This window comes from Ruegeria sp. BH8 (genome assembly GCF_056538065.1).
Window position 1 is genome coordinate 56993 of the sequence record NZ_JBQFSP010000002.1, and the last position, 54935, is coordinate 111927.

At 58.2% G+C, this 54935-nt stretch carries 59 protein-coding genes (1 of these 59 cut by a window edge); 35 read left to right on the plus strand and 24 right to left on the minus strand.

Annotated features, from left to right (window positions below):
* Window positions 1–14: 14 nt before the first annotated feature.
* The 3 genes from ACR0AD_RS07315 to ubiA form a co-directional block, all read right to left on the minus strand.
* Window positions 15–335 (minus strand): hypothetical protein, encoded by a 321-nt coding sequence (locus tag ACR0AD_RS07315; RefSeq protein WP_267365430.1) that lies wholly within the window; start codon window positions 333–335, stop codon window positions 15–17.
* 1 nt (window position 336) lies between these two features.
* On the minus strand, window positions 337–2256 hold the full coding sequence (locus ACR0AD_RS07320) for an OmpA family protein (RefSeq protein ID WP_480486555.1): 1920 nt from the start codon (window positions 2254–2256) through the stop codon (window positions 337–339).
* A 64-nt stretch (window positions 2257–2320) separates the two neighbouring features.
* Window positions 2321–3283, minus strand: coding sequence for a 4-hydroxybenzoate octaprenyltransferase (ubiA, locus tag ACR0AD_RS07325; protein ID WP_480486557.1), 963 nt, complete (start codon window positions 3281–3283; stop codon window positions 2321–2323).
* Window positions 3284–3294: 11 nt separating this feature from the next.
* On the opposite strand from ubiA, the gene ACR0AD_RS07330 reads away from it, so the two are divergent.
* From ACR0AD_RS07330 to pheT, 7 genes are all read left to right on the plus strand, one after another.
* Entirely contained in the window at window positions 3295–4020 is a 726-nt protein-coding gene (locus tag ACR0AD_RS07330) for a 16S rRNA (uracil(1498)-N(3))-methyltransferase (protein WP_480486558.1), read from the plus strand.
* Window positions 4017–4862: a GNAT family N-acetyltransferase gene (locus ACR0AD_RS07335; RefSeq protein WP_480483007.1), complete on the plus strand. Its 846-nt coding sequence runs from the start codon at window positions 4017–4019 to the stop codon at window positions 4860–4862. Before ACR0AD_RS07330 ends, ACR0AD_RS07335 begins: the two co-directional genes overlap by 4 nt.
* A complete protein-coding gene (locus ACR0AD_RS07340) occupies window positions 4859–5386 on the plus strand; it encodes a hypothetical protein (protein ID WP_480486560.1) in 528 nt (175 codons plus the stop codon). Before ACR0AD_RS07335 ends, ACR0AD_RS07340 begins: the two co-directional genes overlap by 4 nt.
* A gap of 66 nt (window positions 5387–5452) precedes the next feature.
* Window positions 5453–6823 carry a glutamate--cysteine ligase gene (locus tag ACR0AD_RS07345; RefSeq protein ID WP_480483011.1) on the plus strand — a complete coding sequence of 457 codons (1371 nt, stop codon included), beginning with the start codon at window positions 5453–5455 and terminating at the stop codon, window positions 6821–6823.
* 71 nt (window positions 6824–6894) lie between these two features.
* The gene (pheS, locus tag ACR0AD_RS07350; protein WP_480486562.1) at window positions 6895–7968 is read left to right on the plus strand and encodes a phenylalanine--tRNA ligase subunit alpha; all 1074 of its coding nucleotides are present in this window, start codon (window positions 6895–6897) and stop codon (window positions 7966–7968) included.
* A 485-nt stretch (window positions 7969–8453) separates the two neighbouring features.
* Complete coding sequence (locus tag ACR0AD_RS07355) at window positions 8454–9260, plus strand: CE1 family esterase (protein WP_480483015.1); 807 nt, start codon at window positions 8454–8456, stop codon at window positions 9258–9260.
* A 78-nt stretch (window positions 9261–9338) separates the two neighbouring features.
* Complete coding sequence (pheT, locus tag ACR0AD_RS07360) at window positions 9339–11735, plus strand: phenylalanine--tRNA ligase subunit beta (RefSeq protein ID WP_480486563.1); 2397 nt, start codon at window positions 9339–9341, stop codon at window positions 11733–11735.
* Window positions 11736–11778: 43 nt separating this feature from the next.
* Here pheT and ACR0AD_RS07365 read toward each other — a convergent pair whose 3' ends face one another.
* Window positions 11779–12663 (minus strand): LysR family transcriptional regulator, encoded by an 885-nt coding sequence (locus ACR0AD_RS07365; protein WP_480486564.1) that lies wholly within the window; start codon window positions 12661–12663, stop codon window positions 11779–11781.
* A gap of 86 nt (window positions 12664–12749) precedes the next feature.
* Between ACR0AD_RS07365 and ACR0AD_RS07370 the strand changes: the two genes are divergently transcribed.
* Both ACR0AD_RS07370 and ACR0AD_RS07375 read left to right on the plus strand, forming a co-directional pair.
* On the plus strand, window positions 12750–13382 hold the full coding sequence (locus ACR0AD_RS07370; protein WP_480486566.1) for a methyltransferase domain-containing protein: 633 nt from the start codon (window positions 12750–12752) through the stop codon (window positions 13380–13382).
* Window positions 13383–13456: 74 nt separating this feature from the next.
* Window positions 13457–13906 (plus strand): YtoQ family protein, encoded by a 450-nt coding sequence (locus tag ACR0AD_RS07375; protein ID WP_480486567.1) that lies wholly within the window; start codon window positions 13457–13459, stop codon window positions 13904–13906.
* 47 nt (window positions 13907–13953) lie between these two features.
* Here ACR0AD_RS07375 and ACR0AD_RS07380 read toward each other — a convergent pair whose 3' ends face one another.
* Window positions 13954–14652, minus strand: a complete 699-nt coding sequence (locus tag ACR0AD_RS07380; protein WP_480486569.1) for a glutathione S-transferase N-terminal domain-containing protein — start codon at window positions 14650–14652, stop codon at window positions 13954–13956.
* Window positions 14653–14794: 142 nt separating this feature from the next.
* On the opposite strand from ACR0AD_RS07380, the gene mscL reads away from it, so the two are divergent.
* Together mscL and ACR0AD_RS07390 are read left to right on the plus strand one after the other, a co-directional pair.
* Entirely contained in the window at window positions 14795–15223 is a 429-nt protein-coding gene (gene mscL / locus ACR0AD_RS07385) for a large conductance mechanosensitive channel protein MscL (RefSeq protein ID WP_209598698.1), read from the plus strand.
* A gap of 130 nt (window positions 15224–15353) precedes the next feature.
* Complete coding sequence (locus tag ACR0AD_RS07390; RefSeq protein WP_480486828.1) at window positions 15354–16142, plus strand: mechanosensitive ion channel family protein; 789 nt, start codon at window positions 15354–15356, stop codon at window positions 16140–16142.
* Between the two features lie 161 nt (window positions 16143–16303).
* Here ACR0AD_RS07390 and ald read toward each other — a convergent pair whose 3' ends face one another.
* A complete protein-coding gene (ald, locus tag ACR0AD_RS07395) occupies window positions 16304–17422 on the minus strand; it encodes an alanine dehydrogenase (protein WP_209506642.1) in 1119 nt (372 codons plus the stop codon).
* 135 nt (window positions 17423–17557) lie between these two features.
* On the opposite strand from ald, the gene ACR0AD_RS07400 reads away from it, so the two are divergent.
* Window positions 17558–18016, plus strand: coding sequence for an Lrp/AsnC family transcriptional regulator (locus tag ACR0AD_RS07400; RefSeq protein WP_209506641.1), 459 nt, complete (start codon window positions 17558–17560; stop codon window positions 18014–18016).
* Between the two features lie 3 nt (window positions 18017–18019).
* Here the strand turns inward: ACR0AD_RS07400 and ACR0AD_RS07405 are convergent, their stop codons facing one another.
* On the minus strand, window positions 18020–18859 hold the full coding sequence (locus ACR0AD_RS07405) for a CPBP family intramembrane glutamic endopeptidase (RefSeq protein ID WP_480486571.1): 840 nt from the start codon (window positions 18857–18859) through the stop codon (window positions 18020–18022).
* A gap of 252 nt (window positions 18860–19111) precedes the next feature.
* On the opposite strand from ACR0AD_RS07405, the gene ppk2 reads away from it, so the two are divergent.
* The gene (ppk2, locus tag ACR0AD_RS07410; protein WP_267365547.1) at window positions 19112–20050 is read left to right on the plus strand and encodes a polyphosphate kinase 2; all 939 of its coding nucleotides are present in this window, start codon (window positions 19112–19114) and stop codon (window positions 20048–20050) included.
* Window positions 20051–20098: 48 nt separating this feature from the next.
* Here ppk2 and ACR0AD_RS07415 read toward each other — a convergent pair whose 3' ends face one another.
* Together ACR0AD_RS07415 and rpsU are read right to left on the minus strand one after the other, a co-directional pair.
* The gene (locus tag ACR0AD_RS07415; RefSeq protein WP_480483031.1) at window positions 20099–21226 is read right to left on the minus strand and encodes a CAP domain-containing protein; all 1128 of its coding nucleotides are present in this window, start codon (window positions 21224–21226) and stop codon (window positions 20099–20101) included.
* Between the two features lie 297 nt (window positions 21227–21523).
* Complete coding sequence (rpsU, locus tag ACR0AD_RS07420) at window positions 21524–21730, minus strand: 30S ribosomal protein S21 (protein WP_005614280.1); 207 nt, start codon at window positions 21728–21730, stop codon at window positions 21524–21526.
* Window positions 21731–21841: 111 nt separating this feature from the next.
* Here rpsU and ACR0AD_RS07425 point away from each other — a divergent pair, with 111 nt between their 5' ends.
* Together ACR0AD_RS07425 and ACR0AD_RS07430 are read left to right on the plus strand one after the other, a co-directional pair.
* Window positions 21842–22534 carry a COQ9 family protein gene (locus ACR0AD_RS07425; RefSeq protein ID WP_480483033.1) on the plus strand — a complete coding sequence of 231 codons (693 nt, stop codon included), beginning with the start codon at window positions 21842–21844 and terminating at the stop codon, window positions 22532–22534.
* A 61-nt stretch (window positions 22535–22595) separates the two neighbouring features.
* Window positions 22596–23582, plus strand: a complete 987-nt coding sequence (locus ACR0AD_RS07430; protein ID WP_480486573.1) for an NAD(P)H-quinone oxidoreductase — start codon at window positions 22596–22598, stop codon at window positions 23580–23582.
* Window positions 23583–23612: 30 nt separating this feature from the next.
* Here ACR0AD_RS07430 and ACR0AD_RS07435 read toward each other — a convergent pair whose 3' ends face one another.
* The gene (locus ACR0AD_RS07435) at window positions 23613–24470 is read right to left on the minus strand and encodes a DUF2189 domain-containing protein (protein ID WP_480486575.1); all 858 of its coding nucleotides are present in this window, start codon (window positions 24468–24470) and stop codon (window positions 23613–23615) included.
* A gap of 193 nt (window positions 24471–24663) precedes the next feature.
* On the opposite strand from ACR0AD_RS07435, the gene ACR0AD_RS07440 reads away from it, so the two are divergent.
* Complete coding sequence (locus ACR0AD_RS07440) at window positions 24664–25647, plus strand: quinone oxidoreductase family protein (protein ID WP_480486576.1); 984 nt, start codon at window positions 24664–24666, stop codon at window positions 25645–25647.
* Window positions 25648–25775: 128 nt separating this feature from the next.
* On the opposite strand, the gene ACR0AD_RS07445 is transcribed toward ACR0AD_RS07440, so the two are convergent.
* From ACR0AD_RS07445 to ACR0AD_RS07480, 8 genes are all read right to left on the minus strand, one after another.
* Window positions 25776–26252 (minus strand): YHS domain-containing (seleno)protein, encoded by a 477-nt coding sequence (locus ACR0AD_RS07445; RefSeq protein ID WP_480486578.1) that lies wholly within the window; start codon window positions 26250–26252, stop codon window positions 25776–25778.
* A gap of 193 nt (window positions 26253–26445) precedes the next feature.
* Complete coding sequence (locus ACR0AD_RS07450) at window positions 26446–26715, minus strand: hypothetical protein (protein WP_480483043.1); 270 nt, start codon at window positions 26713–26715, stop codon at window positions 26446–26448.
* The gene (plsY, locus tag ACR0AD_RS07455) at window positions 26712–27317 is read right to left on the minus strand and encodes a glycerol-3-phosphate 1-O-acyltransferase PlsY (RefSeq protein WP_480486580.1); all 606 of its coding nucleotides are present in this window, start codon (window positions 27315–27317) and stop codon (window positions 26712–26714) included. The genes ACR0AD_RS07450 and plsY overlap by 4 nt, the downstream gene beginning before the upstream one ends.
* On the minus strand, window positions 27317–28597 hold the full coding sequence (gene pyrC / locus ACR0AD_RS07460; RefSeq protein WP_480486581.1) for a dihydroorotase: 1281 nt from the start codon (window positions 28595–28597) through the stop codon (window positions 27317–27319). Before pyrC ends, plsY begins: the two co-directional genes overlap by 1 nt.
* On the minus strand, window positions 28594–28980 hold the full coding sequence (locus ACR0AD_RS07465; protein WP_480486583.1) for a hypothetical protein: 387 nt from the start codon (window positions 28978–28980) through the stop codon (window positions 28594–28596). Before ACR0AD_RS07465 ends, pyrC begins: the two co-directional genes overlap by 4 nt.
* On the minus strand, window positions 28965–29483 hold the full coding sequence (locus ACR0AD_RS07470; RefSeq protein WP_480486584.1) for a hypothetical protein: 519 nt from the start codon (window positions 29481–29483) through the stop codon (window positions 28965–28967). Before ACR0AD_RS07470 ends, ACR0AD_RS07465 begins: the two co-directional genes overlap by 16 nt.
* Window positions 29480–30415 (minus strand): aspartate carbamoyltransferase catalytic subunit, encoded by a 936-nt coding sequence (locus tag ACR0AD_RS07475; protein WP_209598687.1) that lies wholly within the window; start codon window positions 30413–30415, stop codon window positions 29480–29482. The genes ACR0AD_RS07470 and ACR0AD_RS07475 overlap by 4 nt, the downstream gene beginning before the upstream one ends.
* A gap of 59 nt (window positions 30416–30474) precedes the next feature.
* Window positions 30475–31089 (minus strand): scavenger receptor class F, member 2, encoded by a 615-nt coding sequence (locus tag ACR0AD_RS07480; RefSeq protein WP_480486586.1) that lies wholly within the window; start codon window positions 31087–31089, stop codon window positions 30475–30477.
* An 83-nt stretch (window positions 31090–31172) separates the two neighbouring features.
* On the opposite strand from ACR0AD_RS07480, the gene ACR0AD_RS07485 reads away from it, so the two are divergent.
* The 6 genes from ACR0AD_RS07485 (at window position 31173) to ACR0AD_RS07510 (ending at window position 38664) form a co-directional block, all read left to right on the plus strand.
* Window positions 31173–31940 (plus strand): uracil-DNA glycosylase, encoded by a 768-nt coding sequence (locus ACR0AD_RS07485; RefSeq protein WP_480486588.1) that lies wholly within the window; start codon window positions 31173–31175, stop codon window positions 31938–31940.
* Window positions 31937–32536, plus strand: coding sequence for a metallophosphoesterase family protein (locus tag ACR0AD_RS07490; RefSeq protein WP_480486590.1), 600 nt, complete (start codon window positions 31937–31939; stop codon window positions 32534–32536). Before ACR0AD_RS07485 ends, ACR0AD_RS07490 begins: the two co-directional genes overlap by 4 nt.
* Window positions 32533–33153, plus strand: a complete 621-nt coding sequence (locus ACR0AD_RS07495) for a LysE family translocator (RefSeq protein WP_480486592.1) — start codon at window positions 32533–32535, stop codon at window positions 33151–33153. The genes ACR0AD_RS07490 and ACR0AD_RS07495 overlap by 4 nt, the downstream gene beginning before the upstream one ends.
* Before the next feature lie 6 nt (window positions 33154–33159).
* A complete protein-coding gene (moaB, locus tag ACR0AD_RS07500; protein WP_480486593.1) occupies window positions 33160–33702 on the plus strand; it encodes a molybdenum cofactor biosynthesis protein B in 543 nt (180 codons plus the stop codon).
* A gap of 106 nt (window positions 33703–33808) precedes the next feature.
* Window positions 33809–35257: an efflux RND transporter periplasmic adaptor subunit gene (locus ACR0AD_RS07505; protein WP_480486830.1), complete on the plus strand. Its 1449-nt coding sequence runs from the start codon at window positions 33809–33811 to the stop codon at window positions 35255–35257.
* Window positions 35258–35262: 5 nt separating this feature from the next.
* On the plus strand, window positions 35263–38664 hold the full coding sequence (locus tag ACR0AD_RS07510; protein WP_480486595.1) for an efflux RND transporter permease subunit: 3402 nt from the start codon (window positions 35263–35265) through the stop codon (window positions 38662–38664).
* Here the strand turns inward: ACR0AD_RS07510 and ACR0AD_RS07515 are convergent.
* Window positions 38661–39080, minus strand: a complete 420-nt coding sequence (locus ACR0AD_RS07515; RefSeq protein ID WP_480486596.1) for an NUDIX hydrolase — start codon at window positions 39078–39080, stop codon at window positions 38661–38663. The genes ACR0AD_RS07510 and ACR0AD_RS07515 overlap by 4 nt on opposite strands.
* A gap of 4 nt (window positions 39081–39084) precedes the next feature.
* Window positions 39085–39885: a protein-disulfide reductase DsbD domain-containing protein gene (locus ACR0AD_RS07520; protein WP_480483067.1), complete on the minus strand. Its 801-nt coding sequence runs from the start codon at window positions 39883–39885 to the stop codon at window positions 39085–39087.
* A 157-nt stretch (window positions 39886–40042) separates the two neighbouring features.
* Between ACR0AD_RS07520 and ACR0AD_RS07525 the strand changes: the two genes are divergently transcribed.
* Complete coding sequence (locus ACR0AD_RS07525; protein ID WP_480483069.1) at window positions 40043–40597, plus strand: YqgE/AlgH family protein; 555 nt, start codon at window positions 40043–40045, stop codon at window positions 40595–40597.
* Here ACR0AD_RS07525 and ACR0AD_RS07530 read toward each other — a convergent pair whose 3' ends face one another.
* Window positions 40598–41548, minus strand: coding sequence for an L-threonylcarbamoyladenylate synthase (locus tag ACR0AD_RS07530; protein ID WP_480486597.1), 951 nt, complete (start codon window positions 41546–41548; stop codon window positions 40598–40600). It abuts the gene before it with no gap.
* Window positions 41549–41686: 138 nt separating this feature from the next.
* Between ACR0AD_RS07530 and ACR0AD_RS07535 the strand changes: the two genes are divergently transcribed.
* The 7 genes from ACR0AD_RS07535 to ACR0AD_RS07565 all read left to right on the plus strand — a co-directional run bounded on the left by ACR0AD_RS07535 (window position 41687) and on the right by ACR0AD_RS07565 (window position 48191).
* A complete protein-coding gene (locus ACR0AD_RS07535) occupies window positions 41687–43390 on the plus strand; it encodes an acyl-CoA dehydrogenase (RefSeq protein ID WP_480486599.1) in 1704 nt (567 codons plus the stop codon).
* The gene (locus ACR0AD_RS07540; RefSeq protein WP_480486601.1) at window positions 43390–44436 is read left to right on the plus strand and encodes an MBL fold metallo-hydrolase; all 1047 of its coding nucleotides are present in this window, start codon (window positions 43390–43392) and stop codon (window positions 44434–44436) included. Before ACR0AD_RS07535 ends, ACR0AD_RS07540 begins: the two co-directional genes overlap by 1 nt.
* Before the next feature lie 4 nt (window positions 44437–44440).
* A complete protein-coding gene (locus tag ACR0AD_RS07545; RefSeq protein WP_267364542.1) occupies window positions 44441–44893 on the plus strand; it encodes a DUF6173 family protein in 453 nt (150 codons plus the stop codon).
* 56 nt (window positions 44894–44949) lie between these two features.
* A complete protein-coding gene (locus ACR0AD_RS07550) occupies window positions 44950–46791 on the plus strand; it encodes a glycerophosphodiester phosphodiesterase (RefSeq protein WP_480486603.1) in 1842 nt (613 codons plus the stop codon).
* Window positions 46778–47317: a hypothetical protein gene (locus ACR0AD_RS07555; protein WP_480486605.1), complete on the plus strand. Its 540-nt coding sequence runs from the start codon at window positions 46778–46780 to the stop codon at window positions 47315–47317. The genes ACR0AD_RS07550 and ACR0AD_RS07555 overlap by 14 nt, the downstream gene beginning before the upstream one ends.
* A 113-nt stretch (window positions 47318–47430) precedes the next feature.
* Window positions 47431–47541 (plus strand): aa3-type cytochrome c oxidase subunit IV, encoded by a 111-nt coding sequence (locus tag ACR0AD_RS07560; RefSeq protein ID WP_480486832.1) that lies wholly within the window; start codon window positions 47431–47433, stop codon window positions 47539–47541.
* 17 nt (window positions 47542–47558) lie between these two features.
* The gene (locus ACR0AD_RS07565) at window positions 47559–48191 is read left to right on the plus strand and encodes a hypothetical protein (protein ID WP_480475007.1); all 633 of its coding nucleotides are present in this window, start codon (window positions 47559–47561) and stop codon (window positions 48189–48191) included.
* Here ACR0AD_RS07565 and ACR0AD_RS07570 read toward each other — a convergent pair.
* Window positions 48180–48512, minus strand: coding sequence for an AzlD domain-containing protein (locus ACR0AD_RS07570; protein ID WP_267364537.1), 333 nt, complete (start codon window positions 48510–48512; stop codon window positions 48180–48182). The genes ACR0AD_RS07565 and ACR0AD_RS07570 overlap by 12 nt on opposite strands.
* Entirely contained in the window at window positions 48509–49219 is a 711-nt protein-coding gene (locus ACR0AD_RS07575; protein WP_480486607.1) for an AzlC family ABC transporter permease, read from the minus strand. The genes ACR0AD_RS07570 and ACR0AD_RS07575 overlap by 4 nt, the downstream gene beginning before the upstream one ends.
* Between ACR0AD_RS07575 and ACR0AD_RS07580 the strand changes: the two genes are divergently transcribed.
* The 5 genes from ACR0AD_RS07580 to ACR0AD_RS07600 are packed head-to-tail and all read left to right on the plus strand — an operon-like array spanning window position 49218 to window position 53953.
* Window positions 49218–50156: a formate dehydrogenase accessory sulfurtransferase FdhD gene (locus tag ACR0AD_RS07580; protein WP_480486609.1), complete on the plus strand. Its 939-nt coding sequence runs from the start codon at window positions 49218–49220 to the stop codon at window positions 50154–50156. The genes ACR0AD_RS07575 and ACR0AD_RS07580 overlap by 2 nt on opposite strands.
* Entirely contained in the window at window positions 50153–50809 is a 657-nt protein-coding gene (mobA, locus tag ACR0AD_RS07585) for a molybdenum cofactor guanylyltransferase MobA (RefSeq protein ID WP_480486611.1), read from the plus strand. The genes ACR0AD_RS07580 and mobA overlap by 4 nt, the downstream gene beginning before the upstream one ends.
* Complete coding sequence (gene mobB / locus ACR0AD_RS07590) at window positions 50806–51297, plus strand: molybdopterin-guanine dinucleotide biosynthesis protein B (protein WP_480486613.1); 492 nt, start codon at window positions 50806–50808, stop codon at window positions 51295–51297. Before mobA ends, mobB begins: the two co-directional genes overlap by 4 nt.
* Complete coding sequence (locus ACR0AD_RS07595) at window positions 51294–53363, plus strand: molybdenum cofactor synthesis domain-containing protein (protein ID WP_480486615.1); 2070 nt, start codon at window positions 51294–51296, stop codon at window positions 53361–53363. The genes mobB and ACR0AD_RS07595 overlap by 4 nt, the downstream gene beginning before the upstream one ends.
* Complete coding sequence (locus tag ACR0AD_RS07600; protein WP_480486617.1) at window positions 53360–53953, plus strand: GNAT family N-acetyltransferase; 594 nt, start codon at window positions 53360–53362, stop codon at window positions 53951–53953. Before ACR0AD_RS07595 ends, ACR0AD_RS07600 begins: the two co-directional genes overlap by 4 nt.
* Here ACR0AD_RS07600 and ACR0AD_RS07605 read toward each other — a convergent pair.
* Window positions 53950–54935, minus strand: the 3' portion of a protein-coding gene (locus ACR0AD_RS07605; protein WP_480486619.1) for a hypothetical protein. 10 nt of this gene lie beyond the right edge of the window; 986 of the gene's 996 nt are visible here — the last part of the coding sequence; the start codon falls outside the window, past its right edge; it ends in the stop codon at window positions 53950–53952. The genes ACR0AD_RS07600 and ACR0AD_RS07605 overlap by 4 nt on opposite strands.

Consider the following 54935-nt stretch of genomic DNA (forward strand, 5'->3'; position numbering starts at 1 on the left):
CCAAGGTCGTATGCTTAATCCGCGTTATTGATCCGCCCGCGCAGTTCTTCGGCCTCCTGACGCGCGGCCCGCAGGCCATCCATAGCGGCTGCCAGCTCGGCCTCTGTCTGGGTCAGCTGGTTTGTCAATTCGGCCTCACGTTGCTGCAAATAGGTGATGGCCTGATCGCGGGTTTCCTCGGCCTCGTGCAACTCCTGACTCATCCGGTCCAGATCGGCAACGTCGCTTTGACTTACTCGGGACAGGCGGTGCGCCAACCAGTTGGCAAACCAGCCCATGCAGAAGGCGGCGAACAGGATAATGGCAGTTACAATGACGAATTCTGTTCTGTTCAACTTACTGGTCCCCTGCATCCGCATCTGGTGCGGTCGTGTCGGTTTGGTCCTCTGCGGAAGTCGCAGCCTCGGCCTCAAGCGCTTCAAGGCCTGTTTCTCTACTCTCAACAGGCTCAGGGCGGATCAGACGGAACTCGATCCGGCGGTTTTCTACCCGACCCTCTTCGGTGTCGTTGTCAGCGATGGGTTGCGTTTCCCCATACCCCACGGCGGTGTAGCTGCTGGTAGGAATGCGCCGCCCGCGCAGCTCGTTCAGAATGGATTGCGCCCGCGCCTGGCTGAGTTGTTGGTTCATCTCTTCACGGCCCTGACTGTCAGTGTGGCCCTGAATCTCCATACGGATCGGACCGCAGTCGCGCAGGATATCCGCAATCTGGTTCACCACATCGCGCGAGTCTGATGCAATCGTGGCCGATCCGGGCTCAAAGGCGATTTTGCTGGTGGCCTGAATTTCAGCAATTTGGGCCTCGCAGACTTCCGGGTCGGGCAGGGCGTCCTCGGGTTCCGGTGGGGGCTGATAGGTGATGGTCAGGGTGTATTCCTGCCCCTCGCCCAACTTGTCGGACAATTGACCTGCGATGCGGGCCTTGGCGTCTTCTTCGTGGCTGAGGCCGATCAGTTCGACCGTATCGGGTGTAACGGTCAATACGCCGTTGTGGAGCTGACCCAAAGCCTCCAGACCGGCCAGAACACGTACAGGCCAGTCCGCCGGGAGATCCGAAACGATGCGGGTGGCAGTATATACCTGATCGGATCCAAAGGCCGCGCGCGCGTAGCTGTCGACCATGTCGCGCAGAGTTTCATCACCCAGCCGTCCGCGCAATTGCACCAGCCCTTCAGGGCTGCGGGTCGCCGAGAACTCGACCGGGCCATTTGGGTTCGTTGTCTCAGGCTCGGGCAATACGGCGTGCAATGCGAAGACCGCAGGCAGCTCGGTTTCAAGCTCGCCCACAACCCGGTCGAACACCGCAGGATCGGTTCCCTCCGCTGCGATCAGGGTAATGTCCGCATCTGACATGGTGACCGAACCCTGGCCTATCCTGAACAGCGCCTGAATGCTTTTCTCGGCTGCTTCTGGCCAGCGTGGCGATGGTTCGCCCAAGGCGACGGTGCAGGAATAAGGCCCCGTCAACCCGGCGTTTTTCGCGGCGGCCACGATTCGGTCACGTGCCTTCTCATCCTGCGCCGAGCAGGCGTCAAAATGCCCGCCTTCTTCGTCGATCAGGTAACGCAAAGTAAATGGTGTGACGACCGGGCGAGGTGCTGAAATCGCCAGCCCAACCCGCAGACTGGGCGGTGCCCTACGGGTCAGGTCGCGTTCCAGTTTTTGTTTTTCTTGCTGACTGTTGGCAATTGCCGTGATCCTGACCAGATCCGGGTTGGCGGAAATTTTGGCGCGGGGCAGGTGGGTCAGGGCCTCCAACGCGTAAGATATTGCGGCATCCCACCCTTTGGGCTTCGGGTAATCTGCTGTTTCCATCAGGTCCGAAATGGCAACAGATCTGTCCAGATTGCCAAGCCGTTGGAGCAGCTTGTCCCTGTTCTCACTGGCCGGGATCAGACCTATCACCGAAATTCCACTGTCATTTCGCAGGATTTCTACCGAAAAGCGCGGTGCTGCGAGGGCGGAAGTTGCGATAACCTCCATTTCGTCGATTACGCGGGATGTATCAACTTCGGTTCCCGCGGCGGTCAGAGCGTTAAAGCGGGTCGCTTCATCTGGCGCTGTACCGGTCAGGACCACTCGCAAACCATCGGCTTCGACCTCGGCCCAATCGTGTCCTTTCAGGTCCAGCGAGCGCCGTACAGCGAGTTCCGATGATTCTTCGATCTCGGTAACAGCATAGCTGGCCGCCAGAAGTGACAGGCCAGCTGATACAAGAAAGATCAGGGAAACAGCGATAAAATACGGCAGACGCATGTTTGGGTTTGGCACTCCTCAGGCGTTTGCGCCGATCTTTACAGGCCCCGTTCAGCGGGTGCAATCAGAGCAACAAGGCGACGCAAAGGAAGATCAGCGGAATAAAGCCGGTATCGCGGTTGGCCCGAAACAGCAGCAGCAGCTTGGCGTTGTCTTCGGTATCAAGCCCGCGCAATTGCCACATCATGTGCCAGCCCATGGCCCAGGGGCCGCAAAGCGCGACCCCCAACGCCAGAATTGACGCGTCAGGCACCCCGGCATCAATAATGGCCAGCCCCATCAGCGATACTGTTGCGACCAGAAAATACTTCAGCCATTTCGCCGTGTCGGTGCCGAACAGGCGCGCGGTGGATTTGATGCCGACCAGTTCATCATCGTCGGTATCCTGATGTGCATAGATCGTGTCATAGAACAGGGTCCAGGCGATGCCGGACAGGTACAGCGTGACAGCAGGCCAGCCGAGCGACCCGCTATGCGCCGTCCAAGCCAGTAATGCGCCCCAGTTGAAGGCCAGCCCCAAAAAAACCTGAGGCCACCAGGTAAACCGCTTGGCAAACGGATAAACGGTCACCGGCAGCAAAGATAACACACCCATGGCAATCGCCGCCTGATTGAAGCTGAGAAGAATGCCGAGCGCCAGAAGGCTTTGCAGTATCATCCAGGCCGCAGCTTGCCGGACACTGACTTGCCCCGACGGTATCGGGCGCGAGCGTGTGCGTTCAACCTGTGCGTCGAATTCCCGGTCTGTAATGTCGTTCCACGTGCAACCGGCACCTCGCATCAAAAAAGCTCCGAATGCGCAGCCTAGGGCAATCCACAGATCTTCCCAACGCGGTTGACCGTCATGCAGGATGGCCAGCGCCAGCCCCCACCAACATGGAAGCAGCAACAGCCATGTGCCGATGGGCCGGTCCGCGCGGCTGAGGCGCAGATACGGTCGGGCAAAGGCTGGGGCATATGTGTCGACCCAGTTGCCGGTGACGGCATCGGCGACTCGTCCATCTGGTGTTGGGGCATTGCCTTGCATATGTAGGTCTCATGAGTGCGAAAATCAGACTGTATGTAGAGCAGCCCTTGGGTCAGGGGCAATCGGTTCCTTTGACGCGCGATCAGGCGCACTATCTGTTTGGCGTCATGCGACTGCCGGTTGGCGGAGCAGTGGCGCTGTTTAACGGCAAAGATGGAGAGTGGCTGGCCGAGGTGGCCGAGTCCGGAAAACGCGGCGGAGCTCTGACCTGTGTCAGGCAGACCAAACCTTTGCAGCTGCCCCCCGACCTGTGGCTCCTGTTTGCGCCGATCAAAAAGGCGCGCACTGATTTCATTGTTGAAAAAGCCGCTGAAATGGGCGCGGCTCGCATCCTGCCAGTTCAGACCGAATTCACCAACGCAGACCGTATCCGGCAAGACCGGCTTCAGGCTCATGCAATCGAAGCCGCTGAACAATGCGGAGGAACCTACGTGCCCGAGGTGGCAGACCTTCAGCGGCTGGACCGCGTGCTGAAGACCTGGCCTGAAGGTCGACAGTTGATGTTCTGCAACGAAGCCGAGGTCGGTTCGGCCCTGCGGCTGGCAGCGAATGAAAAAGGGCGCGCCTGGGCGATTCTCATCGGCCCGGAGGGCGGGTTTTCCAACGCTGAGCGTGCGCGGCTGTCGGCTTTACCCTATGCGCATGTGGTCAGTCTTGGCCCGCGTATTCTGCGGGCGGATACAGCGGCGGTGGCCGCATTGACCATGTGGCAGCAGGCATTGGGGGATTGGTCGTGATTCGCGAGGCGGTTCAATCGGATGCCCCGGCGCTTGAGAGGTTTCTGTCCCGCTACCCTGACAGTTCAATGTTTTTGCGCAGCAATTTGGCGGCCCACGGGGTGGGGTTGAATGCGAATGAATATTCCAGCCGCTACTTCATCTGGGGTGAGGATCAGGTCCGGGGTGTCTTCGGGCTCGGCAAGAAGGGCTATCTGATGGTTCAATTGCCCAACGCCGAAACCGAAGCTGTCGAGTGTTTCGCGCGGATGATCGAAGGCGAAACCGTTTTGGGTATGACGGGAGATGCACCTCAGGTCGAGCTGACGTTGGGCGCTCTGGGATTGGGGAAGGCGAAGTACCGGTTGAATCACGATGAACCGCTTTATCGACGTGACCTGCGAGGTCTGACTGAGGCACCTGTTCCTTATCGCGATTTGCGCGCCGAGGATCGGTCAAGACTGCACACTTGGTTCGCGGATTACATCGAGGATACCGGACAGGCCGCAGGCGAAGAGGCGCGTGAGCTTGCCGCAGAGCGCGTCGAGGCGGAAATGACCGCAGGCAGGGCGATTGTCCTGATGGAAGGCGACGCGCCGGTTGCCATGGCATCCGTGAATGCCAGGGTTCACGACCAAGTTCAGGTCGGTGGTGTTTTTGTTCCACGTAAAAACAGAAATCGTGGCCTGGGTCGACGGGTTACGACCGCATTGATGCAGAAAGCAAAATCCGAGGGTGCGGCGGCCGCGATCCTATTTGCGAACAACGCACCTGCCGCCCGTGCCTATGAGGCGATTGGGTTCCAACAGGTGGGTTGGTACAAGGTCGCTTTGCTGCAGGAACCGCAAAGGGTGCTCTCATGAGTTTCATCCGACCCGAGGCAAAACTGGCGCTTTGGCGTTGGCGCGAGGTTCTGGTTGCGGCTTTTGTCCTGATCCTTGGTCTGAGCTGGATCAGCGGGCCGGGTGGGCTGCTGGCTTGGGTAGGCTGGTTTCTGATTGTCGTGTCAGCGGCTTTGACTGTGATCGGCATACAGCGCGCGCGCTTCAGAACAGGTGTGGGGGGGCAAGGTGTCGTGACGATTGATGAAGGTCAGATCACTTATCTGGGCCCCTTGGATGGCGGCATCGTCGCGTCCCGCGAAATTGAGCGTCTGGCCCTTGACCCGACCTCCGACCCTGCACATTGGGTTCTGGATCAGCCGGGCCAGCCAGCGCTTCACATTCCTGTGAATGCAGAAGGAGCCGAGGCATTGTTCGACGTATTCTCAAACCTGCCGGGCCTCAAAACCGAGCAAATGCTATCGGAACTCAACGGCAAATCGCAGCATCCGGTCGTTATCTGGGAACGTACACCGTCGCGCCCGGCGCATCTGCCGTTGCATTGACACTGGCGCCATTTACGACCACCACTTGACCTTCAAAACAGACACAGCAGGATCGGAGCACGGTTCATGTCCATCCCTCAGTCCGGCGGCGGTCCGATCGAACGCCATGAACAACTGGCCGAATATCTGGAATCGGGTTGCAAACCCAAGCAAGATTGGCGCATCGGCACCGAGCATGAGAAATTCGGCTATTGCAAGGACACGCTGAAACCTCTGCCTTTTGAAGGAAAGCGATCCATTGTCGCCGTGTTGGAGGGGTTGCGGGATCGCCACGGCTGGGGAGAGGTCCGTGAATCCGGTCATCTGATCGGTCTTGAAAAGGACGGCGCAAATGTCAGCCTTGAACCGGGTGGCGCGCTGGAGCTGTCGGGTGCCCCTCTGGAGACGATCCATGAAACCTGCGATGAGGTGAACACTCACCTGCGCGAGGTGAAGGATATCGCCGATGAGATCGGTGTGGGATTCATCGGTCTGGGCGCGGCGCCGATCTGGACGCATGACCAGATGCCGCTGATGCCCAAGGGGCGGTATCGGCTGATGAACGATTATATGGAAAAAGTCGGCACCATGGGCCGCGCCATGATGCGGCGGACGTGTACCGTTCAGGTTAATATCGACTTCGGGTCCGAAGCCGACATGGTACAGAAACTGCGCGTGGCGCTGGCATTGCAGCCGGTAGCGACGGCGCTGTTTGCCAATTCTCCGTTCTTCGAAGGTAAAGTGAACGGTCAGAAAAGCTGGCGCAGCCATATCTGGCGACATCTGGACGATGCGCGCACGGGCATGTTGCCCTTCGTGTTCGAGGATGGCTTTGGATTCGAACGCTATGTCCAATACGCGCTCGATGTGCCGATGTATTTCGTCTACCGCGACGGGCAGTACATTAATGCGCTGGGCATGTCGTTCCGAGATTTCCTCAAGGGTGAGTTGCCTGCATTGCCGGGTGAAACGCCGACCCTGTCGGATTGGGCCGATCACCTGACAACGGCCTTTCCCGAAGCGCGGATCAAGAAGTTCATGGAGATGCGCGGCGCGGATGGTGGCCCTTGGCGACGGCTTTGCGCCTTGCCCGCCTTCTGGGTCGGGCTGACCTATGACCAAACCGCGCTGGATGCGGCGTGGGATCTGGTCAAGGGCTGGGATGCTGAAACGCGCGAGGCGCTGCGTGTTGCGGCGGCCAAAGACGGGCTTCAAGCGCAGGTTGGCAACGTCAACATGCATGATCTGGCGCGTGAAGTTGTGGCAATCTCCGAGGCGGGCCTGAAAGCCCGTGCGCGCCCTGGTGCTGGTGGTTTGGTCCCGGATGAGACGCATTTCCTGAACGCGTTGAAGGAAAGCATCGACACCGGCAAGGTTCCGGCAGATGAGTTGCTGGAACACTACAATGGCGACTGGAATGGCGACCTGACCCGGATTTATCCCGAATACAGCTATTGATGCGCACCGTCCCGCTTGCATTCGCGGGGCGGGGCCGATAGCAGGTTCTCGACCAAATTCAGAGGGCCGTCATGGACGATCTTAAGGCAAAATATCTGGGCCAAATCGCCGAAGCAGGCGACGAAAACGCGCTTGAGGCGATCCGCGTCGCGGCTGTTGGCAAAAAAGGCGAGGTCGCGCTGAAGATGCGCGAGCTGGGCAAGATGACGCCCGAGGAACGTCAGGTCGCAGGCCCGGCGCTGAATGCCCTGAAGGATGAGATTAACTCGGCGCTGTCCGCCAAGAAAGCCGCGCTGGCCGATGCTGTACTGGATGAGCGCCTGCGCACCGAATGGCTGGACGTCACCCTGCCGACCCGCCCGCGCCGTCAGGGGTCACTCCACCCGATCAGCCAGGCGACCGAAGAGCTGACAGCGATCTTTGCTGAACTGGGCTTCTCGGTGGCCGAAGGGCCGCGTGTTGAAGACGACTGGTACAATTTCGACGCGCTGAACATCCCCGGTCACCACCCCGCACGGGCCGAGATGGACACGTTCTATATGCACCGCGCCGAGGGTGATAACCGCCCGCCGCATGTGTTGCGCACCCATACGTCTCCGGTGCAAATCCGCTCGATGGAAAAACAGGGCGCGCCGATCCGCGTGATCTGTCCGGGTGGCGTCTACCGCGCCGATTACGACCAGACCCACACGCCGATGTTCCATCAGGTCGAGGGGCTGGCCATCGACAAGGACATCTCGATGGCGAACCTGAAATGGGTTCTGGAAGAGTTCGTGAAAGCATTCTTCGAGGTCGATGATGTCGAACTGCGCTTCCGCGCCTCGCACTTCCCCTTCACCGAGCCGTCGGCCGAGGTCGATATCCGCTGTTCGTGGGATAACGGCCAGCTGAAGATCGGCGAGGGCGACGACTGGATGGAGATTCTGGGTTCCGGCATGGTTCACCCCAAGGTGATCGCCGCTGGAGGGATCGACCCCGAGGTCTATCAGGGTTTTGCGTTCGGGATTGGCATCGACCGTCTGGCGATGCTGAAATACGGCATTCCGGATTTGCGGGCGTTCTTTGATAGCGACCTGCGCTGGCTGCGCCACTACGGGTTTGCAGCGCTGGATATGCCAAACCTGCATGGTGGTTTGTCGCGGTAGAGAGCACATCGGACGACTGGCTGACCGCATATAAGGATTGGTGGAAGCAAAAGGCTTCTAGGCATCCACTGCTTTGGTGTTTGTGTTTGTTCCTCGCGATGTTTGTGACGCCAACTTTTGTGCTGTGGGTTTGGAAAAGCCAGCCGGTTGCAGTTCTGATTGCTTTTGTTGCATCGGCACTTCTGTTCTTGCCCGGAATTCTAATTGCTGGTTTCGAGTTTTTGCGGCCTGCTGTGTTTCAGATGCGCGATAGAATTCAGAGAGAAAAAACTCAGGACCTCATTTACAAACGCAATTGCGGGTTTTGGAAGTGGTGGTGAGCAGTTGGTTTGGCTGCTAAGCGCGGCTTGATGCTTTGACCTGACGTAGGGCGGGCTTCAGCCCGCCATGTGCGATGGGTGGGTGCCGAGCTGAAGCCCGGCCTACGTTCGGACCACACCGATATGTTAAGTGACAGGGCGGAATGCCTCGTTAGGGTCGGGCGCATGATCTGTCGATTGCTCTGCCTTCTTCTGCTGATGACCGGGCCCGCCTTTGCCATGGGGCCCTGGAAAACCGAATGCCACGGCGATATTGTCTGTGATCTCGGTGACCGCTCGTATCACGTTTTAGAACCTGATGGCTGGGATGGTGAAACACCTCTGCCGGTGCTGCTGCATTTCCATGGCTGGTCCCGGCAGGGGACCGTGGTGGTGAACCACGAACGGATTGCCGGGGCCACGAAACGTCGGGGTGTGCTGCTGGTGGCCCCGAACGGTCTGGGCAAAAGCTGGGATTTCTGGTCCGCAAGCTCGGATGATGTGCCTTTTGCCGACCGGGTGCTTGAGGATGTCGCCCGGCGCTATCCGATCGACGCGACCCGCATCTATGTATCAGGCTATTCCTTTGGAAGTGCGATGGCGTGGCGCTTTGTCTGCGAAACCGGCGATGATATCGCGGCGCTGCTGGGTGTGGCCGGAACACTCCGCCAGACCGAGACCTGCCCGCAAGCCCCGCAAGAGGTGCGGCATGTCCATGGGACAGATGACACGGTGATGGATTTCCCGTTTGGTCCGGGTGGCGATACAACGTATCCGGTGGCGCTGTGGCGTGAGAAATACGGCTGCGATGCAGCCACCCCGCGGGGTGATTGGAGTGTGGAACCGTTCCTGACCCTTAGCCGAGTGGAATGGACCGATTGCACGCAGGGGCAGGTGATGCTGGACACGCATCCCGGTGGACATTTCATCCCCCATGGCTGGATCGGATGGCAGCTGGATGAGCTTTTGGGCCGCACCCCCACGTATCCGTGACGCGCAGAGCTTGCACCCCGGCGCATTCTTTGCCATTGCCTGTGCCGACTGGATGTTTGCCAAAAAAGGCCCCGTGCAATGAAATTCACTCTGTCCTGGCTGAAAGACCACCTCGACACTGATGCTTCGGTTGATGAAATCGCCGAGGCGCTGACCGATCTCGGGCTTGAGGTCGAAGAGATCGTGAACCCGGCCGAACGGCTGGCAGGTTTTACACTGGGCTATGTGAAACACGCCGAAAAACACCCCGACGCAGACAAGCTGCGCGTTTGCAAGGTCGATACGGACGAGGGCGAGCTACAGATTATTTGCGGTGCGCCCAATGCGCGTGAAGGGATCACCGTCGTGGTCTGCAAACCGGGCATGTACATCCCTGGCCTGGACCTGACCATTAGCGTCGGCAAGATCCGCGGTATCGAGAGCTTTGGCATGATGGCGTCCGAGCGTGAGCTGGAGCTGTCGGATGAACATGACGGCATCATCGAACTGCCCTCGGGCGAAGTGGGTGATACATTCGTGGGCTGGCTTGCAGAAAACGACCCATCCAAAGTCGACCCGATGATCGAAATCGCGATCACTCCGAACCGCCCGGATGCGCTGGGGGTTGAAGGGATTGCACGCGATCTGGCCGCGCGTGGAATTGGCACGTTGAAGCAGCGTGATTATACGCCTGTTCCGGGTGATTTCGAGTGCCCGATCAAGGTGACGATCGACGAGGACACGCTGGACGGAGCGCCGCATTTCACCGGCCGTCTGATCCGTGGCGTGAAGAATGGCCCCAGCCCGCAATGGCTGCAGGATCAGTTGAAGGCCATAGGTCTGCGTCCGATCTCGGCGCTGGTGGATATCACCAATTACATGACCTACGATCACAACCGCCCGTTGCACGTGTTCGATGCCGACAAGGTGCAGGGCAACCTGCGGGTGCACCGTGCCAAAGGCGGCGAGACGCTGGTCGCACTGGATGAAAAAGAATACACGCTGCAGCCCGGCATGATGGTGATTTCGGATGACAAGGGCCCGGAATCGATTGCGGGCATCATGGGTGGTGAGGAAACGGGATGCACCGAGGAAACGGTAAACGTTTTCCTCGAAAGCGCGTTCTGGGATCATGTGCAAATTGCGCTCACAGGCCGTGCGCTCAAGATCAATTCCGACGCGCGCTATCGGTTCGAGCGCGGTGTCGACCCGGAATACACCCGCGAGGGGCTGGAACACGCGACCCAGATGATCCTGGATATCTGCGGCGGAGAAGCCTCCAACGTGGTTGAGGCTGGTAAAGCGCCGAACCATGCGCGTGCCTACAAGCTGAATGCGGAAAGGGTGCAGTCTCTGGTCGGGATGGATATCCCCGAAAGCGAACAGCGGCAGACCCTGACCCGTCTGGGCTTTCGTCTGGAAGGCGAGATGGCGCATGTTCCCAGCTGGCGTCCGGATATCCTGGGCGAGGCCGATCTGGTGGAAGAGGTCGCGCGGATTGCTTCCTTGACAAAGCTGCAAGGCAGGCCGCTGCCGCGCGTGACCGAGGGGATACCGAAACCGGTAATGACCCCGACGCAACGCCGTCAGTCCATGGCGCGCCGTACCTGCGCGGCGCTGGGTTATGACGAATGCGTCAGTTATACGTTCATTGATCAGGCTTCGGCGGCTTTGTTCGGTGGTGGTGAAACTACGACCATGCTGGAAAACCCGATCTCATCCGAGATGAGCCATATGCGCCCCGATCTGTTGCCCGGCCTGTTGCAGGCTGCGGCCCGCAATCAGGCGCGTGGTTTCGCGGATGTCGCCCTGTTCGAGGTCGGTCCGGTCTTTCACAATGGCGAGCCGGGTGATCAGAATACCCAGATCACCGGTCTGCTGGTAGGACGCTCTGGTCCCAAGGATGTGCACGGTGCTGCGCGCCCTGTGGACGTGTTCGACGCCAAGGCAGATGTAGAGGCCGTTCTGGCCGCCATTGGCGCACCCGAAAAGGTTCAGATTCTGCGCGACGGCGATCCATGGTGGCATCCGGGTCGTCATGGCAAAATCTGTCTGGGTCCGAAAAAAGTACTGGGTGTCTTCGGAGAGTTGCACCCGCGCGTTTTGCAGGCCATGGACATAAAAGGTCCGGCAATGGCATTCACCATCTGGCCGGACGAAGTGCCTTTGCCCCGCAAATCTGGTGCCACCCGCGCTGCGCTGGAACTGCGCGACTTGCAGGCGGTCGAGCGTGATTTTGCTTTTGTCGTCGATGCCGATGTCGAAGCGCTGACGCTGGTAAACGCAGCCGCAGGCGCTGACAAGGCACTGATTGAGGGCGTGCGTGTCTTTGACGAATTCATCGGCGGCAGCCTTGGCGAAGGCAAAAAGTCCCTTGCCATTACAGTGCGCCTGCAACCGACCGAGGCGACTCTGAAGGAAAAAGACATCGAAGCTGTGGCCGAGAAGATCATTGCCAAGGTTGCCAAGGCGACGGGTGGGGTCCTTCGCGGTTAGAGCTCTGAGGCTCCAATGGAAAGCGCGCCTTCGGGCGCGTTTTTTATTTGGACAGGAACTTGGTCAGTAAGTCATAGACCAGCCGGATGCGGCGGCTGGTGTGCAACTCGCGATGCGTGGTCAACCAGATCGGAAATGTGATAGCCTCCATCCCGGGGCACACACGCTCCATACCTGGTGCCGCATCACCGACGGTCTGCGACATGGGCGCTATGCCAAAGCCTTGTTTGGCGTATTCCCAAGCCACTATTCCGTTCTGAGACCCAAGCCGGAAATTCTCGTTGGTCAGGTGAATGCCAAGCGGCTTCAGATAGGCGATCATCTGATTGTCGTCGCCGAAGCTGATGAACTCATGCCGTGAAAGGTCCTGCTTTGATTTCGGGCGTCCCGCACGGTTGAGATACTCTGTGGTTGCATAGAAATGCCCCGACGCCTCCTGTACCAGCTTCGCGATTAGGTCGGGTTGATCAGGACGGACATGGCGGATCGCGATATCTGCCTCGCGCCGCATAAGATCCTGAATATCGTTTGAGGCAATCACGTCAATCCGCAGGCGCGGGGCTTGCGCCCGGATTTCGCGCAGCAGGTCGGGCAAGACATAGGCCGACATCACGTCACTGGCGGTGATGCGAACCCGGCCTTCAATGGATTGTGCCTGTCCGGACGCCGTCAGCGCGATGCGGTTGGCGGCGTCCCCCATTTTGCGAGTATGATCCAGCAGCTCCAATCCGGCCTGAGTGATCTCAAGAGTTCTGCCAGCCCGTTCAAACAGCATCACGCCCAGGTCCTGTTCAAGCGCTGCTATCTGACGACTCAGCGTAGGCTGGGTTTGCCGTAGCTGCCGTGCCGCTGCGGAAAATGACCCGGTTTCAGCCGTCGCCAGAAAGGCCCGGATGTGGTTCCAATCAAAATCGCCAAAATCATTCATACAAAAATGTATAGTAAACCTGCAAATTTCGGCAATTTATATTCGGTCTGCGCATGAATAAATTCTCGCCGAAAGGAGACTCCTCAATGACCACCACTGCGAAATTCTGGGATGGAGTGGCCGAGAAATATGCCCGCTCGCCCATCAAAGACATGGCTTCGTACGAGCATACGCTGGAACGGACAGCGTCTTACCTGAAGAAATCCGATGATGTTCTGGAACTTGGGTGCGGCACAGGCATGACTGCTCTGAAGCTGTCCGGATATGTAGGATCTATCACTGCAACCGACGTGTCCCCCGGTATGTTGGCCGTTGGACGTCGAAGCGCCGCTTCGCAAAGCATCGAAAACGTCACCTTTGCCGAGGCTGATGTAAATCGACCGCCTGAGGGTTCATTTGATGCGGCGCTGGCATTCAATCTTTTGCATCTGGTCGAAGATCTGGATCTGACACTGAGCCAAATACATTCGGTCCTTAAACCCGGCGGACTGTTTATTTCGAAAACTTTTTGCCGGCCGTCCAGCGCGGCGAGCCTGAAGTATTACGCTATTCGTCTCGCGCTTCCGATCATGCAGTTCTTTGGTAAGGCTCCGTTTGTGCGATTCCTGCCTGAGGCGGATCTTGATGCGGCCCTTGAACGCGCCGGGTTCAGCATCATCGAGAGCGACAGTTTCCCAATACGTGACGCCCGCCGATTCCTAGTGGCTCGTAAAATGTAAGGTTTTTCCGGAATTCGCGTTGGGCTTTGGGTGTTGGACCCTTAAATTGGTCGGGAACAACATCGGAGTTTGCCATGGGCCTGAACGTTTATCTTTCCGGAGAAATCCACACCGACTGGCGTGATCAGATCATCGATGGGGCGCAAGGGTTGGACGTGACCTTCAACAGCCCCGTTACCGATCACGCGGCCAGTGATGATTGTGGTGTGGCCATTCTGGGGGCCGAGCCGAACAAGTATTGGCACGACCACAAGGGAGCGATGGTCAATGCGATCCGAACACGCAAGGGGATTGCGGATGCGGATGTTGTCGTCGTCAGGTTTGGTGACAAGTACAAACAGTGGAACGCCGCCTTTGACGCGGGTTACGCTGCAGCACTGGGCAAGTCTATCATCGTTCTGCACGGCCCGGATCATCAGCACGCGCTGAAAGAGGTTGATGCCGCCGCACTGGCCGTGGCGGAAGAACCTGCTCAGGTGGTCGAAATTCTGCGTTACGTGCTGACAGGTGCTCTGCCCGGCTGATCGATGAAAGGGGCGCCGGTTTGGCGCTCCAATTCATTTAACTGTTATCAGTTTCGTGCCGGTATGGCTTTGCCGCGCTGAACCGCTGGGCGTTGGAAGAAGCGATCGACATAAGCGACGACATTGGAATAGCCGTTCCAATCAACCACATCCTTCGCGCCATAGAAATCCAGCGCATTCAGCCACGGAGCAAGCGCGATATCCGCGATGGAATATTCGCCCGCGATCCAGTCCTGTCCTTCCAGTTGCGTGTTCACTACGTTCAGCAGGCGCTTGGCTTCGTTGATGTAACGCTCGCGCGGGCGCGGATCTTCTATCTCGCTGCCAGCGAACTTGTAGAAAAACCCGAGCTGGCCAAACATTGGCCCGATACCGCCCATCTGAAACATCAGCCATTGGGTGATCCGGTGCTTGTCTGCTGCGCTTTGACCCAGGAACTTACCTGTTTTTTCGGCCAGATACAGAAGGATGGCACCGCTTTCGAACAGGGCCAGCGGCACACCATCCGGGCCGTCGGGGTCGATTATCGCCGGGATCTTGTTGTTCGGGTTCAGCGACAGGAACTCGGAGCTTTTAACATCAGCATCTGCCAGTGTCACCAGATGCGCCTCATAGGGCAGGCCGGTTTCCTCAAGCATGATCGAGGCTTTAACGCCGTTTGGTGTTGGATAGGAGTAGAGTTGAAGGATGCTGGGATTCTTCGCAGGCCATCTGTCGGTTACGAAAAAAGGTGCAAGTTGAGACATGAAACCCCCTGAGTAATGCCGTTTGGGGAAAAATAGGGTGGCTTTCCCCTAAAAAACATACCCTTCTTCATGCGTTTAACGCACAATTCCTATGCGCTCATGCGTGAACAGAGGCGTGGTCTAAAAAAACAAGAGGGATGCTATGCTGGAAGAATTCAAGACTTTCATTGCCAAGGGCAATGTCATGGACATGGCGGTCGGTATCATTATCGGTGCCGCATTTACTGCAATCGTTACCTCGTTGGTGGGCGATCTGATCAATCCGCTTATTGGATTGTTCACAGGGGGTATCGACTTTACGAACAACTACGCCGTTCTGGCAGGTGACGTGGCCGAAGGTGCCAGCCTTGAAGCGGCACGTGAAGCAGGCGCATCCGTCTTTGCCTATGGTGCTTTCATAATGGCTATTATCAATTTCCTGATCATCGCCTGGGTCGTCTTCATGCTGGTAAAAATGGTGAACAAGGTCAAAGACGCTGCCGAAGCAGAGGAAGAAGCGGCTGAAGAGGCGCCCGCAGGTCCTAGCGAACTGGACATCCTGATGGAAATCCGGGACGCTTTGAAGAAATAGACCAGTAGTTCTGTTATGACATCGGGCTCCGCACCAATCGCGGAGCTTGTTTTATTGGAATTGACGAACAGAAAACACGAGGAAATTCGAGATGGAACAAACCGCCGACTTGGCTGAGCAGGCGATTGGTATGGCCAATCAATACTTGCCCATTGCCTTGAATGCAGCGAAGGCACTGATCGTTCTTGTTCTGGGTTGGATCGCCGCCCGAACGATCGCGGGTGTTGTACGCCGCCGGATCAACAAAACACCGCAGATCGACCCGACTCTTGGGAATTTTGCCGCCAGCGTGATCAAGTGGGCAATTTTGGCCATAGTTCTGGTCGCCGTTCTGGGGATCTTCGGGATAGAAGCCACCAGTATCGTCGCCATTCTGGGTGCTGCCTCTCTGGCTGTCGGGTTGGCACTGCAGGGTACGCTGAGTGATCTTGCGGCCGGTGTAATGTTGGTGGTTTTCCGGCCCTACAAGCTGGGACAGTATGTGGATATCGGTGGCACGGCAGGAACCGTTATGGACCTGAGCCTGTTCACGACCGAGCTTGTGACCCCCGACAACGTGCAGATCATTGTTCCAAACGGTCAGGCATGGGGGTCGATCATCACCAATTATTCAGCCCATGACACACGACGTGTCGATCTGGTGTTTGGAATTGATTATGCGGACAGCGCAGATACCGCCATGCAGATCATTATGGATGTGGCCAAGGCCGACCAGCGCATTCACAGCGACCCTGAACCCTGGGTTCGGGTCACGAATCTGGGTGACAGTTCGGTCGATCTGACTGCGCGGCTATGGTGTGCCGCAGCCGATTACTGGGACGTCAAGTTCGAGCTTACGAAGGCGGTTAAAGAGGCGTTTGACGCCAAAGGTGTTTCGATTCCGTATCCGCATTCGGTCGAAATTCAAAAACAGGGGTGACAGCTGGCGCTCATTGTGTGGGCGAGCATTCATCCCTTCCGCGTGTTGAAAAGGGCACCGCGCAGAAACGCGGTGCCCTTTTTTGTGAAAGCCGTCGGTTCGATACCGACCGCGCCATCTTGAAAATTGCCATCAACAGGCAACTTCAGGAGTGGAGGTACTTACGATTTGACCACCACATTTGGCGAAACAACATCGATGCCAAGGGCCTTGCCAACGGCATAGTATGTCAGTTTGCCAGCATGAACGTTCAGACCTTCCATCAGGTGCGGATCGTCCTGACATGCCTGTTTCCATCCTTTGTCGGCCAACGACAACATGAACGGCATTGTGGCATTGCCCAGTGCGATGGTCGAAGTGCGCGCGACAGCACCCGGCATGTTGGCAACGCAGTAATGCATGATGCCATCGACATCGTAGATGGGGTCGGCATGGGTGGTGGCTTTTGACGTCTCAAAGCAACCGCCTTGGTCGATGGCGACATCCACCAGTACTGCGCCGGGTTTCATCGTCGACAGCTGAGCACGCGACACCAGTTTTGGTGCGGCTGCGCCGGGGATCAGAACAGCACCGATGACCATATCGGCGTCCTGGATCAGTTCAGCGGTCGCACCTGCTGTCGAATACTGGTTCTTGAAAGTTCCGCCAAAGACATCGTCCAAGTAGCGCAGACGCGGCAGCGACCGATCCAGAACGGTGACATCAGCCCCCATTCCGGCGGCAATCTTGGCCGCGTGTGTCCCTACGACACCGCCGCCAATCACAACCACTTTGGCCGGGCCGACGCCGGGAACGCCACCCATCAGAACCCCACGGCCGCCATTGGCCTTCTGCAGGGTCCAGGATCCGACCTGAGGGGCCAGACGACCCGCGACCTCGGACATAGGTGCCAGCAGCGGCAGACCGCCGTTGGCATCCGTTACGGTCTCATAGGCGATTGCGGTACAGCCCGACTCCAGCAGGTCATGCGTCTGATCCGGGTCCGGAGCCAGGTGCAGATAGGTGAACAGCAACTGTCCTTCACGCAGCATCTTGCGTTCCACAGCCTGCGGTTCCTTGACCTTGACGATCATGTCAGCGGTGGCAAACACCTCTTCCGCGGTGTCAATAATTTGCGCACCAGCGGCGACATAGGCGTCGTTGTCGAAACCTGCGCCGATGCCTGCACCGGATTCGATCAGGACTTGGTGTCCGCGTGCGACCGCTTCCTGAGCGGCATTGGGCGTCATCCCGACGCGAAATTCCTGAGGTTTGATTTCCTTGGGGCAACCGATTTTCATTGGGCTCTCCGTTCACAAGCTGCTTAAATTATGTGCATTTTGCCGCGCAATTTCTGTGAAAGAAAACGTGCCAACGGACTTTTCTTTGGAAGAATTTCCCGTACTATCCGGAAAACTCGCAAAGGAATTGCAGGAATGAGCCTAGACACGACTGATCGAAAGATTCTGGCCGCACTTCAGAAGAATGGCCGGATGTCGAATTCGGAACTGTCTGAACAGGTCAACCTGTCTCCGTCTGCGTGCCACCGCCGCGTTCAACGGTTGGAGGTTGACGGCTATATCCGCAACTACGTGGCTCTGCTGGATGCGCGGAAAATGAACGTGCCTACCACCGTCTTTGTCGAGATCACGCTACAAGGCCAGGCCGAAGAGGTTCTGGATGTGTTCGAAAAGGCGGTGGCCCGAATACCAGATGTGCTGGAGTGCCATCTGATGGCCGGAACCGCAGACTACATTCTGAAGGTCGTGGCGGAAAACACAGAAGATTTCGCGCGTATCCACCGGCAATACTTGTCGCGCTTGCCTGGGGTGGCGCAGATGCAAAGTTCATTTGCGCTGCGTACCGTGTTCAAGACCACGGCCTTGCCGGTCTGACCGTCATAACGGGCCGGGATAGGTGAACAGCAGCAGGTGGGTCAGATTGAACCCGAAATGCATCGCAACAGGCACCCAAAGCCGACCGGTTGCAAAATATCCCAACCCGCACCCCAGCCCGAGAAGGGATGCGAATACCACAAGCGCGGGTCCTCCGCCGATATGCGCCAATCCAAAGAGCAGGCTGGCAGCGACCAGACCGCCTGTTGCCCCAAGGCGCAAGGTAATGGCCGACTGCAAGTAGCCGCGAAAGAACGCCTCTTCCGTAAGACAAGTCAGAAACAGGTTGGACAGGCAAAATACCAGCCACCAATAAGGGGCTGAGAGGTCCATGCGCACGGCGCCCAGCGATAGACCCAGCAGAAACAGGCCGGGCAGAATCAGAAAACCCGCTAGCAAAGGTTTTATTCTGGTCTTGATTGGGCTGTTCAGCATTCCGGGCCAAGCCAGAAGAACGGCAAAGAAGACCATGGGTTTGTCCAGATTCAGGTGCAGTGTGAAACTTGTGCTCGAGGCACTTGCCTGCACCTGATCCAGCAGTTTCAAATTGTTGAATCCTGGCAACAGATGTGCCCCCAATGCCAGGCACCACAGGATCAACAGCGTATGCCCCGCAATAGCCAGCAGACCTGTATGGCGTGGGAGGAAGAAGGCCACGATCAGACCAAGCGCCACCGCCACGATTGCTGTCGGTGACATCAGTCCGGTAACCGAGGCGACACTGACGAACAGAATCAGCAGGGCATACGCAAGTCCGGATCGTCGCCCCATCGCCGCGACTTGCGCTGTGATCAAGATCAGCCAGGGCCAGGTGACCGGCAATGTCGAAAAGAAAAACGTCACGGCGTTCTCGTCTGAATTGTGGACTCAGTCATGCTGCACAAAAACAAGGCAATGCAAGCAACTAGAAAGCGCGCGACTGATGCCTTGTGTCAATTCTTGTGCTTGTATCCTTTGGGCCAGACGTACACATTCGGGTAAAAGACCATATACCCGTCCAGACCCTGATTTCCGATTGAGACTGCTGCAACGGATCGGCTTCAATTTATCTGATGACATCAGGCGGTTACACAGGCCCGATATGGTTCGAACCCGATGACTGAGAAGGAGCTGATCTTGGCTTACGAAAACGATGGGGGCACCAAGAACTGGCTTGAGGCCGAGTTGGAAGACACGCTGGACGAAGATTTCGAGATCGAGTTCAGCGAGCCTATGCTGTCGATGGAAGTCCGCAAAATCTATCGGGACCAGCACCCCGAAATGCTGGATCGCAAGGTCTATTTCCGAAACCTGCTGCGATTGCAGGCCGAGTTGATCAAGGTGCAGGATTGGGTGCAGCACACTGGTGCCAAGGTTTGTATCCTGTTTGAAGGCCGTGACAGTGCGGGCAAGGGGGGCGTGATCAAACGGATCACGCAGCGTCTGAACCCCCGTGTCGCCCGTGTGGTTGCTCTGCCAGCGCCCAGTCGCCGCGAGCAGAGCCAATGGTACTTTCAACGCTACGTGCCGCATCTGCCTGCCGCGGGTGAAATCGTGTTGTTCGACCGCTCGTGGTACAACCGGGCAGGGGTTGAACGGGTGATGGGCTTTGCGTCCGAGGATCAGGTCGAACAGTTCTTTCAGGACGTTCCCGAATTTGAACGGATGCTGGTCCGGTCAGGGATCATTCTGCTGAAATACTGGTTTTCGATCACGGATGAAGAGCAGCAACTGCGGTTCCTCATGCGTATTCACGACCCGATGAAACAGTGGAAACTGTCACCGATGGATCTTGAATCCCGTATTCGCTGGGAGGCGTATACGAAGGCCAAGGAAGACATGTTGTTCCGAACCAACATACCCGAAGCGCCGTGGTATATCGTTGAGGGCAATGACAAGAAACGCGAACGTCTGAATTGTATTGAGCATCTGTTGACCAGAATCCCCTACGAAGACGTGCCACAGGAAAAGGTCAATTTGCCGGACCGTCGGTACAATCCTGAATACGAGCGGCGGGTTTTGCCAGACGAGCTTTACGTCCCAAAGATTTACTGAGTAACGCATGCGAGGCCGGCAGGGCCGACCTCGCACAATTTCAAGTGATCAGGCTGCATCCATCATGCAGTCATGGGTGAAGATATTGATCATGAAGACATCGCAGCCATCGTCTTCGGCTGTTTCGGTGTCGACAGGCTCAATCTCGGTCTCCGGGGTGGTATCTAGGGTCGGCATGATATCGACGTCGTCGACATCTGCCACATCAGTGCCGTCATTCATGTCGTCGGCCCAATCAAACTCGTCTAACTGCGCTTGCAGGTTTTCAAGGAAGCTGGCGATTTCATCCAGAAAGGCCTGAATGTCAAAGCAGAAGGCTTCCGGCTCACCGCCATCCACGACTTCGGTATCGGGTGTTTCAGGTTGCGGTTCCCCGGTTTCGGTTACGTCAGTATCGGGCGCTTCAGGTTCCGGTTCTTCAGCTTCGGTTACGTCAGTGTCCGGTGTTTCGGGTGTTGGTTCCTCGGTACCGGGGGTTTCAGGTTCCGGTTCTTCGGTCTCAGTGACGTCGGTATCAGGCGTTTCGGGGTCCGGTTCTTCCGTCTCTGTGACGTCGGTGTCCGGTGTCTCGGGTGTCGGCTCCTCGGTTTCGGGGGTCTCAGTCCCAGGCTCCTCGGTCTCGGTGACGTCAGTATCTGGGGTTTCGGTTTCCGGTTCCTCGGGCTCTGCAACTTCATCCGGTGTTGTCGGGGGAACGGGCGGCGCGTTTGTATTGCCGTTGTCCAGCATGACAGCCGCGTCGGTTGCGGCAAAGTTTTGCGTAACCATCACCGCATCGAAGCCCTGCATGTCACCGGCTTCGATCCCGATCCCGATATATTTGAAATCCGGGTTTAGGATATTGGCGCGGTGACCCGGACTGTTCATCAGGTTTTGATGCAACTGGGCGACATCGTCGCTGATACCCGGCGCGCCGCGTTCGGACTGCCATGCGATGTTTTCCCCGGTGCGCCAGCTTCCTTCAAGATCGAACCCCGCGTTTTGCATCCGCTGGGTTGCGCTGGAACCGCCTGAACCGGTGTGGCTGAAGGTGTCTGTATTCAGCATCCAGGTGCTGTGATCTTCGGACGAGTCGTTCAGCTGCGTTTCAAGTTGCAGCGGGTTGAGACCGCGGGACGTGCGCTCCTGGTTTATCAGCGCCAGCATCTCGCGTTCGTTTGTACTTGCAGTCGACATATTTGCCTCCGTTTGTGTTTGTGTCCTTGCGGACGGGCTCACTTAGAGGCGGGGACGTCGCGGGTGATAGAGGGCGGCGCAATTCAGGCGAGTTTTGGCGGCCCGATGCTACCGAGACGAGATTCGCTGCGCTGCAAAGCGCCGGGCAAAACACTGCCTGTACGGAAATGGCAGCTTGCCGCACAACCTGAACCACGAGTCGGCGGATTGTATCCGAGCCCTGAAACGACAAACCCCCGGGCCATGCCTCGGGGGTCGTCAAATAGTGTCATCCAAAGCTGGACGAAATCAAAGATCTCAGAGCAGACCTTCGCGCTGGGCTTTCTTGCGCGCCAGTTTACGGGCACGGCGAATCGCTTCAGCTTTCTCGCGCGCTTTCTTCTCGGACGGTTTCTCGAAATGTTGCTTGAGCTTCATTTCACGGAACACGCCTTCGCGCTGCAGCTTTTTCTTCAGGGCACGAAGCGCCTGATCGACGTTATTGTCGCGAACACTAACCTGCATGTGGTTGTCACCACCTTTCTAGATAGAGTTGCAAGGAAATTGCAGGAGTTGGCCGTATAGCAAAGCCGCCCTAACTTGTCTAGTACTGGACCTGACAACCGGAGAACCGTCATGACCACAACATATGAAGATGCAAAACGGCAGCTTTTGGACGCGATGCTGAATCATGTTCCTTTCGACGGCTGGTCGGAAACCAGCTTTCGCGCCTCGGTTTCCGATTGTGGTCTGGATGACGGTTTGGCACGTGCAATTTGCCCGCGCGGGGCGGTTGATCTGGCACTGGCCTTTCATGCGCGCGGCGATCAGGTGATGCTGGACCGCCTCAGGTCCGAGGACATGAGCGGTCTAAAATTCCGCGATAAGATTGCCGCTGCGGTCAGGTTCCGGTTGCAGGCTGTTGAAGACAAAGAGCTGGTGCGCCGGGGCATGACGCTGTTTTCCCTGCCAGCATATGCGGCCGATGGGGCCAAGGCGTTATGGCAGACCTGCGATCTGATCTGGGACACGCTGGGCGATACGTCAGAAGATGTGAACTGGTACACCAAACGGGCAACCTTGTCGGGGGTCTATTCCTCGACCTTGCTGTTCTGGCTGGGCGATGACAGCCCGAACCATCAGCGCACGTGGGAGTTTCTGGATCGCCGGATCGCAAATGTCATGGAGTTCGAAAAGCTCAAGGCTCAGGTGCGTGACAACCCGGTGTTGAAACCCTTTCTTGCAGTTCCGAACTGGCTGGCGGGTCAGGTGAGGGCACCGTCCAAGATGCGGGGTGATCTGCCAGGCATGTTGAACCCCAGAAAGTAACGCGTCTTGGTGCTGGGCCTTGCCTCTGATGCCTGTTAGGCATTGGGCAAAGGAGGTGCCTATGACCCAGATGATGCGTGCTGTTGAGATCACTCAACCGGGTGGTCCCGATGTTTTGCAGCTGACCGAACGGCCTATCCCTAAGCCGGGGGCCGGACAGGTTGTATTGAAAGTGTCCTATGCCGGGGTGAACCGCCCCGATGCTTTGCAACGCGCGGGCGCTTACGATCCGCCGCCGGGCGCCAGCGACCTGCCGGGGCTTGAGGCTTCGGGCGAAGTGGTTTCAGTCGGTGCGGGGGTTGAAGGACTTTCTGTCGGCGATCGGGTCTGCGCACTGCTGCCGGGCGGAGGATATGCGGAATACGTTTCGACCCCAGCGGCCCATTGTTTGCCAGTGCCTGCAGGTATGGGAATGAAAGAGGCAGCGTGTCTGCCCGAGACCTTCTTTACAGTCTGGTCCAACGTGTTCATGCGTGGCGGGTTGAAGGCAGGTGAACGCTTTTTGGTTCACGGTGGGTCCAGCGGGATTGGTACGACGGCAATCCAACTGGCCAATGCCTTTGGCGCGCGCGTTTTTGCCACGGCTGGGTCGGATGAGAAATGTGAGGCTTGCGTCAAGCTGGGCGCGGAAAAGGCGATCAACTATCGAAACGAGGATTTCGTAGCAGCCATGCGCGCCGAAGGTGGGGCAAACCTGATCCTTGATATGGTCGGCGGTGATTACATTCCGCGCAACGTCAAAGCTATGGCCGAGGATGGGCGGCTGGTGCAAATCGCGTTTCTGCAAGGGCCTGTGGTTGAGCTGAACTTTGCCCTGATGATGGTCAAGCGTCTGACCCTGACCGGCAGCACCCTGCGCCCGCAAAGCGATCTGGCCAAGGCGCAAATCGCGCAGGACCTGCGCGAAGCTGTCTGGCCGCTTTTGGAAGCCGGAAAAGTTGCGCCCGTGATGGACAGCGAGTTTGATCTGACCGAGGCAGCCGCCGCCCATGAGCGCATGGAAAGCTCGGGCCATATTGGCAAGATTGTTCTGAAGATCGCGGGTTGAGTTTTGAATGCGCGGGCGTGTCCCGCGCGTTCACGCAACGGCGCGGCGATACAGATGCCACGTGGCATGACCCAGAACGGGCATCACCACGATAAGACCCAACAGCAGTGGCAAAGCCCCCAGAAATAAAAGCACTGCCACGATGAATCCCCATGTCAGAATGACTCCGGGGTTGTGACGCAGCACTCTGAATGATGTCACAACAGCAACCGGCAGGCCCACTTTGCGGTCCAGCAGTAAGGGAAAACTGACCACGCTGATCGCCAGAGCGCAAAGGGCAAAAACAAACCCAACCGCAGTTCCGACAATGACCATCGCCCAGCCCGCAGATGTCGTGAAAACCTGCGTGGCAAATGCGCTGAGCGACGCTGGAACCTCGGGGCCCATCGTGTAGGTGTGAATGCTTTGCGCCACCATTAGCCAAAGCAGCAGCAGCATTACTAGGTAAAACCCCAAAACCAGAATTGCTCCGAATGACGGCGATCGAAGCACACCAAATGCGTCCAGCCAGTGAACCTCGCTGCCCTGTTCACGTTTACGGCTGATCTCATATAGGCCCACGGCCGCAACAGGTCCGATCAGCGCGAAGCCAGCGACCAGAGGGGCCAGAAGCGGAACCAGATTGGCGTTCAGGGCAAAGCCGAACATCAAAAGCCCGGCGATCGGATAAACCAGGACAATGAATACGACATCCGCACGAGTTTCGAGAAAATCCTGATACCCCGCCCTCAGGCAGGCCCGTAAGTCTTGCAGGGTCAAGGTCTGCACCATTGGCACTTGCGTTGGATCTGCACTGCCAAGTTGCGAGACGCTTTCGGTGACGTGGTCACTTGTGGCGCCCAGAGCCTGGGCCGCCCAGCTGATCGGATTTCCGATTGTCTTAGCCATTTCTTCACCCTTCCCTGGCGAGACTTGCGCCGCGGAATGGATCCGGCATTCAGTTGCCCGTGGCCGGTCCAACCGGCAACGCCATACCTCAGTATAGCATAAATTTGCGAAATCTGGATCAATACTCCGGCATCGGACGGATTGCCCTGTGTCACAGTCATGTTAGCTTGATGGCAGGCAAGAGGAGGTCAGGATGCAGAAAACAGCGAAAACGGTTGTGATTCATGAATTTGGTGGGCCTGAGGTTCTGCGGATCGAAGACAGGCCAGTGGGCGACCCCGGTCCGGGTGAGATACGTATTCGGCATCAGGCCTGCGGATTGAACTTCATCGACGTATATCAACGCACCGGCCTGTATCCCCTTGATCTTCCACACGCTTTAGGCATGGAAGCGGCGGGTACCGTTGAAGCGGTTGGGGAAGGGGTAATGCATCTTCAGCCGGGGCAGCGGGCCGCTTACGCCGCAGCCCCGCCCGGTGCATATTGCGAGGCGCGTGTGATGCCCGCAGCGCAGGTTTGCCCGCTACCGGATGGCATCACATTCGAAGCCGGCGCAGCGATGATGCTGAAAGGTCTGACAGTTGAATACCTGTTTCACCGGACCACACCATTGAAGCGGGGCGATACGGTTCTGTTCCATGCGGCAGCTGGCGGGGTCGGGCTGATCGCATGTCAATGGGCTAAATCCGAAGGCATCACGTTGATCGGAACGGCGGGGAGTGACGAGAAATGCAGCCTTGCCCGGTTTAACGGGGCCGCGCATTGCATCAATTACCGGTCCGAGAATTTCGCAGAACGCGTGGCTGAGATTACAAAGGGTCAGGGTGTAGACGTGGTGATGGACTCGGTCGGGGCGGACACATTCGAAGGATCACTGGATTGCCTGAAACCGCTGGGCATGATGATTTCCTTCGGCAACGCCTCGGGCCCGGTTCCACCGTTCAACCTTGGAGTTCTGGGCCAGAAAGGTTCGCTCAAGATCACCCGGCCCACGTTGTTTACACATATCGCGGACCATGCGGTGTGTCAGGCAATGTCGCGTCGCCTGTTTGGCAAAGTCGAGGGGGGTGAGGTCAAAATCCATGTCGATCAGCGCTTTGCCTTGGATCAGGTTGCTGATGCGCATCGCGCGCTTGAGGCGCGGCAAACGACCGGCAGCACAATTCTGGACCTGTAACGCAGTACCGAAACGCCATTGCCCTTAGAATTGGGATACTTGATGCGCCGGATGGGAAGGACAAGAGGTCTTCAATGACATACGGCGGCGGAAAAACCGCCGCCGCTGTGCCTGAAAAAAATCAGGTTTTACTGCGATTGCAGCTCTGCCGGGGATTTTTCAGCAATCGTTTCCCAGTTTGCGCTCGCGCTTTCGATGAAACCCGGGATGTCGCCTTCCCAGCGCTCCTGAATGTCTTTGGACAGGTTCAGATACAGCTTGTTGTCAACGATCTTCCAGTGGTTCGGGTCGCCGTCGAATTTAAAGCCCATGGCCGCGCCGAAGGCACAATAGCCGCCATATGCGGGCAGATATGCATCAGGATTGGCTTCAAAGGCTACTTTGTTTTCTTCCGACGAAAACCGGTACAGTGCATCATCGTGCAATGCAGTAATGCGGTAATCGCCCTTGGTCGCTTCGCCAGCGGTGAAGTACGCCACCGGATCATAGCCCTGCATGGCCAGACCAGTCGAGCTTGCGTTGATTTCGACGCCAGCCGCCAGTGCGGAGGTTGCCAACGTGACAGACAGTGCCACGCCACTGATCAGAGATTTAAACTTGTTCATTGCTTCACCTTTCGTGAAATGAGCCCGTTCAGCACCGCAATAATTGCCGCCGTAAGGCCCAGATTGTTGTCCTGTGTGGCCCGTAATTGACCGTCACGATAGCGATTTGGGAAGCGGGCTGATCACGTTCAAAACAATGATTTGTGATTGTGCGCAGGTGATAGAGCCACTGTTCTTTTTTGCCGATCTCGCCTCAGGCATCCGGCCTTAGGTTCAGGACAAATGCGATGACTTTGCATGCGGACATTTCACAGGGTCTTAGCAACGCGCCGCTGCCCATGGTCTGATACAGGTTCAGGCTGATATAGTCGGCTCCGCCCAGTTCGTGCGCAACCAGCTTGTGGGATTTACCACCCGCCATTCGTTGACGCACAACAACATAGCGCCGACCGCCGGAGGTTCCGGTGAAACTGCCCAAGGGCAGTGCAAAAAGGGCATACAGAAACCCGTCTGGCGCGATCACGGCTTTCCGATTCTGGGTTCCGTTCCGGCCTTGATCCGCGCAACGTTCGAGCTGTGCCGCCAGTAGACAAGAAGTGTCAGAATTATCCCAAGGATAAATGTAGTCCCGTTTGTCAGCAACAGCACCCAGGTTGTGGAAAGCGCAGCGGCTGCCAGTGCACCAACCGAGGATATCCGCCAGATTGCCGCCGCGACCAGCCAGGTAAGGCAGCAGGCAACACCGACGCGCCAGTCGAGCGCCAGCCAAAGCCCCAGGAAGGTCGCCACGCCCTTGCCGCCCTTGAAGCCCAGCCAAACCGGAAAGCAATGGCCCAGAAACGCCAAAAGTGCAGCAACCTGGGCCGCATCTTCACCCGCATAGGCACGCGCAATCAGAACGGCTGCCGCGCCCTTGCCTGCGTCAAACAGCAGGGTCAGCGCCGCAGCGGTCTTGTTGCCGGTACGCAGAACGTTGGTTGCTCCGATATTGCCGGAACCGATCTCGCGCAGATTTCCCAGCCCCATGATCTTGGCAAGCAACAAGCCGAAGGGAATGGAGCCCATCAGGTATCCAACCACCGCCCACTGGAGCAGTTCGCTAGTCGAGTTGTCGATTGGGGGCATCAGGGTCTCCGGAACACTTCATTACCTGCCACATAAGTCGAAATGACCTTACCTTGCATCCGCTGGCCGTCAAATGGAGTGTTCTGAGATTTTGATTTTAGTGCAAACCGATCAAGCACAAAAGGCACATCCGGGTCGAACAGAACCAAATCGGCTGGCGCGCCTTTCGACAGGCGACCGCTGTCCAGTCCAAGCCGCTTGGCCGGGTTAAGGGCCATGGCCCGAAACAGCGTCGGCAAATCCAGCTGACCCGCGTGATACAGACGCAAGGCCGCGGGCAGAAGCGTTTCCAGCGCGACCGCACCCGAGGCCGCTTCTTCAAACGGCAGCCGCTTGCTTTCTTCGTCCTGAGGGGTGTGCATCGAGCTGATGATATCGATCAGCCCGGTGCGAACGGCTTCAATAACCGCTTGCCTGTCGTCTTCTGATCGCAGCGGCGGCTTGACCTTGAAGAAGGTGCGATAGTCGGCCACGTCAAGCTCGTTCAACGTCAAGTGGTGGATCGACGTCCCTGCGGTTATGTCCAGCCCATTGCGCTTGGCGCGCTCCAGCGCAGGCAGCGCCCGGGCAGTGGTGATTTGGTCGGCGTGATAGGCGGCGCCGGTCATCTCCAGCAGGGCAATGTCGCGGTCCAGCCCCATCCGCTCTGCCATCGGTGACACTGTGGGCAGGCCGCGCAATGCCGCGAACTTGCCACTGGTCGCTGCGGCCCCGGCGCTCAGCCCCGGCTCTTGCGGGTGGGCTATCACAAGCGCGCCACAGGATTTCGCATAGGTCAGGGCACGGGAAAACACCTTGGTATTAGTGATGACGTGATCGCAATCGGTGAAGGCGATTGCACCCGCGTCCATCAGAAACCCGATCTCGGTCATCTCACGCCCTTCGCGCCCTTTGGTCAGGGCAGCCATCGGCAGAACATTGACTGGCGCATCGGCCTGCGCCCGGCGTGTCGCGAATTCCAGCGTTTCCGGTGTGTCGACTGCTGGCAGAGTATCCGGTCGGGTGACAATCGTCGTGACACCGCCAGCTGCAGCAGCAAGTCCTGCTGACCGATAACTTTCCTTATGACGTTCACCGGGTTCACAGACCTTGACGCCAATATCGATGATGCCAGGGGCGAGGCACTTGCCGTTGCAATCTACGATATGCCCTTCAGTACTCGGCGCGCTTCCTTCGCCTCGGGCGGTAATCCGGCCATTGTTTACCTGCAACCAGCCAGTTGACTCTGTTCCGGCTTCGGGGTCGATCAGGCGGGCGTTGGCGAAAAGAACGGAAGTCATGGAACAGCCCTTTCGATGGCGGCCTTCGTGGCGGCGGGATCGGTCTGATACTTAATCAGGTGTTTGTCGCCGCCCTTGGTAACGACTTGGACAAAACTGCCCATGGTTTTAACCACCTCGATCTGATTCAGCGGTACTTTGCGTGGACCGGGGCCGGTCAACAAAGTGCCGGTCATCTCCCAGTTAGCAGCCAGTTCTTCCGACGCCAGATACCACGCGCGGATGCCAATTGCGGCGAGGCCGGCAGGTGCTCCGGTCCAGACATAAGGGTTGCCGGTCAACCACAAGACAGCCATTGCTCCGGCCATGGCAGCGGCCGCAAGCCATGCATTGGTGCGGATATACGCGCCCTTGTCCGGGGCAAAGACTACAGGATCAGCCATAGAATCCCTCCGGTGATCAAAAGTACTGCCAATGCCATAACGGCCGAGCCTATGCGGAGCGGTTTGTTGTCAACCGGCGTGGTTTGCGGGGCCGAGAAAGGCTTGGCGCTTTCGGTCTCGATCGTTCCGCCGGTCCAATTGGTCGCCTCTTCCGTGAAAAGACCAATCATGTGAAGCCGGGGATCGGGTTCAAGTGTCGTGGCCTGGTCTTTGAACGCTGCGCTGCGCAAGACCATGACCCATCCGCCGATCTGCGCCAGCGCCGCACGGTCCAACTGATCCTCGGACACGCCGCACCCTTCGTTCAGATAGCCGTAAAGCCCAAGTTCTTCGAGGTCGGATACCGGAAAGATGTCGATGTGCTCGGGGTCCAGCCCGTCGATGCCAAGCACCTGTTCGGCAGCCCCCGGTTCGCGCAGGAACTTCGCCTCTTCCGGGCGCATGTCCAGCGCGAACAGGCGCAGGACGCCGCGTTCATGAGGGGCGACGGTCAGATTGCTCATGCAACCTCGCGCAGGTTTCGGGCCAGAAGGTCCATGGCGGCCATGCGGACAGCGACCCCCATCTCCACCTGCTCCTGTATGACGGATCGATTGATGTCATCAGCCAGGGTTCCGTCGATCTCAACCCCCCGGTTCATCGGGCCGGGGTGCATGACGATGGCATCGGGCTTGGCCAGCGCCAGCTTTTCCACATTCAGGCCATAACGGTGGTAGTATTCGCGTTCTGACGGGATGAAGCCCCCATCCATTCGTTCTTTCTGAAGGCGCAGCATCATGACCACATCGACGTCTTTGAGGCCTTCGTTCATGTCGTCATATACCTCGGCCCCAAACTCGGCGAATTGCGACGGCACGAGTGTGGGCGGGCCGATCAGACGAATGCGGTTTTCCATCTTGCCCAGCAGGATCAAATTGGATCGAGCAACACGAGAGTGCGCGACATCGCCGCAAATGGCGATGTTCAGACGGTGCAGGCGACCTTTGGCGCGGCGGATCGTCAGCGCGTCCAGCAAAGCTTGTGTCGGATGTTCATGCCGCCCGTCGCCTGCGTTCAGAACAGCGCAGTTGACCTTTTGCGCCAGCAGGTCGACCGCGCCCGAATGCGGGTGACGCACCACCAAAAGGTCGGGATGCATCGCGTTCAGGGTCAGCGCAGTGTCGATCAGCGTCTCGCCCTTTTTGATCGAACTGGCCTGCATCGCCATGTTCATCACATCTGCACCCAGACGCTTGCCAGCCAGTTCGAAGCTTGCCTGCGTTCGGGTCGAGTTTTCAAAGAACATGTTGATCTGGGTGAGCCCCGACAACACATCCGAATGTTTGGTCGACTGGCGGTTCATGTCGACATAGGTTTCGGCCAGATCGAGAATTTCGGTGATATCGGATTGCGACAGATGCTCGATGCCAAGAAGGTGACGATGGGCGAAACGCATGGGCGGGCTCCTGTCTGACAATCGGGCCGCTTATAGAAAGCCCCGCGGGGCAAAGCAACCTAAGGATCAGAACCCTCTGGCAGTTTTTCACAGCCACCCTCTGGCAGGCATTGTTCACCCGGTTTGCACCATTTGCCGTATCCGCAGTCGATGGCTTTGATCGGCACGCAACCCTGATGGGTCGAGCATTTGAATCCCGGACGGCACTGCGAGCCTGTATCCTCGCACAGGAACCATCCCGGACGGGAACACCCCCCACCCGGCAGACAGGACGAGCCGCGCGCACAAGTTCGGCCATCCTCGCATATCGTAGGAGGGGCTGTACCCGGATCTGGTGTGATCCGTTCACATTCGCCGCGCCCATTGCAAAAACTGTCACCGGGGCAATCCAGACGCGATGTGCATTTGTTCGCGCCTGCGGGTGCACAACGCGCTCCTCCCGCTACGCAGCGTTCAAACGGGCCGCAACTGCGCCCGCCACCGCAATAGGTGCCGCCCAGCGGTATGCAGTGCCCATCAAAGCTGCATCTTTGACCACCGGAACAACAGGTGGTGCCGCATTTGAACTGGCCCGCACGGCACTGGCCCTGTGCGTTGTGGAACGTCGCCAATGCCGGATTGCCGGTAAGCACCAGTCCAAGCCCGATCAGGAGGATTCGCAAGGTTCTGAGCATCGTTCTCTGATGGTCGGCGCGACAGAGCGACCGATCAAGCCCAATTCGCTTTCCATCAGCCCTCAGGCGGGTAAATTATCCATATGGAATCGGGCTTGGACTATTATTCTGCGCGGGCCCTGCTGGAATGGCAGGTCGAACTGGGCGTGACCGAGGCAATCGGGGACGCTCCGGTTGATCGATATTCGGTGCCGGACACTTCACCAAAACCCAAGAAGGCAGAGGTTGCGGCAGCCATCCCGTCAAAGCCCGGACAGACCGACCCGGTAACGGTTGCGCAAGCAGCGGCCAAGGGGGCGGGGTCACTGGATCAGCTGCGCGATGCGATGGAAGCTTTTGATCACTGCGAGCTGAAGCGCGGGGCGCGGCAGTTGGTTTTTGCTGATGGAACGCCCGGTGCGCGGGTGATGATCATCGGTGAGGCGCCGGGCCGCGACGAAGACCGCGAGGGCAAGCCCTTTGTCGGGCGCGCGGGCCAGTTGCTGGATCGCATGTTGGCCGCGATTGATCTGGATCGCAGGCAGAACGTCTATATCACAAACGTGCTGCCATGGCGGCCCCCACAGAACCGTGACCCAAAGCCCGAAGAAATCGGGATGATGAAGCCCTTCCTGGAACGTCACGTGGCGTTGGCCCGGCCCGAGGTTCTGGTGGTGATGGGCAATATCAGCTGTCAGGCCGTTCTGGGCAAGCGCGGGATTACCCGATTGCGCGGCCAATGGGATCAGGCGATGGACCTGCCTGTGATCCCAATGTTTCATCCAGCTTATTTGCTGCGCCAGCCGCAAATTAAGCGACAGGCCTGGGCTGATCTGCTGGAGTTACAAGCCCGGCTGCGAGGTGAGTCATGAAGATCTTGGCGTTTTCCGATCTTCATATGGCGCGCAACCGCGCTGCTGATCTGGTGGCGGCCAGCGCTGATGCCGACCTGGTTATCGGCGCAGGGGATTATTGCAATATGCGGCAGGGTCTGGACGAGGCGATGCAAATGCTTTCGGGCGTTTCAGCGCCGCTGGTCCTGATACCCGGGAATGCAGAAAGCGCAGAGGATCTGGGCAAAACTGTGCCCGAGGGTGTGCATGTTCTGCATGGAACGGGAATGACGGTGGATGGATTGCGCCTGTTCGGGCTTGGCTACGGTGTTCCACCCACACCGTTTGGTGATTGGTCCTGTGATCTGACCGAGGGTGAGGCCGCCGAACTGCTGGCGCGCTGCAGCGGAGCAGATATCCTGATTTCGCACTCACCGCCCAAGGGCCATGGGGACGTGACCTCGCAAGGCATGGCTGTGGGCTCGATCGCTGTTCGGAACGCGATCGAGCGGATACAGCCCCGATTCACGTTTTGCGGCCATATTCACGACAGCTGGGGATATCGCGGCTCGATCGGCCGCACCCGGATCGCCAACCTTGGCCCCAAGGTAAACTGGTTCGAGGTCGCTGTATGATTGAGTTGGTAACGCTGCTTGCCTTCATTCCCGCCGCGCTGGCGCTGAACCTGACACCGGGCGCGGATATGATGTTCTGTTTCGGTCAGGGCCTGCGATCAGGTCCGCGCGCAGCAATTGCCGCAAGTTCTGGGATTTCCGCGGGTGGAATGATACAGGTCCTTCTAGCTGGGCTGGGCCTCGGCGCGGCGGTTGCGGCCTTGCCATGGCTGTTCGATGTCATTCGCTGGGTTGGTGTTGCATACCTGTTGTATCTTGCCTGGGGTGCTGTTCGAAATGGCGCAGTGTCGGCCGAGGCCCCCGTCAAACCGGCCCGGTTGTCCTTTCGGGATGGGATGCTTGTCAATCTGACGAACCCCAAGGTTATTCTGTTCGTTCTGGCCTTTATCCCGCAATTTGTAGACCCGTCGCGGGGGTCGGTCCTGATGCAGTTTTTGATCTTCGGCACAATCATCGGCATCGGTGGGTTCGTCGTGAACGGGCTGGTTGGTGTTTTCGCCGGAAGCGCGGGGCGCCATCTGGTCTCGAATCCGCGCGCCTCACGTATTCTGGGCTGGATTACAGGGGGCATTTTTGCGGCCCTTGCGGTCCGGCTTGCCATTCTGGAAAGGGCCTGACACCACATGTCGCGCATTGATGAAACCATGGAGTTCATCCCGGTTAAGATCGCCGTACTGACTGTTTCGGATACCAGATCGATGAAAGAGGACCGCTCGGGACAGACATTGGTGGACCGGATTGAAAAGGCAGGCCATGTCGTCGCGGATCGCAGGATAATTCGGGACGAGCGCAAACAGATCGCAGATCAGTTACGCGCGTGGGTGGCGGACGAACAGATCGACGTCGTGATTTCGACCGGCGGCACGGGTCTGACTGGGCGCGATGTCACCGTCGAGGCGCATCGCGATGTCTATGAAAAAGAGATCGAAGCCTTTGGCACTGTCTTCACGATCATCTCGATGGGAAAGATCGGAACTTCGGCGGTGCAGTCACGGGCGACGGGGGGCGTTGCAGGGGGGACATACCTGTTCGCATTACCCGGCAGTCCGGGGGCCTGCAAGGACGCGTGGGACGGTATTTTGGAAAAACAGTTCGATTATCGCCATCGCCCGTGCAATTTTGTGGAAATAATGCCCAGATTGGACGAACATCTGCGACGGAAGTAGACTGGTCATACGTTCCATTCCGTATAACCGCCTTGTGGCTTGGCATATTTCCTGATCCAGCTACATGTTGTGGACGGCAGCGTGGTGCAACCGGGGTAACTGATTGATGCGATTTCTGCGGCATAGTCTTGTCGGTATTTTTCTGGCGTTTCTGGCGCTGGCTTTGTTGTTTGTTGCCGTGCAGATGATCGTTGGGGCCGTTCAGGAGGCTTTGACGCACGATAACGCGACACCTCCCGCTCGAGAAAGGATCTTTGCTGTTTCGGTTCGGCCTGCCGAGGCGGAAACCGTCACCCCATATCTTGAAGCTTTCGGAGAGGTTCAAAGCCGCCGCAGGCTGGAGTTGCGCGCGGCGCTTGGTGGTCGCGTTGTCGCGCTGGCGGAAGACTTTGAAGATGGTGGAATTGTTGAGGCTGGCGAAGTGCTGGTTGAACTGGACCCGGCAGATGCGCAATCCGCACTGGATCGGGCCAAGTCCGACCTCTTGGACGCTCAGTTTGAAGAGCGCGATGCAGAACGCTCGTTGCTGCTGGCGCAGGACGAGCTGAAATCGGCTGAGGCTCAGGCGGAACTGCGGGAAAGGGCGTTGCAACGTCAACGCGATCTGGAATCTCGGGGCGTGGGGGCCGCCGCTAGCGTGGAAGAGGCCGAACTGGCTGCCGCAGCGGCGCAACAGGCCGTACTGGCGCGGCGTATTGCGCTGGCACAGGCTGAATCCCGTGTGGATCAGGCATCAACCCTTTTGGCCCGCGCCATGATAGCACTGGAAGCTGCGGAACGTGATCTGGGCGACATGACAATCCGGGCGGGCTTTGGCGGTACTTTAACGGATGTGACGCTTGTGGAAGGGCGGCTGGTATCGGCAAATGAAAAGCTGGCTGAACTGGTTGATCCCAACGACCTTGAGGTGGCATTTCGGGTGTCGACCGCGCAATATGTGCGGCTTTTGGATGGCGGCGATCGTCTGATCAACGCGCCGGTAACCATATCGCTCGAAGTGACAGGGACCGATCTGACCGCGATTGGCCAGATTAGCCGCGACAGCGGGTCTGCCGGTGAAGGCCAGACCGGGCGGTTGATCTATGCCCGTCTGCAAGAGGCATCGGGGTTTAAACCCGGGGATTTCGTTACGGTTTCAGTTCAGGAACAACCGCTTGCCGGAGTTTACCGACTGCCGTCGTCGGCCCTTGATGCATCCGGAACAGTTCTGGTGCTTGGCCCTGATGACCGTTTGGAAAGCCTGCCGGTTCAACTCATCCGCCGCCAGGGGGACGAGGTTCTGCTGCGGGGCGACGGTTTGGAAGGGCGAGAGGTCGTCGTCGGGCGAACCCCCCTGCTTGGGTCGGGCGTGCGGGTGCGGCCCCTGCGGTTTGAGGCGGGTGCAGACCCCGGAATGGTCGAGCTGACGGACGAGAAGCGCGCCGAACTTGTGGCGCAAGTCGAGGCGAACAGTGCGATGCCTCCGAAGGAAAAGACGCAGGTTCTAACCCGGCTGCGCGAAGCTCGTGTGCCGACGTCTTTGGTGCGCAGCATTGAAACCAGGGCTGGGGGATAAACGCCATGATGCGCGAGATACCTGGCGCGGCGGGCGGCATTCTCAGTTACTTCACGCGGCATCGGACAGTTGCCAACCTGCTGTTGCTTGTCATGCTGGTTCTTGGCGCGGCGGCAATCCCGAACATGCGGGCGCAGTTCTTTCCGGACGTCATTCTGGAACGCGTCGATGTATCCGTGACCTGGGAAGGCGCCGGGCCCGAGGACATGGACGCCGGAATCGTGCAGTTGCTGGAACCTGCGCTGCTGGCCGTCGAAGGGGTGATCAGCACCGAGGCTTCCTCGCATCATGAATGGACCCGGATCAGGCTGGAATTCGAACCCAACTGGGATGTGTCCCGCGCTGTCGAGGATGTTAGGACCGCCGTAGACGCTGTCACAGATCTGCCGGAAGACGCTGAGGAGCCCAAGATTCAACGCGGGGCGTGGCGTGATCGGGTGACGGATGTAGTGATCACGGGGCCGACCGATACTGCTCAACTGGCGAAGCTGACGGATGAGCTTATCAATCGTTTATTCGCATCTGGTGTGACCCGCACGACTATCCGAGGTATTGCCGCACCGCGCCTTGTTGTCGAAGTCACCACAGCGCAATTGATTGCCAATGATATCTCAATGGCGGAAATCGCGGCGGCGATCGGGGCTGAAGTCACCACGGATCCTGCGGGTGATGTGGAAGGCGCCGGGGCTCGTATCCGGGCAGGGACTGAGAAACGCACGCCCGAACAGATCGAAGGCATCGCGCTGCGGGTGAACGAAGATGGGTCGAAGCTGAAGGTTGGTGACATAGCAACACTTCGGATCGAAGACGTCACCCGGCACCGCAGCTATTATGTGGGCGACAATCCCGCCATGTCCATCAGAGTGGACCGGTCGAACCTCGGAGATGCGATAGGTATTCAGCACACGGTCGAGGACGTAGCCCGCGAGATGCAGGCCAGCCTGCCTGAAGGTGTGAGAATTGATCTGATCCGTACCCGTGCGCAAGCGATTACCGACCGGCTGAACATCCTCGTGGATAACGGGCTGATGGGGCTGGGGCTGGTTGTCATCCTGTTGTTCCTGTTTCTGAATGCGCGCATTGCGTTTTGGGTCGCGGTGGGTATCCCGGTGGCGATGTCGGCGGCGATCGCGCTGATGTATCTGGGCGGTCTGTCGCTGAACATGGTTTCCCTGTTCGGTCTGATCATCACCTTGGGGATCGTCGTAGATGACGCCATTGTCGTGGGCGAGCACGCCGATTATCGCGCACGCCGATTGGGCGAGACACCTGTGGAAGCCGCTGAGCGTGCCGCCCGGCGAATGGCAATGCCGGTTCTGGCCGCCACGGTAACGACGGTGATTGCGTTTTTCGGCCTGACGTTGGTTGGAGGGCGTTTCGGAGAACTGATCCGCGATATCCCTTTCACGGTAATCGCCGTTCTGGTTGCATCGCTGGTGGAATGCTTCCTGATCCTGCCCAACCACATGGCGCACGCAATTGCGCATTCGGCCAAGGAACACTGGTACGACCTGCCGAACCGTGTCGTCAATCGTGGCTTTCGTTGGGTTCGGGATCACTTGTTCCGCCCGCTGATCGCCTGGGTGATCTGGGCGCGTTATGTGGTCGCCGCACTGATGATCGCCATCCTGGCCAGTCAGGTCGCATTGTTCATTCGTGGCGACGTGAACTGGCGGTTCTTCAACGCACCTGAACGCAGCTCAGTCAGCGGCGGGTTTATCATGCGCGAGGGGTCGACCCGGTCAGATACGCTTGAAATGATGCGCATTCTACAGGACGCAACCAACGAACTGGGCCGGATCTACGAAGAGCGTCATGGCCGAAATCCAATTGACTATGTCCTGGCCGAAGTTGGTGGCAATGCCGGGCGTGCGCTTGCTGCGGCTGATGGCAAGGACGGCAGTGTGCTGGGTGGTATTTCGATTGAATTGATCGACGCCGATCTGCGCCCCTATTCGAGTTTTGAGTTTGTGGGCGAGCTACAGGATTTCGTACCGCGCCACCCCAAGGTCGAAGTGATCAGCTTCCGTGGTTGGCGATCTGGCCCCGGTGGCGACGCCATCGACGTGCAGTTCTATGGCTCGGACGTAAATGTCCTGAAAGCCGCATCTGAAGATTTGCAAACCGCGCTGTCGAAGTTTCCTGAAGTCTCGGCGCTTGAGGACACTTTGGCATATGACAAGGAAGAGTTTCTTCTTGATCTGACGGCACAAGGTCAGGCGCTGGGCTTTCGGATCGAAACGCTGGGGCGGGCTTTGCGCAACCGTTTGAACGGGATTGAGGCCGCAACCTTCCCCGACGGGCCGCGCAGTGCCGAGATCCGTGTCGAACTGCCCGAAGGTGAACTGACAGCAGATTTTCTGGAACGAACTCTGATGCGTTCTCCTGACGGAGTCTATGTACCTTTGGCTGATATCGTTTCGGTCGAACGCAAGTCCGGGTTTTCGACGGTTCGGCGTGAAAACGGCCTGAGGGTGGTTTCAGTAACAGGTGACATCTCGGAAGACGATCCGGCACGGGCCGCCGAAATTGAACGCGTGATGCAGGACGAGATCCTGCCCAATATCGCAGCCGAAAGGCAGGTTGAGTGGCGCATGTCGGGTCTGAGCGAACAGGAAAACGAATTCCTGTCCGAGGCCCGCAATGGTCTGATCCTGTGCCTGACCGGTATTTATCTTGTACTGGCCTGGGTGTTTGCCAGCTGGACACGGCCCCTTGTGGTTATGGCGATTATTCCCTTTGGCCTGGTCGGGGCGATTTGGGGCCATTACATCTGGGAGGTGCCGCTTAGCATGTTCACGGTGGTCGGGTTGCTGGGCATGACAGGCATCATCATCAACGACTCGATCGTTTTGGTGACCACGATTGACGCATACCAGCAGGATCGCGGATTGATTCCGTCTATTCTGGATGGCACGGCGGACAGGTTGCGACCTGTCATGCTGACCACGCTGACCACGGTTCTTGGCCTTGCGCCCTTACTATATGAAGGCTCTCAACAGGCGCAGTTCCTGAAACCGACAGTAATCACACTGGTCTACGGGCTTGGTTTCGGAATGTTGCTGGTGTTGGTACTTGTGCCTGCCTTGCTGGGAGTTCTCAATGACGTGGCACGTCCGATGACAGCCATGCGCCGCGCGGCGCGGGCCCCTGACAAGGTTGTTCGTGGCGCGTTGGCCGGAACCGGCGCGATGCTTGGGGTCTGGTTTGCCTTGACGATGATCTGGCCTGCCATCAACGGTGCACCGCTTGCCATATTACAAGGTCTTTATCCCGGTGATGATGGCATTGCCGCATTGAAAATGGGGCTGGGCGCGTTTGTTGCCGGAGCTGTGCCGATTGTGATTCTGAGCATTGCTGCCTCAGGCATGCTTTATGGTCGCCTCACGAAATCGGCAGATGCTTAAACCGCACGCAAGGCATATTCCATAAGCTCAATGACCCGCGCGCTCATGGGCAGGTTGCCCTGGCGTATCTGATCGACGGGAAACCACCGGGCATCCAATGCGTCGTCACCGGCCTTTGGCGTGCCCGAGCGATACTGGCAGGCGACCCCGACCAGCAGGTAATGGGACACGATCAGCCCATCTGGGGTTCGGCGCACAAGGTCCAGATTTTTCAGATAATGTGACGACTGCGCGATCACCGAGGTTTCTTCCAGCAATTCGCGTTGTGCCGCTTCCAATACGGTTTCACCCCATTCGACATGGCCACCGGGAAACCCCCACAGCCCGGCGTCGGGCTGCTTGCTGCGCTGAACCAGAAGAACCTGATCCTGATGCAGAACAACGGCCAGGGCACCGATTTTTGGTGATTGGGTCATGAATTCAGCCTGCGCTGCAGCCCTGAATATCAACTGCGTGATTGGCGCCCAGAACTGTAATCCGGATTTCAGACCGATCCAGTGCAAAGGGTGTGCCCGATGCATTGATAATCTCGGCCTCGGCCACCAACGTATCACCTTGCCGTTGCGCAACCGGCTGCGACGCCCAGAGGGAGGGATTGCCGGGTTCGATCACAGCCACTTCATGACCACCTGCCGATGGCATGGTCACTCGTGCTTCGATACGCATACCATCTTTAGTCGGCGTCAGACGACAGGTGGCACTGGACACGCGAGCTTCTTGCGCGGAATAAGGGCGTTGCGCCAGTGCGGCGGCAATCGCGGGATGGCGCCCGGCATTGGCGTCGAGTGTGTGGTCAAAGCCCAGACGTTCCGGAATACAAACGTCTTTGCAAACGCCCAGATCCATTTCGCCCTGCAATCGGACCGGCTTGGCAGGGTTGCGCGGCGTAATCTCAATCGGAAGGACCAGTTGGTTCTTGTAACCGATCGACTGCAACCCGTTCTGATCGAAGACATCGGGGGCAGGCCATGTGATTTCAACACGCCCGACATTGCTTGAGCGTTTCCAGTTGATTTCCGGCGGGATGCCAGCATCTCCAGGCGCGCGCCAGTAGGTTTTCCAACCATCCTCAAGCGTCAGCTTCAAGGCGGTAAGATAAGTGCCGTTTGCAGTCCGTCCGCCATCCAGAACATCCAGCTGAACCACGCCGTCCAGACCCTGAGCGGCAACCGGGGCGGATAGATGCAGGCAAACGAGTGCGGCGACAGCAGTGTGTTTCATCGACATCTTCATCCCTCTTAAATGCGCGGCGTTGACCCGGATTCCAAGTCACGTTCTGTTCACTGGGATGAAATCCGCTAAAATACCTGTTGTTCTCTTGCCAATAGACATGCTGCGGGGCCATTGTTGAGGTGTTCTGAGAAAGAGATGGCGGCCCATGGACCTGACCGGAAAACTGTTGATTGCGATGCCCGGTATGGGAGATCCGCGATTCGACCATTCGGTGGTGTATGTGTGCAGTCATGGTGACGACGGTGCCATGGGTTTGATTGTGAACAAGCCCTCGGACCTGCGGATCAAGACTTTGCTGGGTCAACTGAACATCGCCTGCCGTGTTCCGATTGTCGGCGAACGCCTTGTGCATTTCGGTGGGCCGGTCGAGATGTCACGCGGCTTTGTCCTTCACAGCGCCGATTACGAGGCCAACCTGCATTCAATGCAGATTTCCGAGGATTTCAGCATGACGGCGACACTTGATGTGCTCGAGGATTTGGCGTCAGGCACTGGGCCGCTGAACTCGATGCTGGCGCTGGGCTATTCCGGCTGGGGGCCCGGTCAGCTTGAGGATGAAATTGCCATGAACGGCTGGCTAACCACCGAGGCAACGTCGAAACTTGTTTTCGATGTGCCCGATGATGCGAAATGGGAGGCAGCGTTGGCTTCTTTGGGCGTGGACCCGCTGACCCTTTCTGCCAGCGCGGGGCGAGCGTGATCAGCTGTCACGGGGTGCCGCCGCGCGCCGCAGCCGGTCATTGATTGCCGCCCCCAAACCCGTGTCAGGGATCGGAGAAACGGCAATCGGTCGCCCGGTTTCGTTCAGCTGATGCAGAAACGCAAACAGATTTGCCGCCGCTTCGGTCAAGTTGCCAGTGGCGGACAAGTTCAGGTCGCACTCTACCTGCCCAAATCCCAGAAACACCTCGTCACCCTGACGGGTTTTGGCATTCAAACGGACCGGAGCGTCCGGCGCATAGTGTGATTGCAACTGGCCGGGGGCGGTCAGAAGATCACCGGATTGATGCAAATGCAGACGCATTTTCAGCGTCTCTTCGACCTGCTCCAGCGCGATGCCACCTGGACGCAAAAGTGCAGGTTCCCCAGCCAGGCCGATGATGGTGGATTCAAGCCCGACACCGCACGGCCCGTCATCCAGAACAGCCGCGATCTTGCCGCCAAGACCCGACCAGACATGACTTGCCGTGGTCGGACTGATCTGACCCGACGGGTTTGCCGAAGGCGCCGCAACCGGGCCATCAAATTCGGCCAGCAGCGCGCGCGCTGTCGGATGTGCCGGAACGCGCACGGCCAGCGTATCCAAACCTGCCGTCACCAGCGATGAAATCCCGTGCCCTTCGCGCAAGGGTAAAACCAAGGTAAGCGGACCGGGCCAAAAGGCCTGCGCCAGATGCTCGGCCTGATCTGACCATTGCACATACCGTTGCGCCGCGGCGACCGAAGCGACATGTGCGATCAGCGGATTGAAGCTGGGCCGCCCCTTGGCCTCGTAGATCGATGCCACCGCCTGCCCGTTGCGGGCATCGCCGCCCAGGCCATAGACCGTCTCGGTCGGGAAAGCGACCAGAAGGCCCTGTCGCAACATATCTGCAGCCCGCGCGATACCGCCGGGATCCGCCGTCAATTCCTGAGTGCCGGTTGAGATCATAACTGGTGACGCCGCGTTTTGGTTGCTTGAAACATAAGGGACAGTAGGTAATTGATCCAAGCTCATACGCTTACCGGCGCTTGCCCACAATTCCAAGCCTGCCGATATGTTCTGAATTGTTAGCCTTCGAGAGTGATCATGCCCTACCGCACCCCAATTTCAGATTACCAGTTCCTGCTGGACCAAGTGGTCGGGTTCGACCAGGTCGCTGCGACGGATAAATTTGCTGATGCCAGCGGGGATGTGGTCAATGCGATCCTGACCGAAGCTGGAAAGATGTGCGAAGAGGTGATGGCCCCTCTGCAGCGCCCCGGTGATCTGGAACCTGCACGGCTTGAAAATGGCGTGCTGCGAACTTCTCCGGGATATGCAGACGGCTGGAAGGCAATTGCCGAAGGTGGCTGGATCGGGATCAGTGGTAATCCTGAATACGGGGGGATGGGGCTGCCTATGACCATCACCACGGCGGTCAACGAGATGATGAGTGCCGCCTGCCTGTCGCTGCAACTTGCGCCGCTTATGTCTCAGGGCCAGATCGAGGCGTTGGAGCATCACGCCAGCGACGAATTGAAAGCGCTGTATCTGCCTAAGATGATGACGGGGGAATGGTCGGGCACCATGAACCTGACCGAAGCTCAGGCTGGATCGGATGTTGGCGCGCTGTCTGCGAAGGCTGAGCCGAACGGTGACGGGACATATTCGATCACCGGTCAAAAGATCTTCATCTCGTGGGGCGATACCGATTTCACCGAGAATGTCTGCCATCTGGTACTGGCCCGCCTTCCCGATGGGGTGCCCGGCACCAAAGGGATCTCGTTATTCCTTGTCCCCAAATTCCTGCCTGATGAAAATGGTGATCCTGGCGTGGCCAATGATCTGAAAGTGGTTTCGCTGGAACACAAGATGGGCTTGCACGGGTCGCCCACCTGCGTGATGCAATATGACAAAGCCAAAGGCTGGCTGGTGGGTGCCGAACATGGCGGTATGGCGGCCATGTTTACCATGATGAACAATGCGCGCCTGGGCGTGGGCGGACAGGGCGTGGGCGTGGCCGAAGGTGCATATCAGCACGCGGTGGCTTATGCGCTGGAACGGAAACAAGGCAAAACGCCGTCCGGGACGATCATCGATCATGCGGATGTGCGCCGTATGCTTTTGGATATGCGTGCTGATGTTTATGCCGCGCGCGCGATCCTGTTGGCCAATGCGGTTGCGATCGATATGGCAGAGGCCACTGGTGACGCCGATTGGGCTGCGCGGGCCGCGCTGTTGACGCCGATCAGCAAGGCGTTTGGTACTCAGACCGGGATGCGTGTGGCTGAAACAGGGGTCCAGGTGCATGGTGGCATGGGATATATTGAGGAAACCGGCGCAGCTCAGTTCTATCGCGATGCGCGTGTCACCGCGATCTACGAGGGCACCAACGGCATTCAGGCGATGGACCTTGTTGCGCGGAAGATGATGGACGGGGGCGAGGCTGCTTCGAACTTGCTGGATGAGATTGAAGACCAGGCTGAACGCGCCCGTGCAACACTGCCTGATCTGGCGGGCCCTGTTTGGGAAGCCACCGAAACGCTGCGCGAGGCGACAGAATGGCTGGTGGCACAGGACGATATGAATAACCGCTTTGCAGGCGCAGTTGCTTATCTGCAGGCATTTGCCCGGGTGCTGGGCGGGCATTATCACCTGACCGCAGCCCTTGCCGACCCAGAGGGGCCGCGGGCGAAACTGGCGCGGTATTATATCAACGCCCTGTTGCCCGAACATACGGGCCTTTTGGCACGGGCACAGAACGGGGCGGATGACCTTTTCGCGCTGAGCACGGACGAGTTTGCAGTTTGATGGACGGGGATCACGTATTGGGGATCAGATATCCGTGGTCTGAACCGCCCGCGCAGGGCGAAGCCACCGAGATTGCCCAAGGTGTTCTCTGGATGCGGTTGCCCCTGCCTATGGCGCTGGACCATGTAAATATCTACGCACTGGACGATGGCGACAGCTGGACGGTGATCGATACGGGGCTGTCCTCGAACAAGACGCGGCGCATCTGGGAAGCATTGATGGCCGGACCTCTTGCAGGCAAGCCGATCAGGCGGGTGGTGGTGACTCACCACCATCCCGACCATGTTGGCAATGCCGGATGGTTTCAGACGGAACACGGCGCCGAGCTGGTGACAAGCCGCACCTCGTGGCTGTTTGCGCGGATGCTGACGCTGGATGTGCAGGAAACCTGGCCGCAAGAAACGCTGGGTTTCTATCGCAGCGCGGGCATGGCATCCGAAGTTTTGAACAAACGGATGGCGGACCGGCCCTTTAATTTTGCCGACACGGTCTATCCCATGCCGCTGGGTTTTACCGGGATCAAGCAGGGTGACGTGATCCGTATGGGCGGACGTGACTGGGACGTTCATATGGGCAATGGCCATGCACCGGAACACGCCACCTTCTGGAGCCGCGATGACAATCTGGTACTCAGCGGCGATCAGATCTTAAGTTCGATCAGTCCCAATCTGGGTGTCTATGCGACCGAACCCATGGCCGATCCAGTGTCAGGATGGATGGAGGCCTGTGAGAGGCTTCAGGTACTCGCCCGTCCCGATCATCTGGTTTTGGGTGGGCACAAACTGCCCTTCACGGGTCTGCCGTTGCGTATGAAGCAGCTGATTGACAACCACCATGGCGCGCTGGAACGGCTGCTGGATCATCTGGATCAGCCCAAATCTGCCGCTGACTGCTTTATGCCGCTGTTCAAACGTACAATCCGCGAGGGTGAGTATGGCCTTGCGCTGGTCGAGGCGGTTGCACATGTAAATCACCTCTACCACATTGGTGCAGTAACCCGGACGCAACGCGCGGATGGGGCATGGTTGTATCAACGCAAAGGGTAGACGAATGCAGGACCAGATCGAAACCTCGGCCGAGGCCGCAGAAGCCGCAGCTTTGCCAAAGTGTTACGAGGTGCACGCCGATCCCAAAGCCGAATCCGGAAGCAAAAAACTGCCCGAGACGTTGAAAAAACCGGTGGCTAGCAAGAGCCCCGCACAATGGGCATACGAGCGGTTAATCCTGTACATCCAGAATTTCGAACAGACGCTGGACGGCGATCATGAGGTCGCGATGGGGTTCACCGGTGGCGATGCAGGTGTAATGCGGATCGAGGGGATGGGTTATTTCGACCCCGACATGATAACCTTTTACGGGTCCGACGGGACCGGAGCCCGCACGCAACTGGTGCAACATGTCAGCCAGTTGAACGTGATGTTGCGTGCGCTTCCCAAATCGGTTGAAGACAAGCCAGCCAACCGCATCGGGTTCCGCCTAGCTGCAGACCTGAAAGACAGCTGACTTGCAATTCACGTTTGCGCGCCTTTGAATGAATGTATCAGTTCGGAGGCGACCGCGTGAGCAGATATTTCCATGCCGTAACACATGCCTACGCGGGGGCCTGGGCCCGGCGTCGGGTTTTTGTGCCTATCTATATCGCTGTCCGGTTGCTGCTTGTGGCGTTGATTGCGCCAGGGGTGGCGCTGGCGGTCAATCTGGCAGTCTCTCTGTCTGACCAGACGGCCTTGACCGATCAGGACATTGCCATGTTCCTGCTGTCTCCGGTCGGGTTTATCTCGTCTGTTGTAGTTCTGAGTTTGTTTCTGCTGGCTGAGGTCTTTGTGTTCTCGGTCATGGCCGGGTCGCTGCGCATGGGCGAACAGGATCCCTGGCGTGCTGGCAGTGCGGCGCTCGCATTGATCCTGTCCCGTTTCCCGGCGTTGTTCGGATTTGCCGTGCGTTTCATCCTGCGTGTCCTGTTGCTTGCCCTGCCATTCGTGGCTGTCGCTGGCCTGATCGCTTGGTGGACGCTGACTGAATACGACATCAACTATTACCTGACCTTCCGCCCCCCCGCCTTCAAGGTGGCGGCTCTTCTGATCGGAGTGGTTGTTCTTGTACTGGCGTGGCTTTTGATCCGCCGTCTGTCGGCCTGGGCGCTGGCCCTGCATTTGGTCCTTTTCGAACGAACTGCGCCCCGAACGGCGTTTGCCCAAAGTGCGCAGAAAATGGAGGGCAAGCGCGGGCGGTTGAAGATCGAACTTGCCCTTTGGCTGGGGATGCGCCTTGTCATCGCCGCTTTGATTGCCGCAGTGGCCAGCCTTTTGTTTACTTTCGTACCCGTGCAGGACGGCGGCAACCTCAAGCTGGCCCTGACCTTCAGCTTTGTCGTCGCTGGGCTGTGGTCATTGGCGGGGCTGGTTTTGGCAGCAACGGCGCTGGGCGCGCTGGCCGTCTTGCTGGACGGGTTTTTCGATACAGACGGAAAAAAGATCGCTCACCCAGAGCCCCGGAAAATTCGGGCGCCTGTATTTGTGACAGTGGGTGCATCCCTAGCCGCGTTGGGTATTGGCCTTTGGTCAGGTCAAAGTCTGCTGGAACGTGTGCAGGCCCCGGATCATGCCGAGGTCATTGGCCACCGGGGTGCTGCGGCCTTGCGGCCGGAAAACACGATGGCCTCGGTTCTGAAAGCCATCGAGGACGGCGCGGATTGGGTTGAAATCGATGTTCAGGAATCTGCGGATGACGTGATCATCGTGGCCCATGACAGCGATTTCATGAAGCTGGCGGGTGTTAATCTGAAGGTCTGGGATGCCACAATGGCGGATGTGGCCGATATCGACATCGGCAGCTGGTTCGACCCGGAATACGCCTCGGAACGCACGCCAACTCTGCGTGATGTGCTGGAGGCGGCCAAAGGCAAGTCCAGGGTTCTTATCGAACTGAAATACTATGGCCATGATATCGATCTGGAAAACCGGGTGATCAAACTGGTGGAAGAGTTGGAGATGCAGGACGAGGTCGCCGCCATGTCGTTGAAGTACCCGGCTGTCCAAAAGATGAAGAAACTGCGCCCTGACTGGCGTTCGGGTGTATTGGCGGCCACAGCCGTTGGTGATCTGTCGGGGTTGGAGGGCGAGTTTGTCGCCGTTAACGCAGGGATGGCGACGCCGGGCCTGATCCGAAAGGTTCACGATGCCGGCAAGGATATCTATGTCTGGACAGTAAACGATCCGCTGCAAATGTCTAAAATGGCGTCTATGGGCGTTGATGGTCTGATTACCGATCGCCCGGCTATGGCCAATGAGGTTCTTCGCGTGCGCGCCGAAATGGGACCGGCAGAGCGGCTGATGTTGTGGCTGGCCACGGCGTTCGGATTACAAGTCGACACCAAGGCGATGCGCGATGAAAGCCCTTAATCTGTCGCTGCTGTTACTCATCATTCCGCATGTTGCCTTGGCACAGGACTTGATGCGCCGGTTCGAAATGCCTGCCCATCGCGCCTTGATGGACCAGAGCGACGGAGCCGAGCTGCAACCATTTGAAACAGACGGGTGCTCGGGTGGGTTGTCCGCAAGCTGGCGCTGGGTGGCAAAACAATTCCCGCAGGTTGGTGAGATTTTTGAAGAACATCCACCTTGGGAAAACTGTTGTGTGATCCACGACCGGGCATATCACAATGCTGGCGGCGCGGATTCGGCCGAGGAAAGCTATGACGCGCGTTTGGCGGCGGACGATGCCCTGCATGCCTGTGTTGCGGCGCATGGAGATCTGAATGCCGACGAATATGCGGATCGCTACGATATGGAACCTGATCAGATCCGCACCATTCATGCGATCACTGCGGATGCCATGTATGGGGCGGTTCGTTTCGGTGGCGGGCCGTGCAGCGGCCTGCCCTGGCGGTGGGGGTTTGGGTATCCAGGATGCTCGGTCCTCAAGTAAGCGCGCCCTGCGCGCGAATGACGTGGTGACAGGCGTTTTGTTTTCCATTATCCAACAGGTCAAACACGCGAATTGGGATTCTGAGACTCATGGCTGAATACAAGCACGGCGAAATGAACATCGACGTTCAAACCAAAACTTTCAACGGTTTCATCAAAGCCACCACTTGGTGTGTGGTCGCGATCGCCTTGTTGTGCCTGTTCCTGGCAGTTTTCGCCTCGTAAGCAATTCGGGGGCGGCTTTGCTCAGGATATTGACTGCGTGCCTCGTGGCCGCAACGCTGGCTGGTTGCGCTGCATCACAGCGCCCGCAAGCGGATCAAACTGAAATTACGTCCCGCTCCTATCGCGATCCGGGGCCATCGACCCTGACCTTGTACACGATGATCAGCACCCGAACCGGTTCGGGTGCGCATACGTCGTTGATGATCAGCGGCAGTGAGCGGGTTATTTTCGACCCGGCAGGATCGTTCCGGGCGGATGTTGTACCGATCAGGAACGATGTGCTGTACGGTATTACCCCGAATGTCGAACGTGCGTATCGCAGCAGCCACGCCCGCGAAACACATTATGCGCGCATCCAGACGATCGAGGTCACTCCGCAACAGGCCGAAATTGCATTGCAACTGGCCAAGCAGATGGGCCCGGTGGCTGGTGCATTCTGTGCGAACTCTACCTCGCAGCTGTTGCAGCAGGTTCCGGGGTTCGAACAGATCACGACCACATTCTATCCGGTCAAACTGTCGGATCAGTTTGGGGCCTTGCAAGGCGTTCAAACGGCGGAGTACCGTGAAAACGACGACGCGGACCTGCAGAAGGGACTGGCGTTCAACAATGCGCGCCTGAACCAGCTGGACGCGGCTTCATCCAACTAAATACAGCAATATGTAAAGTGTTGCCGCCCCGGTAAAGATGGCGGCCAGCACATTCTTGGTTAGAATGCCCACAGACAATGCAACCGCTGCGGCCGACATACGGGGTATATCCGGTTGTCCTTCGGTGGCTGCAGGCCAAACCACCAGCGGCGCGATCAGTGCGGGCAGGATGGCCACGGCTGTATATCGAAGGTGACGTAACAACCAGGGCGGCATCGGGCGATCACCGACGAGACCGATGAAGGTAAAGCGCAAAGCATAGCTGCCCACCGCAAGACCCGCGATGATGATCCATATTGTTGTCTGGTCGATCTGGTTCATGGCGCGTTCCGCTTTAGCATCAATTCTGCCTGCGCACCGGCCATCATCCCTGCCGCGCCTGCGATCAGCAGGCCCAGATTGAACGGCACACTCACTGTCAGCAGGGCAACGACAATGGCGACCAGGGCGGCGATGACATGGGCCAGCGTACGCATCATTGGCCCGATCATCGCCAGAAAGGTGATCGGCAGGGCAAAGTCCAGCGCCCAGCTTTCCGGTATTTGAGCGCCCAGCACGGCACCCAGACAGGTTCCCAAAACCCACAGCGGTGTGATCGGAGTGACCGAACCCAGGAAATAGGCCATTCGCTGGGTGATCGTCAGATCAGGCTCTTTTTCGAACTGCGCGATTGAACAGGCGTAAGACTGATCCACGATCAGGTAAGCCGCACATGCTCTCTGCCACAAGGGCGCGGCACCCAGATACGGCGTCAGCGACGCGGAATACATCGCGACCCGCAGGTTCACTGCCAGGGCCGAGATCAAAACGATGATTGTCGGCGTTTCATCCTGCAGAAGTTGCAGAGCTGTGAACTGCGCCGCGCCTGCAAAAACAGTGATGGAAAAGGCAATGGTCTGCACGATATTCAACCCGGCTTCTGTCGAGAAGACACCGAACAACAGACCAAAAGGCACAGCCACGAAGACAAACGGCGTGCCGTCGCGAAAACCTTTCCAGAAGTATGACTTGGATGTGGCAGAGGCCATGGCTAAATCCTATGGTGACGCCAGCAGCAGTATCGGTCTTGTGAAGGGGTTGCAATTGGTCACCGAATCCGACGTGTCAGACTATATAATCGCTCCTGATCCGGGCGCGGCCCGCCTGACCCGTGCGGTCGAGGGGGTGGACCAGAATGGCGAGGTCAGTCAGATTTCAGTGGTTGAAGAGCGCCCACTGACGATCTTCCTCAACGCGCAGGAAATTGTGACGGCGATGACCATTGGCGACTATCCCGAATATCTGGCGCTGGGTTTTCTGCGAAATCAGGGCATGCTGCTGGCTAGTGATGAGATTACCCGTGTCGATTACGATGATGATCTTGAAACCGTAGTTGTCCGCACCGCACGCGCGACTTCGTACGAGGACAAGCTGAAGAAAAAGACGCGCACCAGTGGTTGCGCTGTGGGCACAGTATTCGGGGACATGATGGAGGGCCTTGAGGGCGTTCAGCTGCCGCAAGTGCAGGTGCGGACCTCGTGGCTTTACGAACTGGCGGCCAAGATCAACCGCACCCCGTCGCTGTATCTTGAAGCCGGGGCAATTCATGGGACTGTCTTGTGCCGGGAAAACCGCCCGCTGGTTTATATGGAAGACGTGGGTCGCCATAACGCTGTCGACAAGATCGCAGGCTGGATGCTGTCCGAGGGGGCGACGGCAGAGGACAAAATCCTCTATACCACCGGTCGCCTGACATCCGAGATGGTGATCAAAACGGCGATGATGGGCATTCCCGTGTTGGCGTCCCGTTCCGGATTCACCGCCTGGGGTGTTGAGATCGCGCGTGAGGTAGGCCTTACGCTGATCGGCCGGATGCGCGGACAGCGCTTTGTTTGTCTTTCCGGTGAGGAACGGTTGGTTCGTGATGTGGATCCGTCGACGGTTGTGGCCGAAGACAGGAAACACAGGCGGAAGAGTAGCCAATGAGTGATGAAAACAGGAAACCCCTCGGCGTCATCCTCGCAGGCGGGCAGGCCACCCGGATGGGCGGCGGTGACAAAGGTCTATTGCAGATTGGTGGGCAGAGCCTGCTGTCCCATGTCGTTGACCGGCTGTCTCCGCAAGTCGATGGTTTGGCCCTGAACGCAAATGGCGACCCCAAGCGTTTCAGCGATCTGACGCTACCCGTTCTGCCTGACTCGATCGAAGGCTTCGCTGGCCCTTTGGCCGGTGTTCTGGCGGGGCTAGATTGGGCGGCAGATCAGGGGGCCGACAGCATCGTAACGGCTGCCGCAGATACACCGTTCTTCCCGCGTGATCTGGTGGCGCGCCTGCAAGAGGCGGCAGCGGGGCAGGTGCATCCTCTGGTCTTGGCCACTACTCCGCGAACGGGTGACGAAGCGCTGAAATCCGGTGGGGGCAGGCGCGTCAACCGGCACCCGACCTTTGGGCTCTGGCCTGTGGCGTTGCGCGATGATCTGCGGGCGGCTCTGACGGACGGGTTGCGCAAGGTCGTGCTGTGGACTGATAAACATGACGGACGCGAGGCTTTGTTTCAGGCTGACCCGTTTGATCCGTTCTTCAATGTTAATACGCCTGACGATCTGGACCGCGCCCGGACATTGTTGGAGCAGGTATGAGGGTCTACGGCGTCACCGGCTGGAAAAACGCGGGTAAAACCGGGCTGATGGAACGGCTGGTGGCCGAAATCACGGGGCGGGGCTTTACCGTCTCAACCGTCAAACACGCGCATCACGGCGTCGATGTAGACCAACCGGGCACGGATAGTCATCGTCACCGCGTTGCTGGCGCCAGAGAGGTGTTGCTTGCGTCGGGGCAGCGCGTCGCCTTGATGCAAGAGCTGCGCGGCGCACCCGAGCCGCCTTTGGCTGAACTGCTGGCGCGGCTTTCTCCGGTTGATCTGGTGCTGGTTGAAGGCTTCAAGCGGGAAGGCCACCCAAAGGTCGAGGCGTTTCGCGCCGAGACAGGAAACACTCTGATCGCGATTGAAAACGATACCGTTCGAGCCGTTGCCAGCGACACGGCGCTGGAACTGGATCGTCCGGTTTTCGACCTGAACGACACAGTCAGGATCGCGGACTTCATATTAGATGAGGTCGGTTTGTGACCCTGTTCCAGACCTTTGCCATAGTGGACTGGTCTGGTGGAAATGACACCGGACCAACGCCGCGCAAAGACGCGATCTGGGTCTGTATTGTGCGTGAAGGGCAGGCACAGAAGCCTGAATACCTGCGCAACCGGGCGCTTGCCGAAGCGTGGCTGGATGCCCTGATCCGCACCGAACTGAAGGCAGGTCGCCGCCTGTTTCTGGGGTTTGATTTCCCTTTTGGATACCCGAAGGGTTTTGCCCGCGCGATGACCGGTACGGATGACCCCTTGACCTTGTGGGACTGGTTCGAACAGCATGTCGAGGACGGTTCGAAAATGAACAATCGTTTCGACTTGGCAGGCCGGATCAATCGACAATTCGGAGGAAGAGGCCCATTTTGGATGAATGGCCTCGGGCGTGACATTGATGGTTTGCCGCGAACCAAGACAGGCTATTCCAATCCGTTTTCCGACCGTCGTGCGGTTGAAGCCTTGGCAAAAGGCAGTTTCACCTGCTGGCAGATGGCGGGTGCAGGCGCGGTCGGTGGGCAGGTGATGATGGGGCTTCCAGTTCTGAGCAGGCTCCGCCATCGCTTTGCCGGACAAGTCGCGGTCTGGCCGTTCGAGTCGTTGGATAGACCCATCGCCTTTGTGGAAATCTGGCCGTCGCTCACCTTGGGTGCGCCACCGGACGGGCGGATCAAGGATGCCTGGCAAGTCGAACAGATCGCCTTGACTCTGTCGCGTTTGACAGAGCAGGAGTTGAAAGCGCAATTAGATGTTTCAGCGGCAGAGGAAGGCTGGATATTGGGTGTGACTCAGAAAAAGCCGAACATAGCCCCGCCACCATTGCGCAACGATTGTTTTGCGCTGCCAGCGGGTGTGGAGTGGACGCCGGTTGATGACGCCTTGGCCTATTTGCGCGACAGGTTGCATCCGATTACCTCGGTCGATGTGGTCGCGCTGAAAAAGGCGAGTGGGCGCATTCTGGCAGAAGATGTGACAGCCCAACGTTCCAACCCGCCGCAGCCGAATACAGCCGTGGATGGGTTCGGGTTCGCTGGTCCGGTTTCAGATGGGCCACAGGTCCTTCCGCTGGTCGATGGGCGTGCTGCAGCCGGTATCCCGTTCGACGGTGATGTTCCCGCGGGTCAGGCAGTGCGCGTTCTGACGGGTGCCGCGCTGCCTGACGGGGTGGATACGGTTATTCTGGAAGAGGATGTCACAGTTAAAGACGGGCATATCGCATTCCACGGCCCGCTGAAAAAGGGGGCAAATACCAGGCAAGCGGGCGAGGATGTGGCCGCAGGCGATCTGGCCCTGCCTACAGGGCGCCGATTGACACCGGCTGATCTTGCGCTGCTCACCGCTTTGGGCATTGCCGAGGTGAAGGTGCGCAAACCGCTGCGTGTCGCCGTGGTATCGACCGGTGATGAACTGGTCGACGCCGGAGAACGCGCCGGACCGGGACAGATATTCGACGCCAACCGCCCGATGCTGTTGTCTCTGGTCGAAAGGCTGGGGTTTGTACCTGTGGATATGGGGCGTGTTTCAGATGATCGGGACGCCCTGCGGGAACGGCTGGATCAGGCTGCGGAACAGGCAGAAGTGATACTGACGAGTGGTGGCGCATCTGCTGGTGACGAAGACCACGTGTCTGCCTTGCTGCGCCAGGCGGGGGCGATGCAACACTGGCGGATCGCCTTGAAACCCGGTCGCCCTCTGGCTTTGGGGTTGTGGTCCGGAACCCCAGTCTTTGGACTGCCCGGCAATCCCGTTGCCGCCTTGGTCTGCACCTTGATCTTTGCGCGACCGGCGCTGGGCCTGATGTCTGGCGAAGGCTGGATCGAGCCGCAAGGGTTCGAAGTGCCCGCTGCCTTTGAAAAGCGCAAGAAACCGGGCCGCCGCGAATACCTGCGCGCGCGCATACGGGAAGGCCGGGTTGAAGTCTTCAAGTCAGAAGGATCGGGCCGGATCAGCGGGCTCAGCTGGGCCGAAGGGCTGGTCGAAATAGAAGATGGTGCCCGACATATCCAACCGGGTGATATGGTTCGGTTTATCCCGTATGGCAGTTTTGGGTTGTGAAAATCACGATCTCACGCGGTTTTTCTGATGCGGAACGCCCACTGGTGGCGACCCTGTTCTGGCAGGCATTTTCGGCGAAACTGAACAAAGTCATGGGTCCGGATGAAAAGGGGCTGGCTTTCTTCGAAACTTCGTTGAACCCGGATTTCGCGCTTGTTGCACGGGACAAGGAAGACCGGATTTTGGGGCTTGCAGGTTTCAAGACACGCGATGGTGCATTGGCCGGAGGCGGAATGTCAGACCTAGCAAAGGTCTATGGCTGGCTTGGGGCCATTTGGCGCGCCCTCATCCTCAGCATTTTGGAGCGCGAACTGAAACCCGGCGTGTTTCAGATGGATGGCATATTTGTGGCAGCGGGCTCGCGTGGCAAAGGGGTTGGTACTGCCTTGCTGGATGCCGTTAAGTGTGAAGCGCGGAAACAAAACATGTCAGTGGTTCAGCTTGACGTTATCGACACAAACCCCCGCGCCCGCGCTTTATATGAGCGCGAAGGATTTCGGCCTGTGGGGGAAGAAAAAACCGGGCCTTTAAGTTACTTGTTTGGTTTCAGCAGCGCGACCAAGATGTCTTGGGTCGTTTTGCCTGATTAATCAAACGTCCCGGCTACGCGCCCCAGCAACATGAACGCCCGCGCGGTGCGGGTCTCACCCAACGCGCTCAGTTCTGCATCGCTTGCGGTGGGCTCGAACTCGGCCATCATCTTGTCGAAGCGGCGAAGAAAATGGTGGGCGGCGTCGCGGAAAATGGGATCCTGTTTCATCCGCGCAGCTGTCAGCGCCAGCGAGGACCTGTCGCGTACACCCCCAAGCGCGGCAACGGCGCGACCCCTCGCGCCCTGCGCGAACTGACGCCAGATTTCGGGCCGGGCCATGTCAGGGCGCAGGTCGTCCATATAGATGCCTTCCTGGCTGAGCAGTGTAAGAACATCCTGCGAGGCTTGTACGATCTGCGCCGTCTTGCGGTCTTTCAGCGCCACGCGCAGGGCATTAAACCCTTCGGTGTCATTCTGAGTTTCCGGGAAGTTCAAGGCGCGGATAAAGATATCGGTGCTCAGCGGTGGCGCAATTTCTTCCGCAGATGTGCCCAGTTCAAGCGAGGTTTGAGCACCTGCAACGAGTGGTTTTGCAGGGGCATAAGGGGGCGTTGTGCGCTTGGTCGAAAATGTTGCCAGAGCGCTTTCGGTTTTCCGCGTCGCGGCTGCGATCTCATCCAGTTTCTTTGCTACCGCAGGTTCGTAGGTGCTGGATGCGCGCTGCTGCTGCGCCACATAAGCCTGACGGATCGCATCAATCGCAGTTTGCAGCCGCGCGCTTTCCTCGCGCATCACGCGGCTGGCACGCATGGCAGTGGCCGCGACCCAGATCATCGCCACAGGCATGAAAACGGCCAGAAAGGTGACAACAAAACCACCGCTCTGCGCCTTACCCTGCAACACCAGAAAAACAACCGACACCACCAGCCAAATCAGGCTGAGCACCAGTGCGGCAATCTCAATCTCGGTGACAGACGGTGCCTTTGGGCGGTCATAGATGCCCAGCGAAGTCGGTCTTTCAGTTTCCGGGTCAGGTTTGG

Coding starts and splice junctions, on each gene's coding strand:
- ACR0AD_RS07320 (WP_480486555.1), bottom strand. CDS start 2,256: ATGCGTCTGCCGTATTTTATCGCTGTTTCCCTGATCTTTCTTGTATCA.
- ubiA (WP_480486557.1), bottom strand. CDS start 3,283: ATGCAAGGCAATGCCCCAACACCAGATGGACGAGTCGCCGATGCCGTC.
- ACR0AD_RS07330 (WP_480486558.1), top strand. CDS start 3,295: ATGAGTGCGAAAATCAGACTGTATGTAGAGCAGCCCTTGGGTCAGGGG.
- ACR0AD_RS07340 (WP_480486560.1), top strand. CDS start 4,859: ATGAGTTTCATCCGACCCGAGGCAAAACTGGCGCTTTGGCGTTGGCGC.
- ACR0AD_RS07345 (WP_480483011.1), top strand. CDS start 5,453: ATGTCCATCCCTCAGTCCGGCGGCGGTCCGATCGAACGCCATGAACAA.
- pheS (WP_480486562.1), top strand. CDS start 6,895: ATGGACGATCTTAAGGCAAAATATCTGGGCCAAATCGCCGAAGCAGGC.
- ACR0AD_RS07355 (WP_480483015.1), top strand. CDS start 8,454: ATGATCTGTCGATTGCTCTGCCTTCTTCTGCTGATGACCGGGCCCGCC.
- pheT (WP_480486563.1), top strand. CDS start 9,339: ATGAAATTCACTCTGTCCTGGCTGAAAGACCACCTCGACACTGATGCT.
- ACR0AD_RS07365 (WP_480486564.1), bottom strand. CDS start 12,663: ATGAATGATTTTGGCGATTTTGATTGGAACCACATCCGGGCCTTTCTG.
- ACR0AD_RS07370 (WP_480486566.1), top strand. CDS start 12,750: ATGACCACCACTGCGAAATTCTGGGATGGAGTGGCCGAGAAATATGCC.
- ACR0AD_RS07375 (WP_480486567.1), top strand. CDS start 13,457: ATGGGCCTGAACGTTTATCTTTCCGGAGAAATCCACACCGACTGGCGT.
- ACR0AD_RS07380 (WP_480486569.1), bottom strand. CDS start 14,652: ATGTCTCAACTTGCACCTTTTTTCGTAACCGACAGATGGCCTGCGAAG.
- mscL (WP_209598698.1), top strand. CDS start 14,795: ATGCTGGAAGAATTCAAGACTTTCATTGCCAAGGGCAATGTCATGGAC.
- ACR0AD_RS07390 (WP_480486828.1), top strand. CDS start 15,354: ATGGCCAATCAATACTTGCCCATTGCCTTGAATGCAGCGAAGGCACTG.
- ald (WP_209506642.1), bottom strand. CDS start 17,422: ATGAAAATCGGTTGCCCCAAGGAAATCAAACCTCAGGAATTTCGCGTC.
- ACR0AD_RS07400 (WP_209506641.1), top strand. CDS start 17,558: ATGAGCCTAGACACGACTGATCGAAAGATTCTGGCCGCACTTCAGAAG.
- ppk2 (WP_267365547.1), top strand. CDS start 19,112: ATGACTGAGAAGGAGCTGATCTTGGCTTACGAAAACGATGGGGGCACC.
- ACR0AD_RS07415 (WP_480483031.1), bottom strand. CDS start 21,226: ATGTCGACTGCAAGTACAAACGAACGCGAGATGCTGGCGCTGATAAAC.
- rpsU (WP_005614280.1), bottom strand. CDS start 21,730: ATGCAGGTTAGTGTTCGCGACAATAACGTCGATCAGGCGCTTCGTGCC.
- ACR0AD_RS07425 (WP_480483033.1), top strand. CDS start 21,842: ATGACCACAACATATGAAGATGCAAAACGGCAGCTTTTGGACGCGATG.
- ACR0AD_RS07430 (WP_480486573.1), top strand. CDS start 22,596: ATGACCCAGATGATGCGTGCTGTTGAGATCACTCAACCGGGTGGTCCC.
- ACR0AD_RS07435 (WP_480486575.1), bottom strand. CDS start 24,470: ATGGCTAAGACAATCGGAAATCCGATCAGCTGGGCGGCCCAGGCTCTG.
- ACR0AD_RS07440 (WP_480486576.1), top strand. CDS start 24,664: ATGCAGAAAACAGCGAAAACGGTTGTGATTCATGAATTTGGTGGGCCT.
- ACR0AD_RS07445 (WP_480486578.1), bottom strand. CDS start 26,252: ATGAACAAGTTTAAATCTCTGATCAGTGGCGTGGCACTGTCTGTCACG.
- plsY (WP_480486580.1), bottom strand. CDS start 27,317: ATGCCCCCAATCGACAACTCGACTAGCGAACTGCTCCAGTGGGCGGTG.
- pyrC (WP_480486581.1), bottom strand. CDS start 28,597: ATGACTTCCGTTCTTTTCGCCAACGCCCGCCTGATCGACCCCGAAGCC.
- ACR0AD_RS07465 (WP_480486583.1), bottom strand. CDS start 28,980: ATGGCTGATCCTGTAGTCTTTGCCCCGGACAAGGGCGCGTATATCCGC.
- ACR0AD_RS07470 (WP_480486584.1), bottom strand. CDS start 29,483: ATGAGCAATCTGACCGTCGCCCCTCATGAACGCGGCGTCCTGCGCCTG.
- ACR0AD_RS07475 (WP_209598687.1), bottom strand. CDS start 30,415: ATGCGTTTCGCCCATCGTCACCTTCTTGGCATCGAGCATCTGTCGCAA.
- ACR0AD_RS07480 (WP_480486586.1), bottom strand. CDS start 31,089: ATGCTCAGAACCTTGCGAATCCTCCTGATCGGGCTTGGACTGGTGCTT.
- ACR0AD_RS07485 (WP_480486588.1), top strand. CDS start 31,173: ATGGAATCGGGCTTGGACTATTATTCTGCGCGGGCCCTGCTGGAATGG.
- ACR0AD_RS07490 (WP_480486590.1), top strand. CDS start 31,937: ATGAAGATCTTGGCGTTTTCCGATCTTCATATGGCGCGCAACCGCGCT.
- ACR0AD_RS07495 (WP_480486592.1), top strand. CDS start 32,533: ATGATTGAGTTGGTAACGCTGCTTGCCTTCATTCCCGCCGCGCTGGCG.
- moaB (WP_480486593.1), top strand. CDS start 33,160: ATGTCGCGCATTGATGAAACCATGGAGTTCATCCCGGTTAAGATCGCC.
- ACR0AD_RS07505 (WP_480486830.1), top strand. CDS start 33,809: ATGCGATTTCTGCGGCATAGTCTTGTCGGTATTTTTCTGGCGTTTCTG.
- ACR0AD_RS07510 (WP_480486595.1), top strand. CDS start 35,263: ATGATGCGCGAGATACCTGGCGCGGCGGGCGGCATTCTCAGTTACTTC.
- ACR0AD_RS07515 (WP_480486596.1), bottom strand. CDS start 39,080: ATGACCCAATCACCAAAAATCGGTGCCCTGGCCGTTGTTCTGCATCAG.
- ACR0AD_RS07520 (WP_480483067.1), bottom strand. CDS start 39,885: ATGAAACACACTGCTGTCGCCGCACTCGTTTGCCTGCATCTATCCGCC.
- ACR0AD_RS07525 (WP_480483069.1), top strand. CDS start 40,043: ATGGACCTGACCGGAAAACTGTTGATTGCGATGCCCGGTATGGGAGAT.
- ACR0AD_RS07530 (WP_480486597.1), bottom strand. CDS start 41,548: ATGATCTCAACCGGCACTCAGGAATTGACGGCGGATCCCGGCGGTATC.
- ACR0AD_RS07535 (WP_480486599.1), top strand. CDS start 41,687: ATGCCCTACCGCACCCCAATTTCAGATTACCAGTTCCTGCTGGACCAA.
- ACR0AD_RS07540 (WP_480486601.1), top strand. CDS start 43,390: ATGGACGGGGATCACGTATTGGGGATCAGATATCCGTGGTCTGAACCG.
- ACR0AD_RS07545 (WP_267364542.1), top strand. CDS start 44,441: ATGCAGGACCAGATCGAAACCTCGGCCGAGGCCGCAGAAGCCGCAGCT.
- ACR0AD_RS07555 (WP_480486605.1), top strand. CDS start 46,778: ATGAAAGCCCTTAATCTGTCGCTGCTGTTACTCATCATTCCGCATGTT.
- ACR0AD_RS07560 (WP_480486832.1), top strand. CDS start 47,431: ATGAACATCGACGTTCAAACCAAAACTTTCAACGGTTTCATCAAAGCC.
- ACR0AD_RS07570 (WP_267364537.1), bottom strand. CDS start 48,512: ATGAACCAGATCGACCAGACAACAATATGGATCATCATCGCGGGTCTT.
- ACR0AD_RS07580 (WP_480486609.1), top strand. CDS start 49,218: ATGGCTAAATCCTATGGTGACGCCAGCAGCAGTATCGGTCTTGTGAAG.
- ACR0AD_RS07575 (WP_480486607.1), bottom strand. CDS start 49,219: ATGGCCTCTGCCACATCCAAGTCATACTTCTGGAAAGGTTTTCGCGAC.
- mobA (WP_480486611.1), top strand. CDS start 50,153: ATGAGTGATGAAAACAGGAAACCCCTCGGCGTCATCCTCGCAGGCGGG.
- mobB (WP_480486613.1), top strand. CDS start 50,806: ATGAGGGTCTACGGCGTCACCGGCTGGAAAAACGCGGGTAAAACCGGG.